General features: G+C 40.0%; 52 protein-coding genes and 1 riboswitch (1 of these 53 running past the window's edge). Of the genes, 34 read left to right on the top strand and 18 right to left on the bottom strand.

The window, feature by feature from the left end; genetic code table 11:
• The 13 genes from HDF25_RS22835 to rplT all read left to right on the top strand — a co-directional run.
• Positions 1-849 carry the end of a TonB-dependent receptor plug domain-containing protein gene (locus HDF25_RS22835; protein WP_184628719.1) on the top strand. 1248 nt of this gene lie to the left of the window's left edge, so 849 of the gene's 2097 nt are visible here — the last part of the coding sequence; its start codon lies beyond the left edge, outside the window; its stop codon occupies positions 847-849.
• A 19-nt stretch (positions 850-868) separates the two neighbouring features.
• Positions 869-1933, top strand: a complete 1065-nt coding sequence (locus tag HDF25_RS22830; protein ID WP_184628718.1) for an HmuY family protein — start codon at positions 869-871, stop codon at positions 1931-1933.
• 107 nt (positions 1934-2040) lie between these two features.
• Entirely contained in the window at positions 2041-2913 is an 873-nt protein-coding gene (locus tag HDF25_RS22825; protein ID WP_184628717.1) for a hemin ABC transporter substrate-binding protein, read from the top strand.
• Positions 2910-3956 carry a FecCD family ABC transporter permease gene (locus HDF25_RS22820; protein ID WP_260409446.1) on the top strand — a complete coding sequence of 349 codons (1047 nt, stop codon included), beginning with the start codon at positions 2910-2912 and terminating at the stop codon, positions 3954-3956. The genes HDF25_RS22825 and HDF25_RS22820 overlap by 4 nt, the downstream gene beginning before the upstream one ends.
• A gap of 1 nt (position 3957) precedes the next feature.
• Positions 3958-4740, top strand: coding sequence for a heme ABC transporter ATP-binding protein (locus HDF25_RS22815; protein ID WP_184628716.1), 783 nt, complete (start codon positions 3958-3960; stop codon positions 4738-4740).
• A gap of 66 nt (positions 4741-4806) precedes the next feature.
• Positions 4807-5838: a hemin-degrading factor gene (locus HDF25_RS22810; protein ID WP_184628715.1), complete on the top strand. Its 1032-nt coding sequence runs from the start codon at positions 4807-4809 to the stop codon at positions 5836-5838.
• Between the two features lie 136 nt (positions 5839-5974).
• Positions 5975-6670, top strand: coding sequence for a ribose-5-phosphate isomerase RpiA (rpiA, locus tag HDF25_RS22805; protein ID WP_221451007.1), 696 nt, complete (start codon positions 5975-5977; stop codon positions 6668-6670).
• Positions 6657-7208, top strand: a complete 552-nt coding sequence (locus tag HDF25_RS22800) for a GNAT family N-acetyltransferase (RefSeq protein WP_184628714.1) — start codon at positions 6657-6659, stop codon at positions 7206-7208. Before rpiA ends, HDF25_RS22800 begins: the two co-directional genes overlap by 14 nt.
• 89 nt (positions 7209-7297) lie before the next feature.
• Positions 7298-8227 carry a LysR family transcriptional regulator gene (locus tag HDF25_RS22795; protein WP_184628713.1) on the top strand — a complete coding sequence of 310 codons (930 nt, stop codon included), beginning with the start codon at positions 7298-7300 and terminating at the stop codon, positions 8225-8227.
• Between the two features lie 137 nt (positions 8228-8364).
• Entirely contained in the window at positions 8365-10290 is a 1926-nt protein-coding gene (gene thrS, locus HDF25_RS22790; RefSeq protein WP_184628712.1) for a threonine--tRNA ligase, read from the top strand.
• A gap of 13 nt (positions 10291-10303) precedes the next feature.
• The gene (gene infC / locus HDF25_RS22785; protein WP_051759761.1) at positions 10304-10873 is read left to right on the top strand and encodes a translation initiation factor IF-3; all 570 of its coding nucleotides are present in this window, start codon (positions 10304-10306) and stop codon (positions 10871-10873) included.
• A 26-nt stretch (positions 10874-10899) separates the two neighbouring features.
• Positions 10900-11100, top strand: coding sequence for a 50S ribosomal protein L35 (gene rpmI, locus HDF25_RS22780; RefSeq protein ID WP_037439533.1), 201 nt, complete (start codon positions 10900-10902; stop codon positions 11098-11100).
• A 77-nt stretch (positions 11101-11177) separates the two neighbouring features.
• Positions 11178-11522 (top strand): 50S ribosomal protein L20, encoded by a 345-nt coding sequence (gene rplT, locus HDF25_RS22775; RefSeq protein ID WP_068400926.1) that lies wholly within the window; start codon positions 11178-11180, stop codon positions 11520-11522.
• Between the two features lie 88 nt (positions 11523-11610).
• Here the strand turns inward: rplT and HDF25_RS22770 are convergent, their stop codons facing one another.
• Complete coding sequence (locus HDF25_RS22770) at positions 11611-12033, bottom strand: hypothetical protein (protein WP_184628711.1); 423 nt, start codon at positions 12031-12033, stop codon at positions 11611-11613.
• Positions 12034-12138: 105 nt separating this feature from the next.
• A complete protein-coding gene (locus tag HDF25_RS22765; protein ID WP_184628710.1) occupies positions 12139-12915 on the bottom strand; it encodes an XRE family transcriptional regulator in 777 nt (258 codons plus the stop codon).
• A 134-nt stretch (positions 12916-13049) separates the two neighbouring features.
• Between HDF25_RS22765 and HDF25_RS22760 the strand changes: the two genes are divergently transcribed.
• Positions 13050-13400, top strand: a complete 351-nt coding sequence (locus HDF25_RS22760; RefSeq protein ID WP_184628709.1) for a GIY-YIG nuclease family protein — start codon at positions 13050-13052, stop codon at positions 13398-13400.
• 34 nt (positions 13401-13434) lie between these two features.
• Here the strand turns inward: HDF25_RS22760 and HDF25_RS22755 are convergent, their stop codons facing one another.
• Positions 13435-13806 (bottom strand): VOC family protein, encoded by a 372-nt coding sequence (locus HDF25_RS22755; RefSeq protein WP_184628708.1) that lies wholly within the window; start codon positions 13804-13806, stop codon positions 13435-13437.
• 123 nt (positions 13807-13929) lie between these two features.
• Positions 13930-16401, bottom strand: a complete 2472-nt coding sequence (locus tag HDF25_RS22750) for a penicillin-binding protein 1A (RefSeq protein WP_184628707.1) — start codon at positions 16399-16401, stop codon at positions 13930-13932.
• Positions 16402-16604: 203 nt separating this feature from the next.
• On the opposite strand from HDF25_RS22750, the gene HDF25_RS22745 reads away from it, so the two are divergent.
• From HDF25_RS22745 to HDF25_RS22725, 5 genes are all read left to right on the top strand, one after another.
• Entirely contained in the window at positions 16605-17486 is an 882-nt protein-coding gene (locus HDF25_RS22745; protein ID WP_184628706.1) for a polyphosphate kinase 2 family protein, read from the top strand.
• A gap of 9 nt (positions 17487-17495) precedes the next feature.
• Positions 17496-17688, top strand: a riboswitch (cobalamin riboswitch).
• A gap of 90 nt (positions 17689-17778) precedes the next feature.
• Positions 17779-19815, top strand: coding sequence for a TonB-dependent receptor plug domain-containing protein (locus tag HDF25_RS22740; RefSeq protein WP_184628705.1), 2037 nt, complete (start codon positions 17779-17781; stop codon positions 19813-19815).
• Positions 19816-19922: 107 nt separating this feature from the next.
• Positions 19923-21056: a YncE family protein gene (locus tag HDF25_RS22735; protein WP_184628704.1), complete on the top strand. Its 1134-nt coding sequence runs from the start codon at positions 19923-19925 to the stop codon at positions 21054-21056.
• Positions 21057-21077: 21 nt separating this feature from the next.
• Positions 21078-21995: a PKD domain-containing protein gene (locus tag HDF25_RS22730; protein ID WP_184628703.1), complete on the top strand. Its 918-nt coding sequence runs from the start codon at positions 21078-21080 to the stop codon at positions 21993-21995.
• An 8-nt stretch (positions 21996-22003) separates the two neighbouring features.
• Entirely contained in the window at positions 22004-23338 is a 1335-nt protein-coding gene (locus HDF25_RS22725) for a DUF5074 domain-containing protein (RefSeq protein ID WP_184628702.1), read from the top strand.
• 57 nt (positions 23339-23395) lie between these two features.
• Here the strand turns inward: HDF25_RS22725 and HDF25_RS22720 are convergent, their stop codons facing one another.
• The 6 genes from HDF25_RS22720 to HDF25_RS22695 all read right to left on the bottom strand — a co-directional run bounded on the left by HDF25_RS22720 (position 23396) and on the right by HDF25_RS22695 (position 30112).
• Positions 23396-25144: a hypothetical protein gene (locus HDF25_RS22720; RefSeq protein WP_184628701.1), complete on the bottom strand. Its 1749-nt coding sequence runs from the start codon at positions 25142-25144 to the stop codon at positions 23396-23398.
• Entirely contained in the window at positions 25137-26117 is a 981-nt protein-coding gene (locus tag HDF25_RS22715) for a FecR domain-containing protein (RefSeq protein WP_184628700.1), read from the bottom strand. The genes HDF25_RS22720 and HDF25_RS22715 overlap by 8 nt, the downstream gene beginning before the upstream one ends.
• A gap of 1 nt (position 26118) precedes the next feature.
• Positions 26119-26685, bottom strand: coding sequence for an RNA polymerase sigma-70 factor (locus tag HDF25_RS22710; RefSeq protein ID WP_317618246.1), 567 nt, complete (start codon positions 26683-26685; stop codon positions 26119-26121).
• 76 nt (positions 26686-26761) lie between these two features.
• Positions 26762-27310 (bottom strand): DUF4833 domain-containing protein, encoded by a 549-nt coding sequence (locus tag HDF25_RS22705; RefSeq protein WP_184628699.1) that lies wholly within the window; start codon positions 27308-27310, stop codon positions 26762-26764.
• 41 nt (positions 27311-27351) lie between these two features.
• Complete coding sequence (locus HDF25_RS22700) at positions 27352-28437, bottom strand: hypothetical protein (protein ID WP_184628698.1); 1086 nt, start codon at positions 28435-28437, stop codon at positions 27352-27354.
• A gap of 355 nt (positions 28438-28792) precedes the next feature.
• A complete protein-coding gene (locus HDF25_RS22695) occupies positions 28793-30112 on the bottom strand; it encodes a serine hydrolase domain-containing protein (protein WP_184628697.1) in 1320 nt (439 codons plus the stop codon).
• Between the two features lie 197 nt (positions 30113-30309).
• Between HDF25_RS22695 and HDF25_RS22690 the strand changes: the two genes are divergently transcribed.
• Genes HDF25_RS22690 through HDF25_RS22680 form a run of 3 tightly spaced genes read left to right on the top strand, consistent with a single transcriptional unit; the run spans position 30310 to position 33342 of the window.
• Positions 30310-32544 carry a heavy metal translocating P-type ATPase gene (locus HDF25_RS22690; RefSeq protein WP_184628696.1) on the top strand — a complete coding sequence of 745 codons (2235 nt, stop codon included), beginning with the start codon at positions 30310-30312 and terminating at the stop codon, positions 32542-32544.
• Positions 32545-32561: 17 nt separating this feature from the next.
• Positions 32562-32774 (top strand): heavy-metal-associated domain-containing protein, encoded by a 213-nt coding sequence (locus HDF25_RS22685; RefSeq protein ID WP_184628695.1) that lies wholly within the window; start codon positions 32562-32564, stop codon positions 32772-32774.
• 1 nt (position 32775) lies between these two features.
• The gene (locus HDF25_RS22680) at positions 32776-33342 is read left to right on the top strand and encodes a helix-turn-helix domain-containing protein (RefSeq protein WP_184628694.1); all 567 of its coding nucleotides are present in this window, start codon (positions 32776-32778) and stop codon (positions 33340-33342) included.
• A 78-nt stretch (positions 33343-33420) separates the two neighbouring features.
• On the opposite strand, the gene HDF25_RS22675 is transcribed toward HDF25_RS22680, so the two are convergent.
• Positions 33421-34710, bottom strand: a complete 1290-nt coding sequence (locus HDF25_RS22675; protein WP_184628693.1) for an acetyl-CoA hydrolase/transferase family protein — start codon at positions 34708-34710, stop codon at positions 33421-33423.
• A 129-nt stretch (positions 34711-34839) separates the two neighbouring features.
• Here HDF25_RS22675 and HDF25_RS22670 point away from each other — a divergent pair, with 129 nt between their 5' ends.
• The 9 genes from HDF25_RS22670 (at position 34840) to HDF25_RS22630 (ending at position 43847) form a co-directional block, all read left to right on the top strand.
• Positions 34840-36009, top strand: a complete 1170-nt coding sequence (locus HDF25_RS22670) for an aminotransferase class V-fold PLP-dependent enzyme (RefSeq protein ID WP_184628692.1) — start codon at positions 34840-34842, stop codon at positions 36007-36009.
• Positions 36010-36063: 54 nt separating this feature from the next.
• Positions 36064-37443 carry a mercuric reductase gene (locus HDF25_RS22665; protein WP_184628691.1) on the top strand — a complete coding sequence of 460 codons (1380 nt, stop codon included), beginning with the start codon at positions 36064-36066 and terminating at the stop codon, positions 37441-37443.
• Complete coding sequence (locus HDF25_RS22660; RefSeq protein ID WP_184628690.1) at positions 37444-38340, top strand: ABC transporter ATP-binding protein; 897 nt, start codon at positions 37444-37446, stop codon at positions 38338-38340. It begins immediately after the preceding gene.
• Between the two features lies 1 nt (position 38341).
• On the top strand, positions 38342-39910 hold the full coding sequence (locus HDF25_RS22655; protein WP_184628689.1) for an ABC transporter permease/substrate-binding protein: 1569 nt from the start codon (positions 38342-38344) through the stop codon (positions 39908-39910).
• Between the two features lies 1 nt (position 39911).
• The gene (gene egtB, locus HDF25_RS22650; protein ID WP_184628688.1) at positions 39912-41060 is read left to right on the top strand and encodes an ergothioneine biosynthesis protein EgtB; all 1149 of its coding nucleotides are present in this window, start codon (positions 39912-39914) and stop codon (positions 41058-41060) included.
• Between the two features lie 4 nt (positions 41061-41064).
• A complete protein-coding gene (locus tag HDF25_RS22645; RefSeq protein ID WP_184628687.1) occupies positions 41065-42003 on the top strand; it encodes an L-histidine N(alpha)-methyltransferase in 939 nt (312 codons plus the stop codon).
• An 86-nt stretch (positions 42004-42089) separates the two neighbouring features.
• Positions 42090-42389, top strand: coding sequence for an ArsR/SmtB family transcription factor (locus tag HDF25_RS22640; protein WP_184628686.1), 300 nt, complete (start codon positions 42090-42092; stop codon positions 42387-42389).
• 11 nt (positions 42390-42400) lie between these two features.
• A complete protein-coding gene (locus HDF25_RS22635; protein ID WP_184628685.1) occupies positions 42401-43501 on the top strand; it encodes an NADH:flavin oxidoreductase in 1101 nt (366 codons plus the stop codon).
• A 4-nt stretch (positions 43502-43505) separates the two neighbouring features.
• Positions 43506-43847, top strand: coding sequence for a hypothetical protein (locus HDF25_RS22630; RefSeq protein ID WP_184628684.1), 342 nt, complete (start codon positions 43506-43508; stop codon positions 43845-43847).
• An 87-nt stretch (positions 43848-43934) separates the two neighbouring features.
• Here the strand turns inward: HDF25_RS22630 and HDF25_RS22625 are convergent, their stop codons facing one another.
• The 6 genes from HDF25_RS22625 to HDF25_RS22600 all read right to left on the bottom strand — a co-directional run bounded on the left by HDF25_RS22625 (position 43935) and on the right by HDF25_RS22600 (position 49554).
• Positions 43935-44369 carry a DUF6326 family protein gene (locus HDF25_RS22625; RefSeq protein WP_184628683.1) on the bottom strand — a complete coding sequence of 145 codons (435 nt, stop codon included), beginning with the start codon at positions 44367-44369 and terminating at the stop codon, positions 43935-43937.
• On the bottom strand, positions 44369-45088 hold the full coding sequence (locus HDF25_RS22620) for a DUF4386 domain-containing protein (RefSeq protein ID WP_184628682.1): 720 nt from the start codon (positions 45086-45088) through the stop codon (positions 44369-44371). Before HDF25_RS22620 ends, HDF25_RS22625 begins: the two co-directional genes overlap by 1 nt.
• Before the next feature lie 159 nt (positions 45089-45247).
• A complete protein-coding gene (locus tag HDF25_RS22615; RefSeq protein WP_184628681.1) occupies positions 45248-46582 on the bottom strand; it encodes an OmpA family protein in 1335 nt (444 codons plus the stop codon).
• Between the two features lie 257 nt (positions 46583-46839).
• A complete protein-coding gene (locus HDF25_RS22610; RefSeq protein WP_184628680.1) occupies positions 46840-48225 on the bottom strand; it encodes an MBL fold metallo-hydrolase in 1386 nt (461 codons plus the stop codon).
• Positions 48226-48440: 215 nt separating this feature from the next.
• Positions 48441-49256, bottom strand: a complete 816-nt coding sequence (locus tag HDF25_RS22605) for an SDR family oxidoreductase (RefSeq protein ID WP_184628679.1) — start codon at positions 49254-49256, stop codon at positions 48441-48443.
• Between the two features lie 91 nt (positions 49257-49347).
• Positions 49348-49554, bottom strand: coding sequence for a cold-shock protein (locus HDF25_RS22600; RefSeq protein WP_037438206.1), 207 nt, complete (start codon positions 49552-49554; stop codon positions 49348-49350).
• 154 nt (positions 49555-49708) lie between these two features.
• On the opposite strand from HDF25_RS22600, the gene HDF25_RS22595 reads away from it, so the two are divergent.
• Positions 49709-49933: a hypothetical protein gene (locus HDF25_RS22595; RefSeq protein WP_184628678.1), complete on the top strand. Its 225-nt coding sequence runs from the start codon at positions 49709-49711 to the stop codon at positions 49931-49933.
• A gap of 87 nt (positions 49934-50020) precedes the next feature.
• Positions 50021-50485, top strand: a complete 465-nt coding sequence (locus HDF25_RS22590; protein WP_184628677.1) for a YMGG-like glycine zipper-containing protein — start codon at positions 50021-50023, stop codon at positions 50483-50485.
• Positions 50486-50545: 60 nt separating this feature from the next.
• On the opposite strand, the gene HDF25_RS22585 is transcribed toward HDF25_RS22590, so the two are convergent.
• Complete coding sequence (locus HDF25_RS22585) at positions 50546-50731, bottom strand: hypothetical protein (RefSeq protein WP_183879113.1); 186 nt, start codon at positions 50729-50731, stop codon at positions 50546-50548.
• Between the two features lie 1010 nt (positions 50732-51741).
• Between HDF25_RS22585 and HDF25_RS22580 the strand changes: the two genes are divergently transcribed.
• Positions 51742-57671, top strand: a 5930-nt coding sequence (locus HDF25_RS22580) for a PKD-like domain-containing protein (RefSeq protein WP_221451006.1), incomplete at its 3' end; no start/stop codon positions are given.

The raw sequence follows: 57671 nt of genomic DNA, 5'->3' as shown, positions 1-57671 counted from the left end.
AAAAACTCGGTTTATGATGCCCCTCCGGTTATCCCATCACTGAATACCAAGATTAAGCTGACTGACAAACTTGATTTCCGTTTGGGTTATGCAAGTGGTTTCCGTGCACCGGCATTACGTGAACTCTACTATGATTTTGTTGATGCCAACCATACCATTCTTGGAAACGAAAATCTGAAAGCAGAACAATCCAATAGTTTCACAGCCTCTTTTTCGCTTGATGCAGTCCAGACAAAGGAGCTTACGGTCAGCTCTGTATTAGGAGGTTTCTATAACAATATTAAAAACCAGATCAATTTTGTGACTTCAGAAACTGATGGGGGAGTAACCACTTTGTATAATGTCGACAGATTCAGGACAGTTGGCGGTACATTAGACAATACACTGCTATGGAAAGATTTCCAGGCAACCCTCGGTTTTGCCATGATCGGTTCGTATAATAAATTTAGTGCAGTATCTACACTATATGGTGAATCTCCCGAATTTGTATGGTCACCGGAAATCAATACCAACCTGAGTTATAGTTTCCCAAGGCTCGGAGCGATTTTGAACTTATCGGCCAAATTTAATGGTACCACCCGAAGATATCAGGATTATACAGAGAATGGAGTACAAAAGATAAAATTGACAAAAGTTGCTTCATCAACTATTGCCGATCTGATGATAACCAAAAAACTTTTTAAAACACTCAACTTAAATGCAGGTGTAAATAACCTGTTTAATATTACTACACTGAATAGCACTGCTACAGCTACAGGTGGCGCACATAGTACCGGAGGAGGTTCTATACCATTAAGTTATGGCCGTTCCTATGTAGTGGGTTTAAGTTTTAACTGGGCAAAAGATTAAATCCTAATAAATACACAACATGAACAAATTTACTCAACTCATCACTTTATTATGTTTTGCAACGGCATTTACAGCCTGCAAAAAAGATAACAATCCAATTATTGAAGCCCCGGCTTCAGTAGGCAATAAGCTTACTTTAAATGGTCTTATTGGCACAGAAGCAGGTGCAAGTGCAGGAAACAGTGTTTTCGTGGATTTCAGTACTGATAAACAAACTTCGGTTGCCCGTACTTCATGGGATCTGGGCTTTTACGCGGGAAATGATTTCAAAGTAATATTAAATCATACTGTTGGAGCAACTGCCATTGCTTTAGCACAAACTGATTTAACCAAGGTGACTGCAACCGATACTATTACACTGGCGGCTTCGGGGGCTTTAAATCTTGGACAGGGTGAAGGTGGTTTTTCTACTATAGATCCTGTAGAAGGAACTGCAACGGCATATCTGGCAGGTACGGTGATTAAAACAATTTCGGCAACTGATGCGGACAATAAAGTCTATATCATTAACCGTGGTGGAAAGAGCGGATGGGAAAAAATCCGTGTCATCCGCGCCGGAGCAGGTTATACCTTGCAATATGCCAAAATCAATGAGACAACTTTTAAAAGTCTGACAGTTACAAAAGATGCCGCTTTTAATTTTAAATATGTATCCTTCGTAACTGGTGCAGTTGATGTTGAGCCTGTTAAAGCAGCCTGGGATATACAATGGACACTGTCTACCTATAAGGCCAATGCAACTATTCCTTATACTTTTTCGGATTTTGTACTGATTAATTTTGTAGGTGGGGTAACAGCTGCTGAAGTAATCTACACTGGTGCAGGGGCAAACAGTAATGTTGCTTTTGCTGACTTTACTGAAGCGAATTTATCAGGTATAACTTTCGTTGGCAACAGAGATGTGATTGCTGGAAACTGGAGAATTACGTCGGGTACACCAATAGGTGTGAAAACAGATCGTTTTTACCTGGTTAAAGACGGTGCTGGTAATATTTATAAATTGAAATTTGTGAGTTTCCATCCAAATGATGCTGGGGTACGCGGTAAACCAGTGATCGAATATAAATTGGTTAAAAAGGCATAGACTTGGTTAGTTTAGGTTGCGAAGGCTGGCTTTCATCCTGTATGAAAGCCGCCTTTATTCATTTTTTTTTCAACTGGCAGATTTTATCTTATTAAATAATTATAAATATGAATTTTCAATTCAATAAAAACAGAAAACTTAACCTCCTGGCTGCGACTTTGTTTGTGCTTAGCCTTGGTGCATGTAATACCGGTAGTCAGCCTAAAGCAGAAAGTCTTCCGGATAGTACTAAAATTGTGTCTCTGAATGGAGCAATCAGTGAAGTACTTGCGGGAATAGGTCTGGATAAAAATATAGTTGGGACAGATGTAACCAGTAATTATCCGGAGAACCTGAAGTCAAAACCAAAAGTAGGTCATAACAGGAATATAAATGCAGAAGGTATTCTGGCACTGCAGCCTAACCTGATTATCGCTGCTAAGAAAGATATTACGCCGGCAATTTCTGCTCAGTTTAAAGCAGCGGGCGTGAAACTTTTATTACTGGATCAGGAATTCTCTGCTGATGGTACAAAAAAGATAATCCATACCCTGGCTGACAGTCTTCATCTTCAGGCTAAAGGAGATTCACTGGCGAAAATTCTGGATACTGATCTGGCTGCGGTTAAACCTGTGACTAAAAAAACAAAGGTGCTGTTCATCTATGCACGTGGTGCAGGAACAATGATGGTTGGGGGTACAGGAACACAGGTAGAAACTGCAATTAAGCTGGCAGGGGGGCAGAATGCAGTTACTGAATTTGCAGATTACAAGCCATTAACTGCTGAGGCCCTGGTCAAAGCTAACCCTGATGTTATTCTGCTTTTCGATTCAGGTTTACAGAGTTTGGGTGGAATCCCTGGGGTAGTCAAGATTCAAGGAGTTAAAGAAACCAATGCAGGTAAAAACAAGAGGATTATAAGTATGGACGGGGAACTGCTTGGTAGTTTTGGTCCGCGTTTAGGTATTGCTATTCAGGAACTTGCAACTAAATTAAATTGAGTAAAAAAACAAAACTGATCCTGATATTACTTTCGCTCCTGCTGTTAGCCGTTGTGATTTTATCTTCCTGCCTGGGGGCGGTCAGAATAAGTATGGCCGAGCTTTTATCGATTATAGCTTATAAAACCGGACTTTCAGAAACTATAGGTTTTAAATCACAACAAGCAGCGGTACTGATGAATATCAGATTGCCCAGGGTGGTCTTAGGTGTATTGATTGGAGCTGGGCTGGGTGTTTCTGGTGCTGCTATTCAGGGCCTGTTCAGAAACCCTCTCGCAGAACCCGGGTTAATTGGGATATCTGCTGGCGGAACACTGTTCGCGGTATTGATGATTGTCATGGAATTTACCTTCTTTACAAAATTAAACGGAGTAATTGGTTTTTATGCAATTTCCATTTCCGCTTTTATCGGTGCTGCACTTGCTACCCTGATCGTTTACCGGATGTCTACCCGGAATGGTAAGACTGCAATTACCATGTTATTACTATCAGGTATTGCAATTACTGCGCTGGCAAGTGCATTCGTTGGTTTGTTAACCTATATGGCTACTAATGAACAACTCCCGGCAATTGCTTTCTGGAGTCTGGGAAGTCTGGGCGGTGCAAACTGGGAAACAGTGACTGGTGTCATGCCTTTTATTTTGATACCTGTAGCAATTCTTCCATTCCTGGCCAAATCTTTAAACGCATTGGCATTAGGGGAAGCCCAGGCACTTCACATGGGAATCAATGTAGTTACAATAAAAAGGATCATTATTGTACTGGCCACTATGGCAGTAGGTACTTCTGTAGCGGTATCCGGAATCATTGGTTTTATCGGATTGATCATTCCGCATATTCTAAGAATGACTTTTACGGCCGACAACCGTCTGGTCATTCCAGGTGCAGCAATTCTGGGGGCTGCATTGTTAACCATTGCCGATCTGATAGCCAGGACTATAGTAGCTCCCGGTGAGCTGCCTATTGGTATTCTGACAGCTTTAATTGGTACCCCTGTATTCATCTCTATCATTATTTCTGAGCGTAATAAAAATAAATTATAATATGATCCAGGTACAAAATATTACTTATCAGATCGGAAAAAAGATGTTGCTGCATGACTTAAGTTTTGAAGTGAAATCTGGCGAGTTGTTAGCTGTACTGGGCGCAAACGGAGCTGGTAAAAGCACGTTGATGAAGTTATTGTGCAGGGAAACTACACCTGCTTACGGTGATATTGTCTTCAGGGGACAAAACCTGAAGAAATATACCTTGCCAGAACTGGCAAGACAACGTGCAGTCCTTTCTCAGCATCATACAATTTCCATTTCTTTTATGGTGGATGAACTGGTCATGATGGGCAGGTATCCGCATTTTGAACAACAGCCCGGCCCGCATGATCAGGAAGTTGTTCAAAAGGTGATGGAAGAAACAGGTATTACCCACCTTTCGGGGAGAGATTATAATACCCTTTCGGGTGGGGAACAGCAGCGTGTACAACTATCAAGAGTACTGGCCCAGGTTTACGATTGTCCTGACGCCTGTTTGTTTTTGGATGAGCCAACCAATGGACTGGATCTGCTTTATCAGCAGCAGGTTATGGAACTTGCCCGCAGCCTTGCCAATCGTGGATATTGTGTCATTTGTATCCTTCATGATATCAATTTTGCTTCCCGGTTTGCAGATAAAATACTAATGCTCAAAAATGGACGGAAAGTGGCTCTGGGTACACCATTAGAAGTAATTAATTGTAAAAATATACATGAAACCTTTAATATTAACGTTAAGTTAATGGCATGTGAAGGATACACCTGCCCGCTGGTTATTCCGGCAACTATACAGACATGAAATTTATAACAAAGAACCAGCATGAGTTTATGCAGGCTTCATTATCAGTAAAAAAAATATAATCAAATGGAAAAAATAATGGGACTAAAAAGTCTTTGGGAGGCCTTCAGAGCAGAAAACCCTAAAGTAAGGATCAGAGATGCAGCAAAACAATTAGACACTACAGAAGCTGAATTACTGGCTACCTCAACCGGAGAAACAGTAACCCGTCTGACAAACGATTTTCAGGAGATCCTGAAGTCTGTTGAATCATTGGGCAAGGTAATGGCTTTGACCCGTAATGACTTTTGTGTACATGAACGTAAAGGTGTTTATAAAAATGTTACGTTTTCCGGTCCGATGGGACTTGCAGTAAACCCGGATATTGATTTGAGATTATTTATGATGCAATGGTCTTCTGCTTTTGCAGTTGATGAAAACGGCAGGAAAAGTCTGCAGTTTTTTGGTAAAGACGGAGAAGCAATTCATAAAATCTACCTGGTTGAAACCAGCGACGTACGGGCATATAATACTTTGGTGAAAGCCTTCACCGCAGCTGATCAGGAAGAACCTCTTTTGATCCAGAAAGATAAAAAGGTTGCAGAAGAAAAACCAGATCACGAAATTGATGTAGCTGCCTTTCAGGAAAAATGGCTGAACTTACAGGACACACATGAATTTCATGGTCTTTTAAGGAAATTCGGAGTGACCCGCACACAGGGATTGCGTTTGGCTCCTGAAGGTCATGCGGTTGCTATTACAAAAGAGTCTTTGAAAGCAGTTTTGCATAAAGCTTCAGAAACGGACCTTGAAATTATGGTGTTTACCGGAAGTGCTGGTTGTATACAGATTCATACCGGTCTGGTGAAGAATCTTTTGCAGACAGGTCCATGGTTTAATGTAATGGATCCTGATTTTAATATGCATTTGCGTGAAGATGCAATTGCATCTGTCTGGTTGGTTAAGAAACCTACAGCAGATGGTATTGTAACCAGCATTGAAGTGTTTGACCAGTCTGGTGAGATCATAGTTCAGTTTTTCGGCAAACGTAAACCAGGCATTCCTGAAAATGAACATTGGAGATTAATGGTAAATGAAATAGCTGTTATCTCCAGATAAATTACTAAATATTTGTTGCTGAATATTTCTATGCCCGAAGCCCGGTTGTTTATCACCGGGCTTTTCTTATTCCTATTATTTTGATTAATTTTATCAGGATGTAACGCTACTCGATTACATATTTAATCTTAGAACCTTGGATAAGCAATCAATTGATATTAAAGACCTTGAAAAACAGGTCGCAGCGAGAGAAGCTGTTAAATTAATTAAAAATAATGATGTCGTTGGATTAGGCACGGGGTCAACAGCCTTTTTTGCTATTCAGGAAATAGCTTTAATGGTGGAAAACGGTCTAAAGATCAAAGGTGTGCCAACCTCCGAGCATACCGCAGCACTGGCAACTTCTTTAGGTATTGAATTACTACCGATGAGTGAAGTGAATGTCATTGATATCACCATCGATGGAGCAGACGAATTTGATGCACATTTAAATCTGATTAAAGGAGGGGGAGGGGCATTATTCAGAGAGAAAATTGTAGCCTCACTGACTAAAAATGAAATCATCATTGCAGATTCCGGCAAATTTGTATCTCAATTAGGCAAATTCAAAGTTCCGGTAGAGGTGGTGCATCTGGCATTAAATTATGTACTGGGACAGTTGAGTAAATTAGGCGGCAAAGGAGAGGTACGGTTAAGAAACGATACGCCATTTATCACAGATAATGGGAATATCATTGTAGATACTGACTTTGGTCTGATCAGTGATCCTGCTGGTTTATCTGAAAAATTAAACCAGATTGAAGGAGTGCTGGCACATGGGTTATTTGTCAATCTGACCTCAAAAATCATTATGGGAAAAGGAACTGATACTATTATATATGATGGAAATTAATTTTGACCCTTTTCCGGTGCTGGAATCGGAGCGTTTACGTTTGAGGCGAATTACAGCTGCTGATGTAAATGAGGTATTTGCACTCAGATCCAGCCCTGATATTATGAAATATATCCCGCGTCCCCTGGCTAAAACCGAGGAGGACGCCTTGGATTATATCAAAACGATTGATAAGGGGACTGATGAGAATACACTGATTAACTGGGCGGTCACTTTTAAAGATGAGGATAAACTGATCGGAATGATTTGTCTGATCAGAATGCAGCCAGAGAACTTCAGATCGGAAACCGGTTATATCCTTCATCCCGATTATCAGGGTAAAGGAGTGATGAAAGAAGCTCTGGGCAGGGTCATTGATTATGCCTTTAAAGATTTGAAATTTCATTCCCTGGAAGCGGTTATCGATCCGGATAATCATGCTTCTGAGTATTTACTTCTCAAACATAACTTTATCAAAGAAGCGCATTTTAAAGAAAACTCCTATTTCGATGGTAAGTTCCTGGATGCAGTAATCTATTCATTGATTAATAAAGACTAACGGCCGGCCCTTGGTTTTTCCCATTAAAACAGTCATGTTTGTCTATAATAATGATACATATTGTATCTTTGTATTATAATCATGATATTATGGTAAATCTGGAATGGTACAGGACCTTCAGGGCTATTTATGAAACAGGCACACTTACCGGAGCCGCCGAAACTCTTTTTGTCTCTCAGCCTGGTGTAAGTTTACACCTGAGTTCTCTTGAGTCTTATGTAGGTTATAAGCTTTTTGACCGCACTTCCCGGAAAATGGTTCCGACAGAGCGTGGTAAGGTGATGTACAATTTTGTCTTAGAAGCATTAATCAAGCTGGAAGAAGCAGAAAAACACTTTCATAGGAGTACAGAAAAAGAGAAGCCAACGCTTAGCCTGGGAATGTGTTTTGAAACCTTTCAGCTGATGCTTGAGCCTTATTTATCTGGTTTATCATTTAATGTTATTGTGAAATTTGGTGATTATCCCCAGATGCTCAATGACCTGGATAACGGAATTTTGGATCTTGTGATTACCCCGCACATGGAAAATATGAAGAATATAGCTTATAAGGCTTTTTCGAAAGAGAAAATTGTGCTGGTGAGTGGTTCCGAAAATGATACGACAGATTTTGAGCTGATGAATAAGAATGGCAATCTGAAAGGAATGCAGGAGTGGCTTAAACATCAGATCTGGTATGGAACCTCCGGGGATATGGAACATCTGATGAGGTTCTGGCATAATAACTTTAACAAAAGGCTGGACTTTAAACCTAATTATATCGTTCCAAATATGAGCTCGATTGTCAGGTGTATTAAAGGAATGCGTGGTTTTGCCGTATTGCCAGATTTTTTATGCAAAAATGAGGTTCTGGACGGGAGTGTAAAAATAGTTTGGGAAGGAACTAAAACTATGGAAAATACGCTTCATTTCGCGATGCGGAAAAAGACAATTTATGCTGAAGAAATCAAAGTCATTCAGCAGATATTTGAAAAGGAAATGAGTCCGCTTGAAAATGCAGGTCATGAACTGATAGCCTGACCCAGGGGACATTTGCCTCATTTTTTAATTTCTTTCTTGATTATAGCATAAAAGCCTACCTTTGTAATTCCGAAAATCACTTTGTATTGATTGGGTACTATTAATTCATTAAATTCATATATAAATCATAGTTGTAGATGATTAACATTACACTCCCGGATGGCTCAGTACGTCCGTATGAAAAGGGAACAAGTGCACATGAAATTGCTTTGTCAATTTCTGAAGGCTTGGCCCGCAACGTTTTAGCTGCCGAAGTTAACGGCGAAGTCTGGGATTCTTCCAGACCTATTGAGAAAGATTCATCAGTTAAATTATTAACCTGGAATGATACCGCTGGTAAAGCTACATTCTGGCACTCTTCTGCCCATATCATGGCTGAAGCATTGGAAGCTTTATATCCGGGTACTAAATTCGGTATCGGTCCTGCTATTGAAACAGGTTTTTACTATGATGTTGATTTTGGTGACCAGGAGTTTTCTTCTGATCATTTTAAAGCTATCGAAGCAAAATTCATGGAGCTGGCCAAACAAAAAGAAGTTTTTGTACGGGAGAATGTTTCTAAAGCAGATGCAATAGCTTATTTCACTGAAAAAGGTGATGAATATAAGCTGGATCTGATAGATGGACTGGATGACGGTAAAATTACTTTTTACAAGCAGGGTGAGTTCACCGATTTATGCCGCGGACCACATATCCCGAATACTGGATTTGTAAAGGCTGTAAAATTAATGAACGTTGCCGGTGCATACTGGAGAGGTGATGAAACTAAAAAACAGTTAACCCGTATTTATGGGGTTACTTTTCCTAAAGCAAGTGAATTGACAGAATATCTGTTAATGATTGAGGAAGCTAAAAGACGCGACCACAGGAAGTTAGGGAAAGAACTTGAATTATTTGCTTTCTCTGAAAAAGTAGGGATGGGCTTGCCGTTATGGTTGCCTAAAGGAACTGCTTTGCGTGAGCGTTTAGTGAATTTTTTAACTAAAGCACAAGCAAAATCAGGATACGAACAAGTAATCACACCACATATTGGTCATAAAAATCTTTATGTGACTTCTGGTCACTGGGATAAATATGGTGCTGATTCTTTTCAGGGTATAAAAACACCTCAGGAAGGAGAGGAGTTCATGTTAAAACCAATGAACTGCCCGCATCACTGTGAAATATATAAAGTTAAACCACGGTCTTATAAAGACCTTCCACTGCGTTTAGCAGAATTCGGTACTGTTTACCGTTATGAGCAAAGTGGTGAGTTACACGGTTTAACCAGGGTTCGTGGTTTTACTCAGGATGATGCACATTTATTCTGTCGTCCGGATCAGGTGAAAGAAGAATTCATGAAAGTGATTGATCTGGTATTGTACGTATTTAAATCTTTAGGATTTGAAAGCTACACTGCCCAGATTTCATTAAGAGATCCGGAAAACAAATCGAAATATATCGGTACTGACGAGAACTGGAAACTGGCTGAAAATGCAATAATTGAAGCAGCGGCAGAGAAAGGTTTGAATACGGTAACTGAATTAGGTGAAGCAGCATTTTACGGACCGAAGCTTGACTTTATGGTGAAAGATGCACTGGGCAGAAAATGGCAGTTGGGAACAATCCAGGTAGATTATAATTTACCGGAAAGATTTGAACTTGAATATACTGGCAGTGACAATCTGAAACACAGACCTGTAATGATCCATCGTGCCCCATTTGGTTCTTTGGAGCGTTTTATCGCAGTTTTGATTGAACATTGTGCTGGAAATTTCCCATTATGGCTTTCTCCTGAGCAATTCATAATCCTTCCAATTTCAGAAAAGTATGAAGATTATGCTAAAAAAGTTTCAGATGAACTAAATAATTCCGATATTCGCGGTTTGATTGACTTTCGCGATGAGAAAATTGGAAGGAAAATCAGAGACGCTGAGGTTAAAAAGACTCCTTATATGCTGATAATCGGGGAAAAGGAAATGTTGGAAGGAAAGTTGTCAGTAAGGAAACACGGAGAAGGCGATTTAGGAGAAATGACTATCCAGGCGTTCAGTGAATTATTAATTAAAGAAATAACAGTTTAAATAGTATATAAATTTGGCATTAGGCAGACCAGGATTTAATAGGGGACCACGTCCTCCTTTTAAGAAAAAAGAAGCAGAACATAATATTAATCAGTTTATCAGAGCCCAGGAGGTTAGATTAGCTGGCGATAATGTTGAACCAGGGATTTATCCTTTGGCAAAAGCTTTAGCCCTTGCCGATGAACTGGAGTTGGACCTGGTAGAAATATCACCAAATGCAGTTCCACCGGTTTGTAGAATAATCGATTACAGCAAATTTGTTTACGAACAAAAGAAAAAGCAGAAAGAGATTAAGGCGAATGCTAAACAAACGATAATAAAGGAGATCCGTTTCGGACCGAATACCAACGATCATGATTTTCAGTTCAAACTGAAACATGCAGTTAGTTTTCTGGAGAACGGAGAGAAAGTTAGAGCATATGTACATTTCAAAGGTAGAGCGATTGTTTACAAAGAGCAGGGAGAGATCTTATTGCTTAAGTTCGCACAGGCTTTGGAAGATATAGGTAAGGTTGAACTTTTACCTAAATTAGAAGGTAAACGTATGTTTTTAACCCTTGCTCCAAAAGTTGCAAAAAAATAAATAAATTACATAAATAAGAACAGGTTATGCCAAAAATGAAAACCAATTCCAGTGCTAAAAAGCGTTTTTCGCTTACTGGAACCGGTAAAATCGCAAGAAAAAACGCATACAAAAGTCACATTTTAACAAAAATGTCTACTAAACGTAAGCGTAATTTGGGTCACACCTCAATGGTGTCAAGTGCTGATATGGGCAACGTTAAGCGTATGCTTGCTATCGGTAAATAATTAAATTTTTTTAACCAGGTACCCGGTAGTAAGTTTGCTGAAATACGCAACACCGTTTATCAAAAAACAACAACACTATGCCACGTTCGGTAAACGCAGTAGCTTCGAGAAGAAGACGGAAAAAAGTCCTTAATATGGCCAAAGGCTATTGGGGATCAAGAAGTAAAGTATTCACTGTAGCAAAAAATACGGTTGAGAAAGGTTTGCAGTATGCATACCGTGACCGTAAAGTTAAGAAAAGAGAATTCCGCGGTTTGTGGATTCAACGTATTAACGCTGGTGCGCGTCAATATGGTATTTCTTACTCTCAGTTCATTGGTAAATTAGCGGCTAAAAACATTGGTTTAAACCGTAAGGTTTTAGCTGACTTAGCTATGAATCATCCAGAAGCTTTCAAAGCAGTAATTGATACAGTTAAATAGAAATATATAACATCAAAAAAAAGGGAGCAATTTTGCTCCCTTTTTTTATGCTTGAAATTTGAGAGGGAAGTTTTACCCCCTATAATATTTATTGTGTTTTCTCAGGTGCTTTAGGCCCATTCTGGTTGTTCTTGCCAGCCTGTTTTGCAGCTTTCTTTGCCGCATGCATATCCTGTAGTTTTTTCTTTTGATCAGCAGTCAGTACCTCATTCAGTTTAGCATCTGTTTCTTTCTTTAAGGCAGTATGCTGATCTTTCTGCGCTTTTCGGTTTGCTTTACTCAGTTTATGCCAGTCTTCACTTTTTTTGTACTTATCCAGTTCTACAGCATAGATTTTCTGTTTTTGATCCGCAGATAAAGTCAATTCCTGCTCTAATTTGGCCGTGGCTTTCTGAGCCTTTTGCTCAGCAGTCATTTTTTGGCTGGCAGTACCTTGTTTAGTTGCTGTTTGTGCATAGCTGGCAGTTAATCCGATTACTGCTATGGCTAATGTTAAAAATACTCTTTTCATAAGTGTTTGTTTGTGTGTTATTTAATAATATAGAGTAAAAAGAGTGAAAAAGGTTTAAGAGCCTGCCGAAATTCGTCAGCTATTGCCGGCAGATGCTAAAAAAACTTAATTTTTATTCATTTGTGAGATTGACTTCTGCATTTGCGCCATCATATTTGTTAAGGTCTCCATGCTCGGCTCTGGTGTCGCATCAGGTAGCGTAGAGCTGATATAAGCCTTTGCTTTCCATATTTCCAGTATATCTTCAGCAGCAACCGTATAAGGGTCGTACAGCTTATTATCTGAGACTAATTTCAACTCTTTGTTTTCCTTAAAGCGGTTTCCGGCACGTTTATAAACGACACCTTCATTTTTGCTGATAATTACATAGGTTTCTCCGGTTTTAACATCATTCCAGTTATCCATATACTCACCGATAATAATACTTCCTGGCTGAATAGGCAACATGGAATCCCCTACAATTTCAAAAGCTCTGAAAGTACCCTGTTTTAAAGAGGGCAGGGGGAGTTGAAATTTAGGCAGATCTTTGATATACTCGGGGTCAGAGAACCCGTTCAGATAACCTGCACTTGCTTTTACAGGAACCATTTCAATATTTTCATTGTCATTATGATCAACCGATATACTTAATATCCGCAGATTGGAACCCTGACTCTTTAATTTAGGTTTCCAGTTGTCATTGATGATTTCGTTAATGAATTCATCCATGGTTAGTTCATAGTGTTCTGCTATTTTTTTTAGCAAATCATATTTAGGTTCCGCACGGTCTTCTTCGTAAGCACCAACCAGTGATCTTTTAATTCCCATTAAATCAGCGAATTGTTGCTGTGTGTGGCCTTTTTTCTTTCTTAAGTATTTGAGGTTTATGGAAATATTCGACATAAAATAAAAGATTAAAAATAATTTGTTTTTACTAAAATAGTTAGTATTATTGTACCAATAAAGTTAGTAATATTTATCTGTACTACAAATATATATACTAATTTAATTAGTGGTGATAATTAAAACTACAAGCAATGAGAAAATTTGTCTACATCGTGACCGATAGAAACCGTACCAGTTTACATGTTGGAATGAGCGCTGATTTAATTAAGACGCTTGATTTTTATAAGCAAATGCCAAGTCTGTTTTTTGACAGTGGACAGCAGCTTACCCGTTTGGTCTATTTTGAAGAGTTTAAGACGGAGCCACAGGCACTCAGCCGCTTTAAACTGATCAGCAGATTCACCAGAATGCAAAAAGAGCGTTTAGTCCGCTCTTGCAATCCGGATTGGATTGATCTGACTATCGGTCTTGACTTTGAGCATATCACGATGAGCAGACCATTGTCTACACAGGTTAAGATACCATTGACCATTATGTCATAGAAGAAGGGGAGGCAATGTAATTCAGGTCAGTAATTTATTCTTCCCACAATTCGATACTGTTACCTTCCGGGTCAAGGATATGGACGAACTTGCCATATTCATAAGTTTTGATCTCATCGATGATGGTTACACCGTCATTTTTTAATTGCTCAACCAATTCCTCTATATTTTCAACCCGGTAGTTGATCATGAAGTCTTTTTTGGAAGGTTCAAAGTATTTGGTGTCTTTGGCAAACGGGCTCCATACGGTACTGCCTTCTTTCTCCGGATCATCGGTAGTGCGCCAGGTGAACATAGTACCATATTCGGCAACGGGCAGGCCTAGGTTTTTGGCATACCATTCATTCATCTTTTTTGGATCATCGCACTTAAAAAAGATGCCGCCGATACCAGTTACTTTTTTCATATTGATCAATTTTATAAATAATATAATACCAATATACTAAAAAGGCCAGCACGTTTAAATTTCGGCTGGCCTTTTTTTTATTCTGTCTGATAACTATATCAGGAGATTGATGTGTTCATAGAACTAGTTGGTCTTGCTCTCGTTCTTTTTGTTTTCTTCTTCCTGTTTTTTCTTATCCTTCTCTTCCTGGCGTTTTTTTCTTTTCAGTTCGCGCTCCTCTTTTCTGGTTAATGGTACAACAGGTGCCAGTTGCTTCGGAGCAGGTTCAGGAGCTTTTTTCTCTTCTGGTTTTACCTCTTCCTGTTTTTCTGCGGGGGCGGCACCATCAACAACAGGGGCTACATTTAAGGAGTCTACAGCTACACTATCCTTTTTGGTTGTATCTGCCGTATAAACAGGAGTGGGACAGTTATAGTTTCTGGTGATAGGTACTGTCGCTTTCGGGAAAGGCCCGTAAGTATATCCGGTACTTTTATCGTGGTAAACCTTTTCCATAAACTTAGCGAAAATAGGAAGAGCAGTGTGTGAGCCTTCACCGGTTTCACCATTTTTAAAGTGTGCTGAACGTTCGTCACAACCTACCCATACGCCTGTAACCAGGTCTTTTGTAATCCCCATATACCAGGCATCCACATAGTCAGAAGATGTTCCTGTTTTACCACCAATCTGGTTATTGTTTTTCCAAAGATCCCATTCCCATAAAGCTCTTGAAGTTCCTCCCGGTTCTTCCATTCCACCTCTGAACATATAAAGCATTAACCATGCAATTTCCTCAGAAAGTACTTTTTTGGTTTTTGCGACGAAATCTTCAAGTACATTACCATCCTGATCTGTGATCCTTTCTACTAAAATAGGATCGGTCCTTACACCTTTGTTCAGGAATGTTCCGTATGCTCTTACCATTTCAAATACAGAGACATCGTTAGAGCCAAGACTTACAGAAGGTACAGACTCCAGATGACTATCGATACCACATTCATGTGCCCATTTTACAACATTCTCCCAGCCAACCTTTTCGGTCACCTGAGCAGTAATTGTATTGATAGAGCGTCCCATTGCCGCGCGAAGTGAAGTCTCGCGGTAAGTATTTTGCCAGTTTGCATTTTTTGGTTCCCAATACTCAGTTTTGCCTTTCTCATCGTATTTGATTTTAACAGGCTTATCGATAAAGGTATCACAAGGGCTCATGCCGCTTTCAAATGCAGTCAGGTAGGCGAAAGGTTTAAAAGTTGAACCTGCCTGGCGTTTAGACTGGTTAACATGGTCATATTTAAAGAATTTATGATCCAGACCACCAACCCATACCTTGATTTTACCATTAAAAGGGTCAAGGGTCATCATACCAGTGTTCATAATTTTACCGTAATAACGGATAGAATCCATGGTCGAGAACAAAGTATCCCTGTCACCTTTATAGGTGAAGATTTTCATTTTCTTCTTTTTATTAAAATAAGCGGTTACAGAATCAGGACTGTTTGCATATTTTTTCTCCAGTAAGGCATAGATCGGAAGATTACGCATCGCACGGTTAGGATAATCAACTTTATGTTTTTCAGAATCTTCCCATGGATCTTCGTTACCCCAGACACTATAAAATCTGCGCTGAATAATTTTCATTTGTTCAGCAACAGCCTCCTCAGCATATTTCTGAAGTTTAGAGTCAATAGTGGTGTAGATTTTTAATCCATCTTCATAAAGGTCATATCCGTTTTTATCACACCATTTTTCCAGATATTTGGCTACGGCCGCTCTCAGATAAGAATCACCGTCACTGCCTTCGTCTTCTCTTCCTTCTTTAAGTTTTACAGGTGTACTCTTATACTGGGCAAGCTCAGCTGCGCTGATATAGCCGTATTTGTTCATTTGCGAAAGAGATACGTTTCTTCTTTCCAGTGCTCTTTCCGGGTAACGTACAGGATTGTAAGTTGTGGTTCCTTTAAGCATACCTACCAGCATGGCTGATTCAGGAACAGTCAGTGAGTCTGTTTGTTTATCAAAGTATACCCTTGCTGCAGTTTTTATCCCATATGTGTTATTTCCAAAGGACACTGTATTCAGATACATTGTGATAATCTCATTCTTGGAATAGTTGGACTCTAGTTTTACCGCCGTCATCCATTCTTTCAGTTTAGAAACAATAGTCCTGATTACCGGGATATGTTTGATAAAACCCTGAGATTTATTATATCTGGTACGGTACATGTTTTTAGCCAGCTGCTGAGTGATTGTACTGGCACCTCTTTTATCACCAGTTGCTGTAGAGATTCCGCTTGATAACAAAGACCGGAAGTCTATTCCCATGTGTTTGTAAAAACGAACATCTTCTGTTGCAACCAGTGCATTGATCACGCTTGGTGAGATTTGTTTGAAAACAACCGGAGTACGGTTTTCTTTATAATATCTGCCTATCAGTTTTCCATCCGAAGTATACAGTTCCGAGCCTACACTTTGTGTGGGTAATTTGATATCCTTGTAAGAAGGAGAGTAGCCAAAAAGCCACAGGAAGTTCAGCTGAAGCGCGCAAAAGAAAATAATGATACAAAAAATAAACACTGAGAAATAACGCAGGTATTTATTGTGAATCTCTTTAAACATACAGTTTGGTCAAAAAATTAGTAAAACAGTTTAAGTTAAATCTTGTTAACAACATTATGTGCAAATTAACGTAAATAAATCACTAAAATTTTTACCATTATAAAATACGTTGGGCTTCCTATGCCATATATACTATATATGGACTGATTTTTAGTAAATTAGATAGTTCCGTTCTGTTTAGTAGTTTTCAAAATAACCTATACATGAGTAAAGAAATAAACCGCTTTTTAGCACCGTCAGGACAAAAGATAAAATTGAAGGAGTATAGTACCCACTACAATGGAGATTTGGGCAAAAAAGAAGGAAAGGCAATGCTCGGTGCTGTCAAGGAAAAATTAAGCATACACCAGAAGGTCCTGTACGCCGAAAATTCACATTCAGTGCTAATTATTTTTCAGGCTATGGATGCTGCGGGAAAGGATAGTGCGGTTGCCCATGTTATGTCTGGTCTGAATCCTCAGGGCTGTCAGGTTTATAGCTTTAAAACACCCAGTGCAAATGAATATGAACATGATTTCTTATGGAGACATAATCTGGCTCTGCCTCAGCGTGGGCGGATTGGTATTCACAACCGGTCACATTATGAAAACGTATTGGTTTGTAAAGTCCACCCCGAATATGTATTAAATGAAAGAATTCCGGGATATGACGACGTCAGGAAGATCGATAAGAATTTCTGGAAAGCGCGTTATGATAATATCCGGAATTTTGAAAAACAAATCACCGGGAACGGCACAGTAATTCTCAAATTCTTTTTATACGTTTCAAGAGATGAACAGAAGCTACGTTTCCTGGACCGGATTAATGACCCTTCAAAGAACTGGAAATTTTCAGAGTCTGATATTACTGAAAGAGCTTTATGGAAGGATTATATGGAAGCCTATGAAGAAGCAATTTCCGAGACATCCACTGACAATGCACCCTGGTATATTATTCCGGCCGATAAAAAGTGGTTTGCCCGTTTGACTATTAGCCAGATATTGGAAAGTACCTTTAAGAAAATGAATTTGAAGTTCCCTGTATTGGCCGATGAAGCGCTGGCTAAACTGGAAGGATATAAAGAAAAATTATTAACTGAAGTATAATTATTTTAGTACATTTGCGTCGCTTTTGGTTCCTGGTCACCTTGGTCAGGATTAAAAGGGAATATGGTGTAAATCCATAACTGTCCCGCAGCTGTAAGCTCTGTAACGGAATTCAAATCCAGCCACTTGTCTCTCAATGAGACTGGGAAGGCAGAATATCCGGGAGTAAGTCAGAAGACCTGCCTCTAGCCTTAATTTCATAGCTTTCGTGGATTGAAGCTAGGGGTGAGTGCCTTGATGACGTAATCATTTCCTTAATCTGCTGTTTGCTGTGGGTAACCCTCACAACAAAATGATCAAAAGAAAATTTGCCTTTGAAGGCATTTCTAATTCTTTTTATGCCTTTTCCATCGTCGTATGGATTGGGGTTTCTGTGCCTTGTTGCGTATCTGCACAAACAGATTCCGTAAAAAAAGCAAATGAACTGAAAGAAGTTTCTATCCGCGCAATTAAATTGGGTAAACGTCAGCTTTCCGCTTCTCCTTTACAAATTTTATCGGGCAAAGACCTCGAAAGAATCAATAGTTTATCTGTAGCAGATGCGATCCGTTTCTTTTCTGGTGTACAACTTAAAGATTACGGCGGGATAGGTGGATTGAAAACGATCAATGTCAGGAGCATGGGGACTAACCATACTGCTGTGTTTTATGATGGTGTACAATTAGGTAATGCACAGAATGGCCAGGTCGATCTGGGAAAGTTCTCTTTAGATAATATTGATGAAATAGAACTTTATAACGGACAGAAAAGTACCATATTTCAATCAGCCAGAGGTTTTGCTTCCGGGAGCTCACTGTATCTGAATGCTAAACAACCGCTGTTTGAAAACGGTCAGACCGACCATTTCAAGGCTGCATTCAAGACTGGCTCATTTGCGTTGATCAATCCTGCTCTGCTGTGGCAAAAGAAAATAAGTAATTCCGTTTCCGCATCTATCAATACAGAATATAAAAAATCTGATGGCAGATATAAATTCAGGTATACCGATGGGGTTTACGATACCACATTGGTTCGCAGGAATGCAGATATAGAAACGATGCGGGTAGAAGCCGGACTACAGGGTAAACTGGCAGACAGTAGTGTCTGGACTGCCAAAGCTTATTTCTATAAAGATAATCAGGGATTGCCGGGTGCTATCGTGAATAACAAATATGATTTCACACAGCGTTTGTGGAACAGGAACTTTTTCATTCAGTCTACCTATAAGAAGGAGGTGGGGAGGTATAATCTGATGGCCTCGGCAAAATACGCGAGTGATTACACCAGATTTCTGGACCCTGATTTTGTAACTGACGAGGGGTTATTGGATAACAGGTTTAAACAGCAGGAACTCTATTTGTCGATGACCAACCGGTATCATATCAATTCATTCTGGGATGTAGTCCTTTCCGGAGATTATCAGCGTAATACACTGGACGCAAATCTCTATCGTTTTCCATATCCCACAAGAAACACTTTTCTGACTGCTCTGGCAACACAGTTTCACTGGAAAAAGCTAGATATACAAGCCAACCTGTTAAGTACCTATGTCAATGACCAGGTCAGACAATATTATGCTGCCGGAAATAAAAATGAACTCACACCTACTATAATGGTGTCCTGGCAACCTTTTGATTTAAAAGAGTTCAGGCTGCGCAGTTTTTATAAAAACATTTTCAGGATGCCCACCTTTAACGATTTGTACTATACTGCTATCGGAAGTACATTTCTTAAACCTGAGTATACAAAACAGTATGATTTTGGGTTGACTTACATCAAAGCCTTTAAAGATAAGCTGCTCCGGCAGGTTTCCTTACAGACAGATGTCTACTATAACAAAGTTAAAGATAAGATCATTGCAGCTCCCGGAGCTAATCTGTTCCGCTGGAGCATGCAGAATATTGGATTGGTAGAAATTAAAGGACTGGATTTAAATGTCCAGACAGCCTGGGGAATTACAGAGGATCTGGAGCTGAATACTGGGCTGACCTATACTTATCAGCAGGCGCTGAATGTAACCAGTGTCAAATTGAACTACAGGAACCAGATTCCATACATTCCTGTGAACAGCGGTTCCTTCATTCTGGGTGCAGACTGGAAAAACTATGCGATGAATTATAGCTATATCTATACCGGACAGCGCTTTAATCAAAGTGCTAATAATGTATATAATTATGTTCCTGCCTGGTATACCCATGATATAGCCTTTCATTACAATTATTCAATCCATAAAGCGAATATCCGGCTTTCAGCAGAAGTTAATAACCTGTTGAACCAATATTATGATGTGATAGCCAATTTTCCTATGCCTGGCCGCTCTTACCGTTTCACACTAGCTTATACCTATTAAACCAAATCAATAAAGAAATGAAACCATCATGATTTTTCAAATCACACAAATAAATGAATATAAAATCATGATAGTTTAATCACCATTAAAAAACAATATATACTCTGATGAAAAAACAAATCACTTATCGTTTATCTCTGGCTGTTCTAGTATCAGTCTCTCTTTTTTCCTGCCGGAAAGACCCTCAGCCTGCCCCTGAGCAGACTGAAGTTGTACCACCGGCTGCCGGGCCTGCCAAGGGTTTTTACCTGGTCAATGAAGGTAATATGAATATGAATAAAGCCTCTCTTGATTATATGGATCTGACCACTGGATTATACCGTCGGAATATTTATGATGCCGCCAATCCAGGAATTGTTAAAGGATTGGGTGACGTCGGGAATGATATAGGAGTTTACGGCTCTAAATTATACGTAGTTGTGAATGTCTCGAACAAGGTAGAAGTTATGGATGTTAAAACAGGCAAACGTATCAAGCAGATTGATATCCTGAATTGCCGGTATATTACCTTTCACAAAGGTAAAGCCTATGTCAGTGCTTACCTGGGCTCGGTAGGTGACCCTAATGCTCCACAAGGTATCGTAGCTCAGATTGATACAACATCGCTGACTGAAGTGAGAAGAGTAGAGGTTGGCCGTCAGCCAGAAGAGCTGGCAGTTGTAGGAGAGAAACTATATGTGGCTAATTCTGGTGGATACAGCCCGAAAAACTATGAAAGGACTGTTGCAGTGGTAGACCTGAACACTTTTCAGGTAATCAAAAAAATCGATGTAGGAATTAACCTTCACCGCCTTAAAGCAGATAAATACGGCGATCTGTATGTGACTTCCAGAGGCGATTATTACGATGTCCCTTCCAAACTTTTTGTCATTGATACTAAAACCGAAAAAGTTAAGAAAACCTTTGATATAGGTGTGAGTAATCTGACCATTGATGATGATTATGCTTATTACTATAGCTCTGAATATAGTTATCTGACCGGAATGAACAGTATTTCCTACGGTATAATCAACGTGAAGGATGAAGTGCTTACAGATAAGAAATTTATTACTGACGGAACGGATAAAGAAATTCTGGTTCCCTATGGGATAGCAGTTAATCCTTATACCAAGGATGTTTACGTGACGGATGCCAAGGATTATGTTTCGCCTGGCACCTTATATATGTTTAATCCGGCAGGTACCAAAAAATATCAGGTCACCACAGGTGATATCCCGGCACATTTTGCCTTTGTCTATTAATCAACCTAAACCATAAATCTGATGAAACCTCTACAAACAAATTTAAAGCCCTTAATGATTGCACTAATGGGCATAATTACATTCACTGGATGTAAAAAAGATATTAATAATGAAGTTAAAACAGCTCCCGTAAGAGAGGTGACTGCGGCGAGCAGTAAATTTATTTCAAAGGTATTCGACTATTTACCTGCGCCAGGACAGTTTATCAATGAAAGTTTAGGAAGCCTGGCAGGAGCGCAACGTATTATAGGTGACGTTAACAATACAGGAATGGTTTCCTTAGGTGGATATGGTGGTTATATTGTTTTTGGATTTGATCACTCTGTGGTGAACAGACAAGGATATGATCTGGCTATTTACGGTAACCCTCTGGGGCCTGTACTCCAATGGTCAGAACCGGGAATTGTGATGGTCAGTCAGGATACTAACGGAAACGGTTTGCCAGATGATCAGTGGTATGAACTGGCAGGAAGTGAATATAATTCACCAGGTACCATTAAAAACTATCAGATTACCTATACTAATCCCAAAGCTACAGCTAATGTAAATTGGACAGATAATCAGGGGCATTCAGGACAGGTAGAACTCAACAGGTTTCATAATCATAATTATTACCCTTTGTTTGCGCCAAATCAGGAAAGTATTACGTTCACAGGAACTCTGTTGAAATCAACCTGGGGAATGTCAGGCGATATCTACATTAACAGTGCATTTGCCTGGGGATATTCAGACAGCTGGTCAACAGGTGATAACTATGGTACCAACATGTATAACTCATTTGATATTTCCTGGGCTGTAAACAGTAATGGTCAGCCTGTAAACCTTGCTACTATAGATTTTGTAAAAGTGTATACAGGTCAGAACGAAAAAGGTAATACTATGTTGGGTGAGATTTCAACAGAAGTCAGAGGTGCCGCAGATTTAAATATTAACAACTAAACAATACAATGAATTTTAAAAAATCAATGCCGCTTATTTTTGCCGGCTTATCTATTTTAGCACTTGCTTCCTGTAAAAAAGACAATCAGCCAGAACCCCTGCTTAAACCTGAGGTTTCAGGGGCCTCTGATTATAAAGCCAAAGATTCCGTTACCCTTAACAAGACGATATTCCTGCATCCAAAGATTAACAATGCTAAAAATGCAATTTATAGCTGGACAGTTAATGGCGCGCGTTTAGGCTCAGACTCAGTATTTACTTTCAAAGCCACAGATAAAGGAGATTATAAAATCAGTTTCAAAGCAGTAACCGGAGGTGGTGAAGTAGATCTTGATTATCAGATCCATGTATGGGATAAGTATGAAAACGGCTTCTATATCATTAACGAAGGATGGTTTGGCCATGGAACCGGAACTGTAAGTTTCTACCGTTATGATACGGGTGCTATGGAAGACAGCATCTTTGTTAAAGAAAATCCAATGAAAGATCTGGAACCTAAATCTTCCACATTAGAATCTGGTGTGGTTTTCAGGAACAAACTTTATCTGGTTTCAAAAGTGGGAGGCCCGATGGTCGTGACTGATGAATTTAATATGAAAGAACTGGCCCGTATTCCAAGTCAGGGAGGTAACGACTGGCGTTCTTTTGTAGGGATCGATGATAATAAGGGATTGATCAGTGCTAATGGGGGAGTGTTCCCATTGAATCTGAATACCCTCGCTATAGGCCAGAAAATTACCGGTATCAGCGGACAGGTTGGGGATATGATCAAAGAAGGTAACTATATTTTTGTGCTTTCACAGACTGATGGCGTAGTTATTCTGAATGCAGCAGATAATACAGTAGTTAAAAAGATAGCTGGTGCGACTATTGGATTCACACGTACCATTGATGGTAGTGTATGGGCAGCTGGCGGTACGAAATTGTTGAAAATCAATCCCTCATTGGATGTGGAAGCAATTACAGTTCCTTTTAACCTGTTTGGTTCGTGGGGAGCGTGGCATCCGGGTTCTATTACAGCTTCAACAAAGGAAAATGCGGTGTATTTTGCTAAAAATGGTTCTTTCAGCGGAGGAACTGACATTTATAAATACATTCCCGGAAATGACGCTTCACTACAGGCCCCATTTTTAAAACTTCCTGCAGGTAAAATTGTTTATGGTGCTGGTATCAGTTACAATGCGAAACTTGATCAGTTACTGGTAACTACTGTACAGTCAGGATTTGGAGAAAACTTTAAAGTGAACAACCTGTATTTTTATGATCCCGTAACTGCGGCGATTAAAAAGACAGTTACTTATGACGGTTATTATTTCCCTGCGGTTATTGTTAACCACAGATAATTAAAAGAATTTGCGGTGTGTTTGTGCCCCTTTTACCATTACGGTAAAAGGGGTTTTTTAAAACAGGGTAATTCCGGCATTCCAGCCAAGCCAACCCCTTGTAGTATCATTTATTTTGTGTGAATAGCTGGGGGCTACCTGTTGTTTATAACCTTTCACACCTGAACCGGCAAGCTGATCCGAGCTATATATAGAATAGGACGGGCCACCGAAAAGTGTCAGTCCCTTGAAAATCCTGATTTGCAGATTAGCCTGCAATTTATTCAGGCTCGGACTGTCTTTCGAATCACCCAGATATAAAAACTGAGATGACAATTCCGTTGCCAGGGATAAATTTTTACCTAACTGAAATTCATGTCCTAATCCCATTCCGCCAGACACTATTTTTTCTGTATTGGAAATATTCTGCCCGATCATTAAAATGGAGTATAGTTTTCTGGTACCGGTCTTCAGGCTCAGATTGGTATTCATCAATTCATTGGCCGAGACACTGACTTTGCAAATCCCATTTTTCTTAACCAGGTTAATCAGACCAAAACTGTAGCCCGAAGAACTATCCGCAAGGTTAACCAGGCCGAACTGTACACCTTTTAGTCTCTTTGCGTAATTAAACAGACCAGCGATCTGTACACCATCCACCTGGTCGTTGGTGATATTAGCTACTGCAGCTATTTGCAGGCCAGTGGCTTTCCCTCTGACATAATTATACAGACCAGCAGCCTGTACACCGCTTACATTCCCTTTAACCAGGTTAACGGCACCCCCCAGCTGTACTCCATAAGTATCACTACGGACGGAATTAACTAAACCTGCAGCCATGAATGCATTACTGTTACCAATCACGGAATTCATGGCTCCGGCTAATTGAACTCCTTCTACAGATCCGCCGACAATATTGAATAATCCGGCTGCCTGAAAATAACGGACATCTGTTTTCTCCATATTGAATACGACTCCAAATTCAATTCCATTCAGTCCCGCGGAATAACCACCCAGGATATTGAGAGAACCTTTATTGATGATCTGTGAACTCATCATTCCATGTGAACTCAATCCAGGCGTGAAAGAAGTCTGAATCGGACTGGTGGCCAGAAAATCTCCTATATTTAAACTTTGGATCCTTTGTTTTGAAGAGACAAAGAACTTGCCTATCCCAAGGCTTTCTACCATATTGCTCACTCTTGACTTTTTCGATGCGGAAGTGGTATCCTGATAACCTTCGGGTTTAATGGTGATGTTAGAAAGAAAGATTAATGTTGTATCCCGGTAAGACTCCTTACTTGCGGTCAGGATAACTTCATTGTAATCACCCCTGAAACGGAGTTTAAAATAGCCATCATTATTAGTCAATGTTGATTGTAGTAGTTTCTTCTCATAAACACTAGCCTGTTTAACCCTGGCGCCGGTTTTAGTATCTACTACATAACCGCTGATCAGATATAAATCCACAGCGGTTGTAATATTTTCGGGTTCTATAGTCAGATGGAGAGCCGCAGACCGGAGAATAATGTATTGCCCGTTTTCCTTATAATCTAATTTGCCTTTGAATAATCCGTCCAGAACAGATAATACTGTTGCATTTTGTACTGAAACATTGACCAGGCTGTCGGTATTAAAAAGATTTCCCTGATAGGAGAAGTAAAATTTTCCGGCTCTGCTGATCTGGTTTAACACCTCAGTGATTTTCTGGTTTTTTACCTGTATGGTGACTCTTCTCGATAAATTCCCGGCCAGAACGGGTTGTTGTCCATAAAGTTTACCGATCATCAGGAACAGGAAAAAGAGCAGGAGTAGTCTTTTAGTCATGCTGCACTTTTTTTGATAACAGAATTCCGTTCTGGCTGCGGACCTGCTGGATATCTAAAGTTGAACATACCACCTGCAAAATGGTTTCCAGTGATTCTTCTTTAAAAGTAGTGTTCAGTGTCATCTCTTTCACCTTTGGATCCTGGATTGCAATATTTGCATTATAAACTTCATTCAATGTCCCAACAAATTTCCAGAGCGGAGTATTATTCAGTATAAATAATTTGCTGCGGTAATGACTGTATAACTGATCACTATTGATTTCTTTTGTCAGGCTGGTTGCGCCATCTTTTACACTCACTTTTTCTCCTTTATGCAGTTCGATATACATATCTCCGATGCTCACCTTAACAATACCGGTTTCCACAATGACTTCGGTCTCACCTTTCAGATGTTTAACATTGAAAGAAGTACCAACCACACGAATGGATACCTTGTCAGCATCAATAATAAATGGTTTTTCTTTATTTGGTGTTACTTTAAAGAAGGCTTCGCCTTTTTGTAAATGAATTGACCGGTTATTGTTGAAGTCGCTGTTGTAGCTCATCATCGCATTCTTGTTCAGGGTAATTACAGATCCGTCTGGAAGAGTTTTGGTCACAATACTTGCACTCGCATCGATCATCGTATAGTTACCTGCTGTATACAACCTGTATGTACTCCACAGACCAACTGCAATTAAAAATACAGCGGCAATTTTGAGCCAGCTATAATTTTTCTTCCGGATTGGAAGAATAACTGTTTCCTGTTCGGCAGGAGCAGATACCTTTGATCTGAATTTTTTCCATGCCGCCTCTTCATCAATCTGGCTTACGCTTTCAAGGTTTTTACTGGTCTCCCAGATCTTTTTGAAATGAGCGTAGTAGGTCTCATTAGCCGGATCTTCTGTGATCCACTTTTGTACCTGAGTTTGCTCCTCTGTACTTGTTTCGTTTAATAAATACTTTATTAAAAGTTCATCTATATCACCCATCTTAATTCAAAAAATCCTTGTAAAACCATATGCCTAATAAAACGAGGACTAAAAAATCTACTAGTTTTAAACGCATTATTCTTAAAGCCTTTCCCATCTGGCCTTCTACAGTTTTGATCGAAATCCCGAGCTGGTCGGCAATTTCTCTGTATTTTAATTCTTCAAACCTGCTTAGGTGAAAAATGAGTCTGCATTGTTCGGGTAGATCCTCCATGGCCTCGTGTACCCGGGATTCGAGTTCGCTTAATTCTACCCGGTGTGCAGCCGATTCACTTTCCTGGCTGGTATGAATGGCAAAATTCTGATGACGTAACTTTACCTTTTCGTGTTTTATAAAATTGAGTGTATCATGATAGACACATTTATATAAAAAGGCTTTCACAGAAGTCTCGATATTCAGCATTTCGCGGTTTTCCCAGAATTTCATGAATCTGTTCTGCACGATTTCTTCGGCTGTTTCATCATCCCGGATCATGGTGTTCACATAGCTGTGTAAGGCTTTATAATGTGCTTTGAACAATTGTTCAAAGGCATTGTCGTCGTAATGTATAGTAGTAGTTTGTGTCACAGGTAAGGTTAATTCCAGTTGGAGTATGTCTTCGTCAAAGATATCAGAATTCTTTTTCTTGTAGCGGCCTGAAAGATTAAATATTAATTCTTCGTAAAATTTCTTTTCCGTTTATAGTGTCTACTGCAATCAGATCGATATACTGTAGCTTCGGAAACCGCAGCGATCCTCTGTTGATCATGATAAATATTCTTTTCAAAAGATAGGACATGCCTTCGTCTTTGATGTAGATTTTGTATTTGTTATCAATTTCCGAACGCTTGAGGTATAAGGATAATTTTTGATAAGCTGTAAAGTGAATTTCATATTCATCATTTCCGAGGTAATGGCTGTATACACCATATGCATATTTGTTTTCTATACTTTTTATTTCTTTGAACTCTCCCTGTGCTGTCTCTCTTATCCAGGAAGCCTTGACTGGTGCCTTGGTGCAAAGTGTGCCATCTTCATTCAGATTTAGCTCATAGATAACCATGTTGGCACCGGGAGTTCTTTGTAGAAAAAACAGAAGGTTTTCTATCCGGGGAGAAGGGAGGCCTTCCCCCCGGGAAGTCTGTACAGTAAATAACTGTACAAGCAAAAGAAGTATTGGTACTACTGTTTGTCTAATACTAAACAAGGTCATTAGCTGAGTTATTTTGTAGATAAACTAAAGAACTACTGTTTTTACAGGATGAATTGTATTCCTCCGGTACATCCGACTTTAAGTCCCTTGCTCATATTCTCTTCTTCTTTACTCCATTTCATGGTAGTGAATTTTAAGCTGGGTCCGCCAAAGACTTCGATGTGTTTACTGATTTTATAAGCGGGCAAGATCCTGAAAGAGGATTTTAAACTCCTGCCGATTTTGAAGCTCTCGAGTGATACTGCTGCAAGTTCAATGTTTACTCTGAAGGCGTTGTGTGTAAACAGGTGAGCTCCCAGACCTGCTTCCATAGCGTAGATTTCTTTGTCGTTCTTGAAATTATAACCAATTCCGATAATTCCGTAAAGGATTCTGCCACCTGATCTGAAGGATAAAAGGGTAGTGAGGTTTTCATCTACGGTTACTCCTATGCTTTTTTCTCCGTTTTTAACCAGGTTGATTAAGCCAATGGGATAATCGGAACTGTCAGCAATGTTCATAAAGGCAGCAATCTGGACACCTTTAACTTTTTTGGCGACGTTCATAAAACCGGCTACCTGGGTAGAAGCATCTTTGGAGGTGTTCAGGAAACCTGCGAGCTGGAAGTCTTTGGTGTTCTTAGCAAGGTTTGCAAAACCGGCAACCTGTGTAGAGGCGTCTTCGCTTTTGTTGAGAAAACCTGCAAGCTGAAATCCTTTGGTGTTTTTGGCGAGATTCATAAAGCCAGCAACCTGGGCGCCTTTCATTTGTTTTGATATATTGAGGAAGCCTGCGACAGAAGCTCCCTGGGTATCTTCGGAGTTGTTCATGAAACCGGCAACTCTTGTACCTTCTGCATTGCCTCCAATGTGGTTGGAAAATCCGGCGATCTGAACGCCTTTTGCACTGTGATGGATAATGTTGGTCAGGCCAGCGAGGGTAAAGCCGTCTTCGGCAGCAGAGACACCTGCAATGATGTTAAGGGAGAAGGTGTTGCTGTCTAAGGGGGCATGGCTCCCGTTACTGCTCAATGGATATACTAAACCGATATGAGTTCTGGATGGTTTTTGCTGGGCGTAAAGGGGCGATGTAGCGAAAAGTGTAAGGGCTACTGTTTTTAAGATTTGTTTGGTGTAAAGTGATTTCATTTTTATAAGCTATTTACTCAAAGGGACACCGTGCGTGAGGTTTACCCTTACGTGGGTTTGAAATATTTTTTGAGATCTTCTTTAGCCCGCTAAAACAGCTATGCCCTGATTCGGGCTGGCTTATCCCTTCTGCGAAGAAATAAAGGCCCTTAATCAGGACATGGCTGTTTTGGTCGGGTACAATGGTATATCTCTGCAAAAAAAATATTCTCAAAACAGTAAGGGGGTAACATCACTTTCTAAATCCAGGCAGGGTGCCTAAAAAAGCAGGTGCCAAATAAAACCAAATAAAAAAGCCTGTTTAAATGCATCGCATCTAGACAGGCTTGAAGTTAAAAAGGTACTAAAAGGACTTTTATTCTTTATTAAAGATAAACGTACCACCTCCTCGTTTGACAATAATTTGCTTCTTAGGAAGGTCGAAGTCTAAAATCGCACCTATTCGTTCAGCAGTAAATTTATCTTTTTGTTTAGCCTCCAACGGAAAAGCGGGCTGACTGTTCAGTTGTATCATCAATAATTTATCACTTTTGGTAATAGTGAGTTTTGCAGCTACTTCTTTATTGGTGTAAATACCGGGATACTGATTTAAATCCTGATCTGATACTTCAATCGTTGAGAAATCAGGGATGATGACTGGTTTGTTGTAAACGCTGTTTAACAAGGTGATCAGAATCCCGTTGTTGTCGTAATTTGAACCGTTTGAAGTTATAGCAACTGCGATCTTATCGGACGGGTAATAAGCATAGACTGAACTGAATCCATCAATACCACCTGTATGCCCAAAACCTGTTTTATCATTAAAAGGGAACTTGAACAGGCCCATCCCGAAATTATCTTTGATGGTTTCCATCTGTGCTAAACTTTTAGTGGAAATAAGACGGCCGCCAAATAAAGCTTCTGCAAATTTTGTTAAATCAGTCGGAGTTGAAACAATCGCACCAGCACCTAATGGAATAGACATATCTGTTTCAGCTTCTTTTTTCCAGGTGGTTGTAAAACGATATGAATTGGTCTCATTGTCCTTCAGGTTTATTTTACCACCAAAAAAAGTGTTTTTTAAGCCAATAGGATTGGTGATCTTCTCTTTTAAGATGTTAGCATATTCTTTTTTATAAATCTTCTGCAAGATGAATGATAAGAGCACAAAATTAGAATTACTATAGGAGGCCTTGCTATCTGGCTCAAAATCACTTCCTCCTTTGACAATGATATCTACTAATTCTTTTTCGGATTTTTTTGTCGTATTCCATTTCTCATAATCATCATTGCTGGTGAAATTATGAATTCCACTTCTATGACTCAAAAGCAGGGCAATGGTAATTTTATGGCTGTTCTTAATAGCGGGGAAGAATTCATAGAGGCTCTCCGCGAGACTCAGCTTCTTTTCTTCAATAGCCTTGAAAACTAAAACAGTTGTAAAAGTCTTTGAAATAGAACCAATCCTGTACTTTGTGTCTTTATTGGGCCTGGTATGGGTCTCCATATCAGCATAACCTATTGCCTTGGTATAAAGGAGCTCTCCATTCTGCGAAATTGCCGCACTCCCCATAAATTTATGACTGTCTTCAAGCGCCTTGAAGTAATCGTCTAATTTATGTTTGTCAATGTTTTGAGCGTAAGAAAATGATAGTGAAAATCCAATGATTATTGCGGCAATGAGTCTCTTGTACATAAATTTAATTTTTTATTAAATTAAGAAAAAAGATTTACCGAAAGGTGTTTTTGTAATAAATATCCACAGATTCTTATAATCAAAGGAAAGGGGAGGGGACGGATCCGGTAAGACATGCATTATTCTATAAAATTATAACAAAATGATGTAAGTGTTCGGAGCGGGTGGGGCGTATCTTTGTCTTATAATTAAATGAGATGTCAGATTCAGATAAACTTCAAACAATTTCTTTACCAGTACTAGGGATGACCTGCGCAAGTTGCGCTTCAAGTGTTCAATCTATGCTGGAAGCTCAGGATGGGGTTAAAAGTGCAGAAGTCAATTATGCGACGCAACAGGTGAAAGTTAGTTACAAACAGGGACGTACCGGACCGGAACAATTCCAGACTGCCTTACAGTCTGTAGGGTATGACCTGATCCTGGATACCTTAAATGGGAAAGAACAACAGGAAGAAGTACAGCATAAAAATTATAGTGCCTTAAAAACAAGGACAATTCTTGCAGGGATACTTACACTGCCAGTTGTTATCATCGGAATGTTTTTAATGGATATCCCTTATGCAAATTACTACATGCTTGTGCTGACTACGCCGGTGCTGTTTGTATTCGGGAAAAATTTCTTCATCAATGCCTTTAAACAGGCAAAACATGGAAAAGCAAATATGGATAGCCTGGTCGCCCTAAGTACGGGGATTTCTTATCTTTTTAGTGTTTTTAATACGTTTTTTTCAGAGTTCTGGCATAGTAAAGGTATTCATCCTCATGTGTATTATGAGGCAGCAGCTGTAGTAATTGTTTTTATCATGCTAGGAAAGCTGCTGGAAGAGAGTGCAAAGTCAAATACTTCTTCAGCAATCAAAAAACTGATTGGATTGCAGCCCAAAACAGTCATGCTGATTACTGCGGATGGAGAGGAAGAAATAGAAGTTGCTGCGGTTAAGGCCGGAGACAGGCTGCTGGTTAAACCAGGGGATAAGATTCCTGTGGATGGCAGGTTGTATGAAGGGAAATCGTATGTAGATGAAAGTATGATCAGTGGTGAACCGGTAGCTGTTTTGAAGGAAGCGGGTGATCAGGTTTTTGCAGGGACAATCAATCAGAAAGGGAGTTTCAAATTCCATGCGGAGAAGGTAGGTGCCGAAACACTACTGGCACAAATCATCAGACTGGTGCAGGATGCACAGGGCTCGAAAGCACCGGTACAGAAACTGGTGGACAAGATCGCGGGTATATTTGTGCCTATAGTTCTTTTTATTGCAGTCCTTACTTTGGGGATATGGCTCTTGTTTGGTGCTGAATATAAACTGAGCCAGGGACTGATGGCCATGGTGACTGTGCTGGTTATCGCCTGTCCCTGTGCGCTGGGGCTGGCTACACCGACAGCAATTATGGTTGGTATTGGTAAAGGTGCGGAGAACGGAATGCTGATTAAGGATGCGGAAGCACTGGAATCGGGTTATAAAGTGGATACTGTGGTGCTGGATAAAACAGGCACGATTACTGAAGGTAAACCTTTAGTTACAGGAGTGGAATGGACTGAGAATGAAAATGTAAATAGAGAAAAACTGCTGGGGGTTCTTCTGGCAATGGAACAACAGTCAGAACACCCGCTGGCCGAAGCGGTAGTAGCCTATGTCAAAGCTGCGAATGTTAAACCGGCCGGAATTAAAGAGTTTAAAAGTCTTACAGGAAAAGGTGTTGAAGCTGTTTTCGATGGAGAAAAGTATTATGCCGGAAGCCATAAAATCCTGAAAGGAGAGCAGGCTATACTTCCTGTAAAACTGCAGGAAGTGGTACACGGGTTTCAACAAGGGGCTAAAACAGTGATCTATTTTACAAACGCTGATCAGGTGCTTGCTGTCATTGCTATTGCTGATCAGATCAAGGCGGGCTCAAAAGAAGCCGTACAGGAGCTGCAAAAATCAGGAATGACAGTTTACATGCTGACAGGGGATAACGCCTTTACAGCTGCTGCTATTGCGGAACAGGTTGGAATTATAAACTATAAGGCAGACGTACTGCCATCAGAAAAGGCTGATTTTGTGAAAAGCCTGCAACAGGAAGGAAAAATTGTAGCGATGATAGGGGATGGAATTAACGACAGTCAGGCACTGGCCCAGGCAGATTTATCTATTGCAATGGGCAAAGGATCGGATATTGCGATTGATGTAGCCAAACTGACACTGATTTCCTCAGATCTCAGACAAGTCTCCAAAGCACTGAAGCTTTCGCAGGCTACGGTAAGAACAATCCGCCAGAATTTGTTCTGGGCGTTTATCTATAACCTGATTGGTATACCCCTGGCTGCAGGAATACTCTATCCGGTTAATGGCTTTCTGCTCAATCCAATGATTGCAGGAGCTGCAATGGCACTCAGTTCTGTCTCTGTAGTTGGGAACAGCCTGAGATTAAAACTTATCAAATTAAATTAATTTTATAAACACAAATTATGGAAACTTTAAAATTTAAAACGAATATCAAGTGTGGCGGATGTATCGCTACTGTAACCCCACATTTAAATGCGATGACAGATCTGGAAGAATGGAAAGTAGATACTGATGTTGCGGACAAAGTATTAACAGTGATTGGTAAAACCGGAAACCTGGGACAACAGATTATAGAAACCGTAAAAAAGGCAGGTTTTCAGGCCGAGTTAATTTGATATGCAACTGCACGTAAAAAATATGGTTTGTGACCGATGTATCCTGATCGTCCGGCAGCAGCTGGAAAATCTGGGGTTCTCTGTCGAAGAGATTTCATTAGGGAAGGTATCCGTTTCACCGGAACCTTCTCCTGAAAAATTACAGGACATTTCAGCAGCCTTTCAGGTACTGGGATTTGAACTGATTGATAAGGACAAGGACCAGTTGGTGGAGCAGGTAAAGACCCAGGTTATTGAGCTGGTTCATTACTCGAAATTATACGAATTGAGGCAAAGTCTGATGAGCCTGATTGCAGAGAAATTAAACAAGGAATATGTTTATCTCAGCCGGTTGTTTTCGGACGTGGAAGGGATCACTATTGAAAAATATATCATCCAGCAGAAAGTGATGAGAGTGAAAGAACTGCTCGAATATGGAGAGCTTAATCTGAATGAAATTGCCTACCAGATGGGCTATAGCAGCAGTGCTCATTTGTCTACACAATTCAAGACAGTGACTGGTGTAACGCCCAGTAAATACAAGGCGTCACCAGGCGGAGATAGAAAACCGTTAGATCAGGTTGGCTAAAATAATATATGATCTGTTTGTTTATATGATTTTTGTTTTTATTCTGATTAACAGTTTGTTTTAGTTTTTAACTGTGGTCTATTCGAAATTAGTTTCGAATCTTTTGAAGCAATTCCTTTCCAGATTTTCACGATGATCGGGGTGTGCGAGGTCAATTAATGCCTTCGCACGCTGCTTCAGACTTTTCCCGAAAAGGTTCACTTTTCCGTATTCAGTAACCACCCAATGTACATGTCCGCGGGTGGTTACTACGCCCGCTCCTTCTTTTAAAAATGGTACAATTCTGGAGATCCCTTTTGAGGTAATTGAAGGTAGGGCGATGATGGGTTTTCCTCCCGGAGACAGCGATGCACCATGGATGAAATCCATCTGTCCGCCTATGCCGGAATACTGAAAAGTTCCCATCGAATCGGCGCAGATCTGACCAGTCAGATCGAGCTCAATCGCAGAGTTTATTGCTGTGACTTTTGGGTTCTGACGGATCACACTTGTATCATTTGCATAAGAAATATCCATCACTCTGATGCTTGGATTGTCATTCACAAAATCATAAAGTTTAGTGGTTCCTATCATAAAAGAAGTGATGGATCTGCCAGGGTTTATCCTCTTCAGACTATTATTGATGACTCCGCTTTGAATCAAAGGAATCACCCCGTCCGACAGCATTTCGGTATGAAGCCCCAGGTTTTTATGGTTCCCCAGATTCTTCAATACCTGATCGGGAATACCTCCGATTCCCAGCTGTAAGGTAGCACCGTCTTCAACAAGCGAGGCGATATGCTGACCAATAGTAACCATGGCTTCGCTGACCCTGGCCGAATAATCTACTTCGGGTAAAGCCGATTCGTGCCAGACAAAGCTATTGATCTTACTGCTGTGAATATATCCGTCACCATGTGTGCGGGGCATCTTTGGATTAACCTGGGCAATCACATATTTTGCGGTATCTACTGCTGCCCTGGCAATATCTACAGATGTTCCTAAAGAACAATAACCATGTATATCAGGGGGTGAAACCTGTATAATGGCCACATCAAGAGGTAAAAATCCTTCCTTAAATAACTTAGGGATCTGACTTAGAAATACTGGTACATAATCTCCGTTGGCACTATTAACCACACCTCGGGTGTTGGCAGAAGTAAATAAGGAATTGAAAAAGAAGCTTTCCCGCCATTGGGGATTATTGAAATCTACATCTCCCAATGTGGAGATGCTGACTAACTCTACCTTTTTAAGTTCGGCATATCTTTGCTGAAGGGCTTTGATAAGTTGTACTGGGGTAGCTGCACTGCCATGAAGAAATACTCTCTGGCCGGACCGGATATGTTTTACGGCTTCTTCAGCGCTGATATAGGAAGGTTGACTCATATGATTTTTTTTGAACAATAACGTTTTTTCTAATGGGTTTGTGTGTGATAAGGGTCAGAATCTATAGTGATATAGATCAGATTTACAGGTTTTTCATTACCTTTTACCCATTATAAATTGCTAAAACAAATGGATATAAATACCATCAGAAAAGAGACAAGAGGTTGCAAAAACAAGATTTTCCTCAATAGTGCAGGTTCCTCTTTAGTTCCCGATCCAGTATTTGACCGCACAATCAGCTATCTAACTGAAGAAGCGAGGGTTGGCGGATATGCACTGGCTTATAGTAGTCTTGAAGAAACAGAAGAATTCTATACCGAGGCTGCCAGCTTACTTAACTGCAATCCCGAAAATATAGCTTATATGACCAGCGCAACTGATGCTTATGCAAAAGCTATTTCTTCCATAACATTTAAGGAAGGAGATATTATACTTACTACAGATGATGACTATGTTTCCAACCAGCTAACCTTTATTTCGCTGAAAAAACGGGTTGGTGTCAAAATTATCCGGGCAGTTAATCTACCAAACGGAGATCTTGATCTGGTGAACTTTGAACAGCTGGTTAAAGAATATCAGCCTAAATTAGTGGCTTTGACTCATATTCCAACAAGCTCTGGTTTAGTCCAGGACGCTGAAAAAGTAGGAGAGATTTGTCAGAAATATAAAATATGGTACTTACTGGATGCCTGTCAGTCCGTCGGACAGCTGGTTGTCGATGTGAAAAAGTTAAAATGTGATTTTCTGGCAGCAACTGGAAGAAAATTCCTTCGCGGGCCGCGGGGTACAGGCTTTTTATATGTATCAGACTCTGCCCTGCAGGCTGATCTGGCACCATTGTTTATTGATATGCTGGGTGCAAAATGGACGTCAGAAGAGGATTACGAGCTGGAACTGACAGCGAAAAGATTTGAATTCTGGGAATCTTCGATCGCAGGTAAATTAGGTCTTAAAGAAGCGCTAAAGTATGCTAACGCTATAGGAATGGCTAATATAGAAAGGTACAATGCCGGTCTGATGGCCGCATTCAGAGTAAAGCTGGCGGCAATAAAAGGACTTCAGCTGCAGGATTGGGGGACACAGGTAAGTAATATCCTCACTTTTACAATGGATCATCATACAACTGACGAAATATCAGAACACCTAAAGCAACATGGCGTTTACTTCTCTATCAGCTCTAAAAGCTCTGCACTAATAGATTTTACCAGGAAAAACATTGAGAGTGCTATACGATTGTCCCCGCATTATTTTAATACTCCCGAAGAATTAGAGAAAGTTGTCACCATTTTGAACTTTTAATTGTTGTTTCTGGTAGTGATTTTATTGTTGATTAAATCCCATAATTAGAATTTAATGAAAGAGTTTGATGCAATTGTAATCGGTGCGGGCCAGGCTGGTGTACCGCTGGCCAAGAAATTAGCGAATGCCGGATGGAAAACGGTATTGATAGAAAAAAGACTGGTTGGCGGAACCTGCATCAATGATGGCTGTACCCCAACCAAGGCTATGGTTGCTTCGGCCAGAATGGCCTATCTGGCAGGCAGGACTGACCTTGGGATAGAGGTGTCTTCTTTTAAAGTGAATTTCAAGGCTGTTATGGCCCGTAAATCGGCTATTGTAGCGCAATTTCGTAACGGTTCAATTAAGGGAATTGAAAATACAAAAAACCTGACGCTGATTTATGGTGAGGCTAAATTCCTGGATGATCATACTGTTTCAGTGAATGAGAGTGAGGGGGATCCGGTAAAATACAGTGCTAAACATATTTTTATCAATACAGGAGCCAGTCCGCGTATTCCTGAAATTGAGGGGATTAAAGAAATTAAATATCTCACTTCAACCTCTATACTTGAGCTTCAGGAGCTTCCTGAACATTTGCTAATTGTCGGAGGTGGTTATATCGGACTGGAATTCGGGCAATTATTTAAACGTTTGGGAGCTAAAGTCACTATTATGGAGCAGTCTTCGAGATTGATGCCTAAAGAAGATGATGATGTCTGTGAAGTTATGAGCGGAATCTTTAAAGAAGATGGTATTGAGGTTTTAACCGAATCCAAAGTCCTGAAATTTGAGACCCTGGCAAATGAAAAAATAAAGGTCACTGTAGACTCAAAAGGTGAAAAACATATCCATACCTGCAGCCACGTACTGATTGCTTCTGGAAGGGTTCCACAAACCGCTGCATTAGGGCTGGAAAATACAGCAGTTGAATGTGATGTCCGTGGCCATATAAAAGTAAATGAATACCTGGAAACCAAAGTTAAACATATCTATGCCCTTGGTGATGTAAAAGGAGGTCCGGCTTTTACACATATTTCATATAATGACTATATTGTGGTGACCAAAAATATCCTTGAGGGACTTAAGATGAGTACCAAAGATCGTATGATACCTTATTGTATGTTTACTGACCCGCAGCTGGGCAGAATAGGGATTACCGAAGTAGAGGCAAAAGAACTCGGACTCGATTATCTGGTCGCTAAGATTCCGATGAAAAACGTAGCCAGAGCAATCGAAACAGCGGAAACCAGGGGCTTTATGAAAGCTGTTGTAGATCCGAAAACCAAACAAATTCTGGGCGCAGCAATTATTGGAGAGCAGGGAGGCGAAATTATGTCTGTGCTGCAAATGGCGATGATGGGTAAAATCACTTATGAAGAGATCAGGTTTGCCATTTTTGCTCATCCCTTATATGCAGAATCACTCAATAACTTATTTATGTCCATCGTCTAAATGATAAAAGCAGAAAATCTGGTCAGGAAATTTGGTAGTCAGGTAGCCGTCAACGGGATCAGCTTTGAAGTAAAGGAGGGGGAAAACCTGATCTTACTGGGAACCAGTGGTTGCGGTAAAACAACAACATTGAGGATGATCAACAGACTCATAGAACCCGACTCCGGAACAGTTTTTATTGATGGTGTAGACATCAGAAGCCGTCAACCCGAAGAATTGAGAAGGGGAATAGGTTATGTTTTGCAAAACCACGGCCTTTTTCCACATTATACAGTAGCAGAGAATATAGCCATAGTACCCAGGTTGCTGCACTGGAAAAATACTGATATCCGGCAAAGAGCTGATGAGCTTTTTCATAAACTGAACCTGGATCCTTCAATTGCCGAAAAATACCCTACAGCTTTAAGTGGTGGACAGCAGCAGCGGGTTGGATTGGCCAGATCACTGATGGTGAACCCACCTGTTTTATTGATGGATGAGCCATTTGGTGCCCTGGATAATCTGACCAGGATTGCGATTCGTCATGAATTTAAGGCTCTGGATGAGCTGGTCAAAAAGACGCTGGTCATGGTGACTCACGATGTTCAGGAAGCCTTTGAAATGGGAGACAGGATCTGTTTGATGGATAAAGGTGAGATTAAACAGATAGGTACACCGGAGGAATTGCTTTTTAGTCCGTCCAATGAGTTTGTATCAGGTTTTTTCAGAGAACAGCGTTTACAGCTGGAGCTTAAATCAGTACTGGTTACTGAGATTCTGCCTGGGTATCCGGAAAAGGAAATTACCGTATGGGAGAAAATGGAGGCTTTACTTCATATCAGAAATGATGATTCATTAGAAGAACAGTTAAAAATAGAAGACCTCATGCGTGCATTTTTAGCTTATAAAAAGAAATAATATGGAGCAGGAACAAAGTTTCTGGCAATTCGTAGTTCAGCAATCCGATAAATTATGGAGTCAGACCTGGGCACATCTGGGGCTTACACTGATTTCGTTGATTATTGCTATTGTCATTGCCATTCCCTTAGGTATTCTGATTACGAGGAGACAAAAATTATCGGGATTTGTACTCGGATTTGCCGGCATATTACAAACTATTCCCAGCATCGCCCTGTTGGGCGTATTAATTCCATTTTTGGGTATTGGTCCCAAACCAGCTATTCTTGCGCTTTTCCTCTACGCCCTTTTACCAATTATAAGAAACACTTATACCGGTATTAAGGAGGTAAATCCTGCTGTTATTGAAGCTGCAAAAGGAATGGGAATGAGTAAATGGCAGGTGCTGATGAAAGTTGAATTACCCTTGGCTTTTCCTGTGCTGATGGCCGGAATCCGTACAGCTACAGTAATTAATGTCGGTGTGGCTACGCTAGCTGCGTATATTGCCGCCGGAGGACTGGGAGAGTTTATTTTTGGTGGAATTGCACTTAATAACTCCAATATGATACTCGCTGGTGCTATACCTGCTGCCCTGTTAGCAATTATACTGGATTTTCTATTGTCACTGGTCCAGAAAATCAATTTCAGAAGTATCAGAATAGCCTATCTGGTATTTCCGTTTGCATTAATTACCCTCAGTTCTTTTTATTTGCTGCCAACTCAGATCGGAGGCCGGATGCTGGGTGGGTTTACCCCCGAATTTATGGGTAGGGAAGATGGTTATCTCGGACTCAGGAAAATATATAAATTAGGTATTGAAACTGTAGTCATTAGTGATGCAGTCATGTATAAAGCTGCTTTTGAAAAGAAGCTGGATGTAATCAGTGGTTATAGTACTGACGGAAGACTTAAAGCTTATGACTTAATTACATTGAAGGATGATAAACATATCTTTCCACCTTATTACGCCGCACCTCTTGTCCGTCAGGAGGTGCTCGATCAGTATCCTGAACTGGAAGGGGTATTGAACCAGTTATCAGGTTACATCAATGATTCGACTATGACTGCGATGAACTATAAAGTGGACCAGCTCAAGGAAAGTCCTGAAAAAGTGGCTCTGGATTTTACAATGGCACATCATCTTTATAAGCCAGCCAGAGCTGCGGGGCATGGAACAATAAGGATAGGTTCTAAAATCTTTGGTGAGCAATATATCCTGGCGCAGATTTATAAAATACTGATCAGGGGTAATACCAATCTGAACGTTATTACTAAGTCTGGTCTGGGAGGAACGAAGATATGTTTTGATGCACTGACCAATAATCAGATAGATTTTTATCCGGAGTATACCGGCACAGGGTTTCTGGTCTTACTTAAACCGGACGAAAAAACACTAAAAGGCCTGGCGGGTGATATTGATGGGGTATACCATTATGTAAGCAGAGAATTTAAACATCAGTTTAATATCAAGTGGCTAAAGCCTATAGGCTTTAATAATGCTTATGCCTTGATGATGAGAAGAGAACAGGCACAAAGTTTGCAGATTAAAACCATAACAGACTTAACCAACCATCTAAATCAAAATTAATATGTCACTCTGGGAGCAATACTCCGCAGTAAGGTCACATAGCGTATCTATATGTGCTGAATTGCAAAAAGAAGACTACGTAGTACAGCCAGTTGTTGAGGTCAGTCCGCCAAAGTGGCATCTGGGTCATACCACCTGGTTTTTTGAGACATTTATTCTAATTCCTCATGCTGTAGCCTATCAACCTTTTAATGCTGATTATAATTATGTGTTCAATAGCTATTATGAGAATATTGGTGCAAGGGTAATCCGTACGGACAGGGGGAACCTGAGCAGGCCTACAGTAGATGATATTTTCCATTACCGTGCCTATGTAGATGAAGCCATGCAGAAATTCCTCCGCAGCGGTGTAAATGATGAAATAGAAGAACTGCTGATTCTAGGTTTAAACCATGAACAGCAGCATCAGGAGCTGTTATGGTATGATATTAAATACATCCTGGGGCACAACCCACTTTTCCCTTCTTATGCTTTGAAAAATATAGAACAACAGCTGGAGACAGGAGCCGATGGCTGGGTTGATTTCAGGGAAGGTGTATATGAGATAGGTTACCAGGGAGACCAGTTCCATTTCGATAATGAATTAGGCAGACATAAAGTATATATACAGAATTTCAGTATTGCTACCCGGCTGGTGAGTAATGCCGAATATCTTGAATTTATTGAAGCTGGTGGATATGAGGATTTTAACCTATGGCATGCAGAGGCCTGGGACTGGTTAAAGGAGACGGGTATTCAATCACCCCTTTACTGGTATGAAATAAATGGACAATGGCATCGCTATAGTTTATCGGGTTTGGAAGTCTTAAAGCTGGATTCTCCTGTTTCCCATATAAGTTATTATGAAGCATCGGCCTATGCCCAATGGAAAGGAATGCGTTTGCCGACGGAATTTGAATGGGAGGTCGCATCTGCACAATTTTCCTGGGGTAAACTTTGGGAATGGACAGAAAGTGCTTACCTTCCTTATCCTGGATTCTCTAAAGCTCCGGGAGCACTTGGAGAATATAATGGTAAATTTATGGTCAATCAGAAAGTACTGCGTGGTGCATCAGTTGCGACTCCCGCAAACCACAGCAGGAACACATACAGAAACTTTTTTCACCCAAATCTGCGCTGGATGTTCAGCGGTATAAGGCTCTCAAAATAACTATATGAATCAATTTCTAAAAGAGGTTTTACAGGATCTAAGTCAAACACAAAAGAGTTTAAATTCTAAGTATTTCTATGATGGGAAAGGGGATAAGCTGTTCCAGGAAATCATGGATTGCCCGGAATATTATCCCACTAATTGTGAGAAGGAGATTTTCAGGGACAGGACTACAGACCTGGCTATAGCTCTGAAAAATGGATTTAATACTTTTGACCTGATCGAGATGGGAGCCGGAGATGCTACTAAATCAAGCTATCTGCTAAAAGAACTAATAGATACAAAGGTTGATTTCACCTATATGCCTATAGATATTTCTTCTGCTATGATCGTGCATTTAGAGCAGTCATTGCCCGAGAAAATCGAGGGGCTTAAAGTGCATGGATTAAACGGTGAGTATTTTGAAATGCTGGAAAAGGCAAATCATATCTCCTTCAGGAAAAAAGTTGTTTTACTGCTGGGCGGGAATATTGGGAATGAAACACCGGAAAATGCAATTGAATTTTGCCGTAAAATACGTGCTTCTTTGCAGGAAGGGGATCTCGTGCTGGTAGGTTTTGATTTGAAAAAGAACCCGCGTACTATCCTTGCTGCCTATAATGATGCGGCAGGATTTACCAGGGACTTTAACCTGAACCTGCTCCACCGGATTAATAATGAGCTGGATGGTGATTTTGATACAGAGCAATTTGAACATTATCCAACCTATGACCCGGTAACCGGTGCCTGTAAAAGTTATCTCGTCAGCAGGATTGAACAAGAGGTCAGGATTTCTGGACAGTCTTTTCATTTTAAAGAGAATGAACCTATTTATATGGAGATTTCACAGAAATATAGTGTAGAGGAAACTGAAGAGATGGCAAAAATTGCCGGTTTTAAAAGTGTCGCACATTTCTTTGACCATAAAAAATGGTTTGTGGATACGGTCTGGCAGTGTATCTAAGCTCGTTTTCTGAACTGAACATCAGTATTTTGTCAAAAAGAATCATTTAATAGATATATCGGGAAAAGTCGATATATCTTTGTCTTATGGATCAGGTAGAAGTGTTTAAAGCACTGTCAAATAAGACAAGATTAATGATTTTGCAATGGCTCAAAGAGCCGGAACTGAATTTCCCTCCTCAAGAGGTAGACATGAAAGAGGTGGGCGTTTGTGTGGGTCAGATCCACCAAAAAGCTCAGCTTACACAGTCAACTATTTCAGAATATTTGTCGGTTCTTCAACGGACAGGTTTGATAGAATCCACCCGTATAGGGCAGTGGACCTATTACAAACGCAATGAAGAAGCCTGTCAGGAACTCAAACGACTTTTAGAAACTTCACTATAAATTTAATGGATATGAATACAGACAGTTTGTTTCAGCCCTTTAAGCTGAAAACTTTAACTATGAAAAACAGGCTGGTGATGGCCCCGATGACACGTGCATTCTCACCAGACGGAATTCCGACAGCCGATGTAGCTGAATATTATCGTAAAAGAGCAGCTGGTGACGTAGGATTGATTTTGTCAGAAGGTACAGTGATTGACCGTCCTTCTTCTTCATACGACCCAAAAATTCCACATTTCTACGGAGAAAAGGCATTGGCGGGATGGGATAAAGTCATTCAGGATGTACATGCCGCAGGAGGACAGATGGGGCCTCAGATCTGGCATATGGGCGTAATGGAAAACCATGCTTCTGGCTGGTTACCTTCATCTCCGTTTGAAGGTCCTTCAGGTTTTGTTAAACCGGGAGAACTGAATGGAAAAGCAATGACCGAAAGCGATATCGCTGATGCTATTTCGGCTTATGGAAGAGCTGCGGCTGATGCAAAAAGATTAGGATACGACACAGTAGAGATACATGGTGCTCATGGTTATCTGATTGACCAGTTTTTCTGGGATCAGCTGAATCATCGTACTGATAAATATGGTGGTAAAACACTGGCCGAAAGAAGTCGCTTTGCTGTAGAGGTAATTAAAGAGGTGCGCAGACAGGTGGGGGATGATTTTGCAGTTATTCTTCGTTTATCCCAGTGGAAACCGCTGGATTATAATTTTAAGCTTGCGGCTAATCCTGCTGAAATGGAAAAATGGTTAAACCCTATGGTTGAGGCAGGTGTAGACATCCTGCACTGTTCTCAACGCCGTTTCTGGGAACCTGAATTTGAAGGTTCAGAATTGAATTTTGCAGGATGGGCAAAGAAGATAACAGGTGCGGCAACGATTACTGTTGGATCGGTAGGATTAAGTGGAGACTTTATGGGTGCTTTCCGCGGAGAAGCTTCTCAACCTAGTTCTCTCGATGAATTAATCAGAAGAATGGATAGAGGAGACTTTGATCTGGTAGCGGTTGGCAGACCATTACTGGCAGATCCGGAGTGGGTTCAAAAGATCCGTGATCACCGTGTGGATGAACTTAAAGGCTTTACAAGTGATGCGCTTGCACAATTAGTTTAATTTTATGCAATCATCAGTTCAACTCAGGATTTCTTCAGAATTACCAATAACAACCAATCAGCTGATACAAACCATTGACCAGTATGCAGAGCAGGTTGCTTATATGCTGCAGGCCTATCATCCTCATGAAAAGGCGAGCGGGGTAGAAGTTATGCCGGAGAGTATGAGTCATACTCCGTTGGGGTTGATCACTTTAGAACTTAGTTATCAGTTGGAGCAATTTAATGTTTGCAGAGCAATTGATGCTGTAAGAAGAGAAAAGATGGTTGTGAGTGTCTTTGTTGATCAGCAGAGAGGAGAACTGGAGCTTAGAGGAGAATATTGGCCGGAGAGAGAAACTGATTAAGATCTCATTATAATAGTTTGAAAAAGAGTCTGATACCATAGATTTATGGGGCAGGCTCTTTTTATACCTTATATAGATGAAAAGAGTTTAAGACCGGGGCCATTTCCAGGCATGCCAGATGATAGTTAAAGTAATTATAATCTCTAAAACACCTAAAAATATATAAAAGATCCACCAGGGAGCAATGGAGGCAAGGACCGTCAATATCATAATGATAGTATAGACTAATCCCATGATTATATTTAACAGGCGGTTTATTTTTGGTTTGAGTGTTAAAGAAAGAAATACCATGAGGGCAGGAATAGCCAGTACTATAGAGAATACCAATAAATTTGATGGAGTAGTTGGTCCGATCCCCATTTGACCATGCATCAAGTCCTTTATCCGCCCAGGAACAAATAATGAAAAAATATCGCCATAAACGTAGCAAAACATTACTGTTGCCCATAGTGCAGATAATTTGATCTTTACATTTATCTTGAAATCCTCCAATATATGCGGGGTTGTTTGATTTGAATCCATTATATGCTGTTTAGATTGTTTTCTGTTGTATGTTTCTTTTCCTTAACCCCCATAATCAGGAGCCACAAGCAGGTGCCAACTTCACCAAGGCTGGCGGGTAAGGTAACATAGTCTGAGATAATTGTCTTGTTATAACTATCCTTAAAAAGAAATCCTCCAGTAAAGTTGATCAGGTATCCGAAGCACCCGATCATTAGCAGGATACCCAGGAATTTTGGCAGGAATCCGGACTTGCATACTAAGTAACCGAAAGGAAGGAGCCACAAACCCCAGAATATTGACGCAATTTGATTCCCATTTTCATAAGAATGAAGATAGAGCATCACCTGAGATTGCAGTTTTTCTATTTCAAATACTTTGAGATAATCAGATTTGCTTAACAGATTCAGAACTGCAAATTTGTTGAGTGTATTCACTAAAGAAATTGGGACACTTACAGCTGATAATATGACCATTAGTATTGCAGAGGTTTTGTTAACCTGTTTCAATAACTGGTATAAAACAAAGGGTAACAACAGGAAGGCGAGGTAACAGATTAAACCGCTCAGGATACCCAGACGGAATAGCATCTCTGAATCCGTAATATTTTTAAAAGTAGCTGCAGCATTCCCCCAGACAATGAGTTTATCGGGGACATATCCCAGGTTAAAGGTTCCGGTTAAAATGACGATGAGGTATAATAAGCCTGCTATTCTTGCTGTTTTTTTGTTTGAGCCCATATTTTTAAGATCTGTCCAAAGCAAGACGATAAAATTTCATTGGAGGTTGCATGAAGTTAAAAAAAGAAAAGCTATATGTAATAAAGATCATTTAAAATGATGCATAAAAAAAGAGGGTGCCTTTTGGACACCCTCTCTTATTCTTAAATGCAGTTCCGATTAAAATAAAGAGAATTCAACTCTTCTGTTTTTCTGACGGCCAGCTGCAGTTTTGTTAGATGCAATTGGTTGGTTTGGACCGTAACCAGTAGCTTCGATACGAGATGCATTAGCACCTTGTGAAACTAAATAAGTTTTGATCGCTTCTGCTCTGTCTTTCGATAAACGTAAGTTTAAAGCCATTGATCCAGTGTTATCTGTGTGACCAGCTAGTTTTAAGCTAAAGTTTTTCTCTACTAATAAAGCAGCAACTCTGTTTAATGTGTTGTAAGAAGTTGGACGTAATGTCGCTTTACCTAAATCAAACTCTAAGTTTCTGATGGCTTCATCAACAACTTTACGATCTTCAGCTGTAACGATTACTTTTTCTTTAATGATTTGTTTTGGAGTTTTTAACGGGCAACCAGCACCATCAACAACTGTATTTGGAGGTGTTCCAGGACATTTGTCAAATTTGTTAGCTACACCATCACCATCTTCATCACCCATGTCTTTTGCGTATTGCTCCTGATCTCTCAGTCTGTTTTGCTCAGAGGTAGATAATGCTCTTCTTAACTCAGCACTTTCGGCTGCACTTTCTTCACGAACGGCCGCAATAGGACTAAAGTTCTGTAGTTGAGAAGTTCCTCTTTTACCCAATGCAATCTCGACGCCTGCATGTGCATAAGTGAATTTGTCATTGGTAGCACTTCTTACACCATCAAAGTTATTGGTTTTCATGAAGTTAACTGTGTATCCTAAGTCAAGGTTAACACCTTTTGATAAACCGAATTTTAAGCCTGCGCCAACCGGAATGAACCAATGTTCTCCATAATTAGTACTTCCTGCATCTACGCCAGCTGTTGGCAATGCATTAGTTTTTGCACTTGAAGACATATAACCTGCACCAGCTGTCAAATAAGGTGAAATCACTGAACGTTTGTGATTTAAACTCATGTTTGCAATAGTAAAGTTACCACTAACTGCTGCTGACCAATCAATACGTGTTTCAAAACTAGTGTTTTGTTGTACACTACCATCAGCATTGTTAGCTCTTAATCCTTTCACCTTACCTGCGAGAAAGTCAGCCTGGATACCAAATGAAGGAAGGATTTGTTTCTTAATGTAACCTCCGTAACCCCAGCTTTCTTGTGGTGTGGCGAAATCCCCGTTAGCTCTGTTATTGAAAGGAGTGTAGTGAGTTAACATACCACCGTTTAAACCTATTGACCAGGTACGGAAATCTTTCTTCTCAAAACGCTTTGTTGTATCAGGATTCATGTCCTGAGCAAATAATGAGGTTGATAATCCTACTAAGGATAATATCAAAGCCGATTTTGTAATTCTTGAGTTCATCTCTATATTTCTAGTTAGATATTAAATGTTCAGTTTGTTGCTGAATGATAGTCAATACGTAATAACCCTGCCAAAAAAAGAGATGTGTTGTTTTTTTATGTATTAAATGTGTTGATAGTGAGTTACTTGTGTGTAAGTTTGGCGTTTTGTTCGAGATTGGCCTTTGCCAGATGGATTTTAATAAACTGTATAGTATTTGCTACAAAATAGCTCGTCTGACTTTATGTTATCTTATTTTTATTCTTGAAATTTAAGTGTTAAAGCTCAAATACTTCACCCTTTTCAGGAATAATTGCTATATACCCGGCTTCCGAAATTGCAGTTGCCAGACTTTCCAGACTTTTAGATTCTCCATGAACAAGAAATACTTTTTTTAATTTTTCGGGCCGTTGTTGCAAGACATTGTTCATCAGATCGTCATGATCACCATGTCCGCTGAGCAGATCTGTTTGTTTAATAGTTGCAAAAACCATAAGGTCACGATGACGTAAACGGACTATAGGGTCTCCTCTTAGCAGTCGGTTCCCTAAAGTACCCTTGGCGCAATAACCTATAAACAGGATTGTGCAATAGTAATTCTGGATATTATGATATAAGTGATCCTGTATACGACCGCCCTCCAGCATTCCTGCTGAAGAGATAATGATACAAGGCTCATGATAATTGGAAATCGAGAGGCTTTCTCGTTTGTCCTGGACATAAGAGAGTTCTTCAAATTCAAATTCGTCCCCTTTCCGATTATAAAAATCCTGTGATTCTTCATTCAGTAAATGATGATGTTTACGGTAAACATCAGTAGCAAAGCTGGCTAGTGGACTGTCGACAAATATTTTTACAGGTGGTAATAGTCCTTCGCTGAAGATCTTATTTAGCGAATAGACTAAAGCCTGAGTTCTTCCGATACTAAAGGCCGGAATGATCAGTCTCCCTGGAAATTTAACACAGGTTTCGTTAATTGTTTCTACGAGTTTCTGCTCAATTGTTGTGTCTTTACTATGGAGCCTTCCTCCGTATGTGGATTCAGAAACCAAATAGTCTACTTCAGGAATTGGCTGCGGGTCAACCAGTACGGGATAGTTTTTGCGGCCGATATCACCGGTGAAAGCAATCTTTTTCTCCTGGCCATTTTCCTGAATAGTTAATACCACAGCTGCTGCTCCTAATAAATGACCTACAGGAATAAAACGCAGGGCTATATCTTCAGTAATATTAAAATCCTTATCAAAGGATACGGTCACAAAACGGTCCATTACATCCATCACATGTTTATGAAGATATAATGGTTTTGGGCCTGATCCGGCTCTTTTTCCTCTTCCTCGTTTATTCTGTTTACTCAGAAATACATTGACCGAGTCCATCAGTAAGAGTTCCGTCAGGTCGGCAGTTGGTGGGGTACAAAGTATCTGGCCATTAAAGCCCATTCTTACCAGAGTAGGTAAATTTCCTGAATGGTCAATGTGTGCATGAGTTAAAATTACGACGTCTATTGACGAAGGGTCAAATGGAAAATACTGGTTCTCTTCCTGAAAAGTATCCTTTTCATAATCGAGTCCACAATCAATCAGTATGTTGTAATTTTGCGATTGAAGCAGGTGCATACTTCCTGTTACTTGTTTCGCTGCTCCCCAAATCGTTAATTTCATGTCTGTATCTGTTTTCCTGCAATCATAGAGTTTGTTTAAATTTATCAGATAACATTAAGCAAACTCTTACTCTTTCCTGCTTTGAATAAGTTTAAAAAGAATAAAAAGATTAGCAATATATCATTTTAAAAGCTAAGGATTATCAATATAGGGAAAATCATTTTCCTTTGTTTTGTATTTTATTGTAATACAAGATGATTAAAAAATAGTAAACTTTACAAGTTCAGCTCATCGAGCAGGGAGGTCTTAAAGTCATAGTTGACTTTCTGAGGTATATATATACTATGAACCAGTTTCCAGTTGAGCAACTCGTCGTTGAACTGAGGTAAATCAAGTTCTGATTTTAATGCAGCTGCAGTATAAAAAGCAGTACGTGAAGGATGATCCGGTGAACATGCATTACAAGTATAGCCAAAAGCCCGTTGTTCAATAATACTCAGCGTAAGTCCAATGCAATCTGACAGATGGATTAGATTTACAGGGGCATTTCCGTTGGATATAGCTATTTTTCCAGCAAAGAACCTTCCTGGGTCTCTTCCGGGACCGATTAATCCACCAAATCTAAGAATGGTGGTGCGGAAAGTAGTATTACTTTTTAGGAGTAATTCGGCAGCCAGCATTACTTTACCAGAGTCAGTTTCAGGAGTAGGGAGGGTTAGTTCGTTAACTTCTCCCTGGTGATCCGCGTAAACGGATGTCGAACTGATAAAAATGATGTCAGCTACTTTATTAAGTGTAGCTGCTGCTGAGATACGTGCTATTTTTGAAGAGAAAGTATGCTGTTCGGCTGTGTTTCTTTTTGGAGGAATACAGATTATTAAAACAGAACAATCGAAAAAAACGGGGTTGGGGTCATCTTCATCTTCGGTAAAGCTGATAAGATATGGGTTTATCCCTGATTGTTCTAAATCGGCTAATTTTTTAGGGGTAGTTGTAGATCCGTTGACCGTATAACCTTTTTTTACTAATTGCTTAGCCAGGGCAAAACCATACCATCCGCAACCAAGTATGCTGATTTTTTCGTTTAACATAGTGATTTAGCTTATCTCTTTTGAGCAGCAGTTTATAAAAAGAAAAGGGGTGATGCATTGCACCACCCCTTTTCTCAATTTAACGAATTTCTTAAAGAACAGTTACATTAGAAGCCTCAGGGCCTTTTTTACCGTCATTTAATTCGAATTCTACATTGTCACCTTCATTCAATTCTCTGAATGAATCTCCTGCAATTGCAGAAAAATGCACGAAAATATCTTTTCCTCCATCTTCTGGAGTTATAAAACCAAACCCTTTTGCAGAATTAAACCATTTAACTTTTCCTGTTGTACGCATATTAATATTATAAATTTCGCTGTGAAAATAATCAATTGAATACTAATATCCAAAATCTTAATTGCTTATTCTTTTAGTTTTACGGGAATTGAACAAACAGCAGCCGATGACTTTTGTTATTAATAAAGTATAAAAGATGAGTCTTTGATAAATTATGGAAAGAGAAAAGAACAGGATTAAAACGGGTAACAGTGAGCGGGACTCGGCTGATTATCCGGATGCTGATAATTTAGGACTAGATGCCGATTATTCTTCTGTGAACCCGGGAAGGGCGAATTACAACAATGATAATGATAGGATTTCTCATAATCCTGATGGTGAGGATGATAGTCATAATACAAAAGAATTACCGGGCCATTCTCCATTAATGGATAAATGATTTATGCTCTGTATAATGGGTGCTAAATTAATTGTGGCATCATTTTAGCATTTAATTAATATAGATTAATTATTTAACACACACATTATGAAAAGGATATTCGCCATACTCGCTATTGCTCTTGCATTTACAGCATGTACTAATGCTAAAAAGGAAGAAGCTATTAAGCTAGCGGCAATTAAAGCTGTAAAAGACAGTATACGTTTAGATAGTTTTAAAAAAGCTGACTTGGTTCAAAAACAACAGGCCGCTAAAATTCAGGATGAGAAAAGAGTTTTGATGTTGGCTTCTGCTAAAGCTGCTGAAAATGCTCCTGCTGCTACTATGGCATCAACCGATAATCATCAGGCTCCTGTTAAGGCAAAGAAAAAAGGATGGAGTAGTGCGGCCCTGGGAACTGTTATTGGTGCTGGTGCTGGTGGATTAGGTGGAGCACTTATTGATAAAAAGAAAGGTAGAGGTGCTATTATTGGTGGGGTAGCAGGTGCTGGTGCAGGATATCTGATCGGTCGTGGACAGGATAAGAGATCCGGTAGAGTTGCGTCGAATTAATTAGAAGCAAGAAAAGAAATAAATAAAAAAGCCTGATCTATTTAGATCAGGCTTTTTTATTTATTTCTTTTCTGGTGGTGTAGATACAATTTCACCAAATTCATTTACGTATGCCATCATACTTTCCAAATCACCACCTGTAGAATTTTGTTTGCGTTCTTCTTTGCGCTGTTCTTTATCCTCTTTCTTCTTCTGCCTGTTTTTTTCTAGTTGCTTCTTCATGAAGGTCGCCTGAGATTTAGCCATAAATTTCCCTGTTTAATTAAAAAATAACTCTTCTCTGCTGTTACTTGTTAAGGCGTTCCATAACCATTGGTGTGGATCGATCTAGCCCGAATATAACTTAAATTCCCGGGCAACAACGGTTGGGTAGCCAGGAGAAATTGAATCTAATCAAATGGATTGATTAGCAAGTAAGTATTAAGAGAGTCTGTGTTTATACTCCGTTCTCCGCAAATATACGAAAAAAAATTTATTTACGAAAGGGACCTGGCTGATCTGTCTTTGTTGCGATAGAATATGCCCTGTTTTGATCTGTTGATTGGTAGGTGTGAAGTGGGGAATCTGTATTGATAATGTATTAATTATTCTTTAAAGATAATTAATTGGGTTTATTTATTTGTTTAAAACATTTAAAATATCTTTTTAAGTTAAATTAGTTCTTTTTGTTTTAAAAATGTTCTTTTTGAGAGTGATTCAGTCTTTCTGATAATTGGTTTTTGTGTTTTGTTGATGTGTGTATTTAATTACCCGTTGTGGGGAATTAAATACACTTTTACTTTGATGTTAACAAATATTTAACTTCTTATGTTCTTGTTTTTTAAAATAGTTTTGTATCTAGGGATCTGGATTGAATAGCTATGTACTTGTGTTTAATACGATTTATATAAACAAGGATATGAGTGTACAACTTTTAGAAGTGTTTTTTATATTAAATATGGCTTGATAAATAATTTTTGGCACAAAAATTATTAAAAATGAATTTTGAGCGTTCAAAATTTGGAAAATACTATTAATTGTTCCTATTTTGTGGGGGTAAATTGTATTATTAACTAATGTGAAATATTGATTCGGAGATATTCGAGGTTTTTAACTCTCTGGTGTTATTTGATGGCTTTATAAATCCCGATTAGTTTTTGCATTAGTGATAAGCAGGATACGTTGATTAGTCTACGCTAACGCTTTCTATGAAAAAACCGCTCCGTTTTAAACTCTTAAAAAGGTTTACTTCGATGATATGCTCGTTCACAGAGCTTATGAATCGTAGGGGAGCGTATAACTGTACACTTCTACTGGTTTTTCTGTTACTTACACTAAATCCTTTTTTCTCGAAAGCTCAGTTTCCTTACAATGAAACCTTTAGGAATTCTACTACGAATAAGTCGGATGTGGTGTTTGGAGGGGCGAAGCCAGCTTTCCTAACAGCCACGTCTATTGATACTGAAGGAAACGGTTATCTGCGATTGACTGATAATACAGGAAATCAAAAAGCTTATGTTTATTCTAATAATGTTTTCCTGGGTACATATGGTTTAAATATTGAATTTGAATATTTTACGTATGGGGGGACTGGTGCTGATGGAATTTGTTTTTTTCTGTTTGATGCTGCGGTTAATTCCTCAAGTTTTAATATAGGAGGATTTGGAGGGTCTTTAGGATATGCACAGCTATATCAGAATAAGATTACTTATCCTGGTGTTAGTTCTGGTTACCTGGGGATTGGGTTAGACGAATTTGGGAATTATTCAAATAATAACGAGAACAGGCAGGGGGGGGATCCTGCGGGACAAGTCAGTGATAATATAACCTTGCGTGGTGCAGGAAATGGTTCGGCTGCTGTAAGTACAAATTATCCCTGGCTTAAAACGACTCAGACCTCAGCGCTTACCGGTGTAGATCAGTTTAGTATTGCCGGGAATCTGCGGGGAGCTGTTGACGGGGCACCTGAATATCGCAAGGTATTTATTAACCTGGTACCAAGACCGGGAGGTGGCCTGTTTATAAATGTGAGTGTCAAACATGGAAGTACGATTACTAAGGTCGTTACTAATTACCCTTATACCACACCTATTCCTGTGCAGGGATTGAAATATGGAATCTCATCTTCAACAGGCGGGAGTACTAACTTTCATGAAATAAGAGGACTGAGTTTAACTGTTGACCCTAAGTTTTTAGCAACACCAGTTGCGCCGAATCCTCAAACAAGTATATGCCAAGGTGTTACTGGCAGTTTAGATATCTTATCAGGAGCTACTACTCCGAATGCGGGCGGTGCTCCAAATCCATATAATGTAGACCTTGATCCGATCACTCCTGGTATTCAGCAGACTGTCACCACATCTGCTGGAATTTTTAGTTTTGATCCTGTTATTACTAAAATGCTGACTTTCAATCCTGCTGTAGGGTTTAGTGGTAGTTCTGCATCAATCAATTTTAATTTCATGGATATTTATGGTGCTTTATCTACTACGGGTACGGCTACTTTTAATATCTTCACTCCGATAATTACCACGCAGCCTGTAGGGACTACTGTTTGTAAAGGGTCGACATTCACCACTTCTGTAGTTGCTTCCGGAACTGGTATCCTTTATCAATGGCAATATCTGAATGCCATAGGGGTATGGACAAATCTTACTGATGGTGGTAGTATATCAGGATCGGCGACTAGTACGCTTTCTATCAGTAATATACAGCTTGCTGCAAATAACAATCAGTACAGGGTCGTAGTCAGTACCCTGGCGGGAACGTGTAGTGTGGCTTCGAACCCGGTAGTTTTAGCAGTTAATCCTACTATGACTGCAACGATTTCACCAATTACTCAATCTGTATGCCTGGGGAGTGCTGCTATCCCAATTACTTTTAAAGGCACAAATGGTACAAGCCCTTATACTTTTACTTATACTGTATCTGATGGAACAACTACTAGCCCTGTGCAAACTCAGACAACATCAGCCTCGAGCGATAATGTGACATTTAATCAGCCGACTAATGTGGCAGGTGTGTTTACTTATAATATGATCAGTGTTTCGAGCGCAACAGGTTGTACAGATAAATCGTTTGAAGTAAGCAAAATTACAGTTTTACCAAATGCTACAATAGGGGTTGCTACAGGATCAGGGCCGGCTACTCAGAATGTCTGTGCTGGTGCTGCGATACAGCCAATTGTTTTCCAGGCTAAGGATGCTGGAGGTATAGATGACGTTGTTTTTGATAAAGTGCTTCCGGGTGTTACAGGTGTATATGACGGGAGTACAAAGCAGATGACTATCAGTGGAACTCCGACTGCTTTGGCTTTGCCGGGGGATTACTCATACACAGTTACTACTGTAGGTGGATGTTCTTCAGCCACTAGTGTCGGTAAGATTACAGTATTACCAAATACAACTATAAGCCTGGCTTCTGCAGTAAAGACTGATCAGCAGGTAATTTGTCTGAATCAGCCAATAGTTAATATTGTTTATCAGGTGACTAATGGTTCTGGGGCTGTTGCGGCAGGGTTACCTGCGGAGTTAAGTCAATCTTATAATGCTGCAACAGGTTTATTTACTATCAGTGGAACACCAAAAACGGCAGGCTCATTAAGTTATCAGGTTACAGCAACCGGAGCATGCGTTTCTCCGACAGCTAATGGAACTATTACTATTAATCCTATTGCCAGTGTAAACCCGATTGCTGACATGGTTTATTGTAATAATGATGTATCTCCTGCATTAACTCCAGGAGGTCCGATTGCTACTGCAACTTATAGCTGGACTAATGACAATACGGCTATTGGCCTGGCCGCTTCGGGGAATGGAACTATACCGTTGTTTACTGCTGTAAATGCGGGTACTGCACCAGCCGTGGCCAATATTACGGTGACCCCGGCTTCTACCACAGGTTGTGCGGGTCTGCCATTGACTTTTAAGATTACGGTAAACCCGACCTCCAATGTAGCGGCCATCACAGATAAAGTTTACTGCAATACTGACCCAGTACCAGTTCTTACTTTAAGTGGTAATATCAGTGGAGATACTTATAAATGGAGCAATGACAATACTTCAATTGGTCTGGCTGCTTCGGGTGAAGGGACGCTTCCTGCATTTACGGCAACGAACTTAACCAATGCAGCAGTAGTTTCTAAGATTACTGTCACCCCAGTTTCAGCGGTAGGTTGTGCGGGTCTGCCATTGACTTTTAAGATTACAGTAAACCCGACTTCCAATGTAGCGGCTATCACGGATAAAGTTTACTGCAATACTGATCCAGTACCAGTTTTTACTTTAAGTGGTAATATCAGTGGAGATACTTATAAATGGAGCAATGACAATACTTCAATCGGACTAGCTGCTTCGGGTGAAGGGACACTTCCTGCATTTACGGCAACGAACTTAACCAATGCAGCAGTAGTTTCTAAGATTACTGTCACCCCAGTTTCAGCGGTAGGTTGCGCGGGTCTGCCATTGACTTTTAAGATTACAGTAAACCCGACTTCCAATGTAGCGGCTATCACGGATAAAGTTTACTGCAATACTGATCCAGTACCAGTTTTTACTTTAAGTGGTAATATCAGTGGAGATACTTATAAATGGAGCAATGACAATACTTCAATCGGACTAGCTGCTTCGGGTGAAGGGACACTTCCTGCATTTACGGCAACGAACTTAACCAATGCAGCAGTAGTTTCTAAGATTACTGTCACCCCAGTTTCAGCGGTAGGTTGTGCGGGTCTGCCATTGACTTTTAAGATTACAGTAAACCCAACTTCCAATGTAGCGGCTATCACGGATAAAGTTTACTGCAATACTGATCCAGTACCTGTTTTTACTTTAAGTGGTAATATCGGTGGAGATACTTATAAATGGAGCAATGACAATACTTCAATCGGACTAGCTGCTTCGGGTGAAGGGACACTTCCTGCATTTACGGCAACGAACTTAACCAATGCAGCAGTAGTTTCTAAGATTACTGTCACCCCAGTTTCAGCGGTAGGTTGCGCGGGTCTGCCATTGACTTTTAAGATTACAGTAAACCCGACTTCCAATGTAGCGGCCATTACAGATAAAGTTTATTGCAATACTGATCCAGTACCAGTTTTTACTTTAAGTGGTAATATCAGTGGAGATACTTATAAATGGAGCAATGACAATACTTCAATCGGACTAGCTGCTTCGGGTGAAGGGACACTTCCTGCATTTACGGCAACGAACTTAACCAATGCAGCAGTAGTTTCTAAGATTACTGTCACCCCAGTTTCAGCGGTAGGTTGTGCGGGTCTGCCATTGACTTTTAAGATTACAGTAAACCCAACTTCCAATGTAGCGGCTATCACGGATAAAGTTTACTGCAATACTGATCCAGTACCTGTTTTTATTTTAAGTGGTAATATCAGTGGAGATACTTATAAATGGAGCAATGACAATACTTCAATTGGACTAGCTGCTTCGGGTGAAGGGACACTTCCTGCATTTACGGCAACGAACTTAACCAATGCAGCAGTAGTTTCTAAGATTACTGTCACCCCAGTTTCAGCGGTAGGTTGCGCGGGTCTGCCATTGACTTTTAAGATTACAGTAAACCCAACTTCCAATGTAGCGGCTATCACAGATAAAGTTTACTGCAATACTGATCCAGTACCAGTTTTTACTTTAAGTGGTAATATCAGTGGAGATACTTATAGATGGAGCAATGACAATACGGCTATTGGTCTGGCTGCTTCGGGTGAAGGGACACTTCCTGCATTTACGGCAACGAACTTAACCAATGCAGCAGTAGTTTCTAAGATTACTGTCACCCCAGTTTCTGCGGTAGGTTGTGCGGGTCTGCCATTGACTTTTAAGATTACAGTAAACCCAACTTCCAATGTAGCGGCTATCACAGATAAAGTTTACTGCAATACTGATCCAGTACCAGTTTTTACTTTAAGTGGTAATATCAGTGGAGATACTTATAAATGGAGCAATGACAATACTTCAATTGGACTAGCTGCTTCGGGTGAAGGGACACTTCCTGCATTTACGGCAACTAACTTAACCAATGCAGCAGTAGTTTCTAAGATTACTGTCACCCCAGTTTCAGCGGTAGGTTGTGCGGGTCTGCCATTGACTTTTAAGATTACAGTAAACCCAACTTCCAATGTAGCGGCTATCACAGATAAAGTTTACTGCAATACTGATCCAGTACCAGTTTTTACTTTAAGTGGTAATATCAGTGGAGATACTTATAAATGGAGCAATGACAATACTTCAATCGGACTAGCTGCTTCGGGTGAAGGGACACTTCCTGCATTTACGGCAACGAACTTAACCAATGCAGCAGTAGTTTCTAAGATTACTGTCACCCCAGTTTCTGCGGTAGGTTGCGCGGGTCTGCCATTGACTTTTAAGATTACAGTAAACCCAACTTCTAATGTAGCGGCCATTACAGATAAAGTTTACTGCAATACTGATCCAGTACCAGTTTTTACTTTAAGTGGTAATATCGGTGGAGATACTTATAAATGGAGCAATGATAATACGGCTATTGGTCTGGCTGCTTCGGGTGAAGGGACACTTCCTGCATTTACGGCAACTAACTTAACCAATGCAGCAGTAGTTTCTAAGATTACTGTCACCCCAGTTTCTGCGGTAGGTTGCGCGGGTTTGCCATTGACTTTTAAGATTACAGTAAACCCGACTTCCAATGTAGCGGCTATCACGGATAAAGTTTACTGCAATACTGATCCAGTACCAGTTTTTACTTTAAGTGGTAATATCGGTGGAGATACTTATAAATGGAGCAATGATAATACGGCTATTGGTCTGGCTGCTTCGGGTGAAGGGACACTTCCTGCATTTACGGCAACGAACTTAACCAATGCAGCAGTAGTTTCTAAGATTACTGTCACCCCAGTTTCTGCGGTAGGTTGCGCGGGTTTGCCATTGACTTTTAAGATTACAGTAAACCCGACTTCCAATGTAGCGGCTATCACGGATAAAGTTTACTGCAATACTGATCCAGTACCAGTTTTTACTTTAAGTGGTAATATCAGTGGAGATACTTATAAATGGAGCAATGATAATACGGCTATTGGACTAGCTGCTTCGGGTGAAGGGACACTTCCTGCATTTACAGCAACGAACTTAACCAATGCAGCAGTAGTTTCTAAGATTACTGTCACCCCAGTTTCTGCGGTAGGTTGTGCGGGTCTGCCATTGACTTTTAAGAT

Source organism: Pedobacter cryoconitis (assembly GCF_014207135.1).
Taxonomy (GTDB): domain Bacteria; phylum Bacteroidota; class Bacteroidia; order Sphingobacteriales; family Sphingobacteriaceae; genus Pedobacter; species Pedobacter cryoconitis_D.
This window is presented reverse-complemented; position numbering and strand designations above follow the sequence as displayed.

What these genes read in the sequence shown, in the direction of transcription:
- HDF25_RS22830 (WP_184628718.1), top strand. Translation starts at nt 869, where the DNA reads ATGAACAAATTTACTCAACTCATCACTTTATTATGTTTTGCAACGGCA.
- HDF25_RS22825 (WP_184628717.1), top strand. Translation starts at nt 2,041, where the DNA reads ATGAATTTTCAATTCAATAAAAACAGAAAACTTAACCTCCTGGCTGCG.
- HDF25_RS22815 (WP_184628716.1), top strand. Translation starts at nt 3,958, where the DNA reads ATGATCCAGGTACAAAATATTACTTATCAGATCGGAAAAAAGATGTTG.
- HDF25_RS22810 (WP_184628715.1), top strand. Translation starts at nt 4,807, where the DNA reads ATGGAAAAAATAATGGGACTAAAAAGTCTTTGGGAGGCCTTCAGAGCA.
- HDF25_RS22800 (WP_184628714.1), top strand. Translation starts at nt 6,657, where the DNA reads ATGATGGAAATTAATTTTGACCCTTTTCCGGTGCTGGAATCGGAGCGT.
- HDF25_RS22795 (WP_184628713.1), top strand. Translation starts at nt 7,298, where the DNA reads ATGGTAAATCTGGAATGGTACAGGACCTTCAGGGCTATTTATGAAACA.
- thrS (WP_184628712.1), top strand. Translation starts at nt 8,365, where the DNA reads ATGATTAACATTACACTCCCGGATGGCTCAGTACGTCCGTATGAAAAG.
- rpmI (WP_037439533.1), top strand. Translation starts at nt 10,900, where the DNA reads ATGCCAAAAATGAAAACCAATTCCAGTGCTAAAAAGCGTTTTTCGCTT.
- rplT (WP_068400926.1), top strand. Translation starts at nt 11,178, where the DNA reads ATGCCACGTTCGGTAAACGCAGTAGCTTCGAGAAGAAGACGGAAAAAA.
- HDF25_RS22770 (WP_184628711.1), bottom strand. Translation starts at nt 12,033, where the DNA reads ATGAAAAGAGTATTTTTAACATTAGCCATAGCAGTAATCGGATTAACT.
- HDF25_RS22765 (WP_184628710.1), bottom strand. Translation starts at nt 12,915, where the DNA reads ATGTCGAATATTTCCATAAACCTCAAATACTTAAGAAAGAAAAAAGGC.
- HDF25_RS22760 (WP_184628709.1), top strand. Translation starts at nt 13,050, where the DNA reads ATGAGAAAATTTGTCTACATCGTGACCGATAGAAACCGTACCAGTTTA.
- HDF25_RS22755 (WP_184628708.1), bottom strand. Translation starts at nt 13,806, where the DNA reads ATGAAAAAAGTAACTGGTATCGGCGGCATCTTTTTTAAGTGCGATGAT.
- HDF25_RS22750 (WP_184628707.1), bottom strand. Translation starts at nt 16,401, where the DNA reads ATGTTTAAAGAGATTCACAATAAATACCTGCGTTATTTCTCAGTGTTT.
- HDF25_RS22745 (WP_184628706.1), top strand. Translation starts at nt 16,605, where the DNA reads ATGAGTAAAGAAATAAACCGCTTTTTAGCACCGTCAGGACAAAAGATA.
- HDF25_RS22740 (WP_184628705.1), top strand. Translation starts at nt 17,779, where the DNA reads ATGATCAAAAGAAAATTTGCCTTTGAAGGCATTTCTAATTCTTTTTAT.
- HDF25_RS22735 (WP_184628704.1), top strand. Translation starts at nt 19,923, where the DNA reads ATGAAAAAACAAATCACTTATCGTTTATCTCTGGCTGTTCTAGTATCA.
- HDF25_RS22730 (WP_184628703.1), top strand. Translation starts at nt 21,078, where the DNA reads ATGAAACCTCTACAAACAAATTTAAAGCCCTTAATGATTGCACTAATG.
- HDF25_RS22725 (WP_184628702.1), top strand. Translation starts at nt 22,004, where the DNA reads ATGAATTTTAAAAAATCAATGCCGCTTATTTTTGCCGGCTTATCTATT.
- HDF25_RS22720 (WP_184628701.1), bottom strand. Translation starts at nt 25,144, where the DNA reads ATGACTAAAAGACTACTCCTGCTCTTTTTCCTGTTCCTGATGATCGGT.
- HDF25_RS22715 (WP_184628700.1), bottom strand. Translation starts at nt 26,117, where the DNA reads ATGGGTGATATAGATGAACTTTTAATAAAGTATTTATTAAACGAAACA.
- HDF25_RS22705 (WP_184628699.1), bottom strand. Translation starts at nt 27,310, where the DNA reads ATGACCTTGTTTAGTATTAGACAAACAGTAGTACCAATACTTCTTTTG.
- HDF25_RS22700 (WP_184628698.1), bottom strand. Translation starts at nt 28,437, where the DNA reads ATGAAATCACTTTACACCAAACAAATCTTAAAAACAGTAGCCCTTACA.
- HDF25_RS22695 (WP_184628697.1), bottom strand. Translation starts at nt 30,112, where the DNA reads ATGTACAAGAGACTCATTGCCGCAATAATCATTGGATTTTCACTATCA.
- HDF25_RS22690 (WP_184628696.1), top strand. Translation starts at nt 30,310, where the DNA reads ATGTCAGATTCAGATAAACTTCAAACAATTTCTTTACCAGTACTAGGG.
- HDF25_RS22685 (WP_184628695.1), top strand. Translation starts at nt 32,562, where the DNA reads ATGGAAACTTTAAAATTTAAAACGAATATCAAGTGTGGCGGATGTATC.
- HDF25_RS22680 (WP_184628694.1), top strand. Translation starts at nt 32,776, where the DNA reads ATGCAACTGCACGTAAAAAATATGGTTTGTGACCGATGTATCCTGATC.
- HDF25_RS22675 (WP_184628693.1), bottom strand. Translation starts at nt 34,710, where the DNA reads ATGAGTCAACCTTCCTATATCAGCGCTGAAGAAGCCGTAAAACATATC.
- HDF25_RS22670 (WP_184628692.1), top strand. Translation starts at nt 34,840, where the DNA reads ATGGATATAAATACCATCAGAAAAGAGACAAGAGGTTGCAAAAACAAG.
- HDF25_RS22665 (WP_184628691.1), top strand. Translation starts at nt 36,064, where the DNA reads ATGAAAGAGTTTGATGCAATTGTAATCGGTGCGGGCCAGGCTGGTGTA.
- HDF25_RS22660 (WP_184628690.1), top strand. Translation starts at nt 37,444, where the DNA reads ATGATAAAAGCAGAAAATCTGGTCAGGAAATTTGGTAGTCAGGTAGCC.
- HDF25_RS22655 (WP_184628689.1), top strand. Translation starts at nt 38,342, where the DNA reads ATGGAGCAGGAACAAAGTTTCTGGCAATTCGTAGTTCAGCAATCCGAT.
- egtB (WP_184628688.1), top strand. Translation starts at nt 39,912, where the DNA reads ATGTCACTCTGGGAGCAATACTCCGCAGTAAGGTCACATAGCGTATCT.
- HDF25_RS22645 (WP_184628687.1), top strand. Translation starts at nt 41,065, where the DNA reads ATGAATCAATTTCTAAAAGAGGTTTTACAGGATCTAAGTCAAACACAA.
- HDF25_RS22640 (WP_184628686.1), top strand. Translation starts at nt 42,090, where the DNA reads ATGGATCAGGTAGAAGTGTTTAAAGCACTGTCAAATAAGACAAGATTA.
- HDF25_RS22635 (WP_184628685.1), top strand. Translation starts at nt 42,401, where the DNA reads ATGAATACAGACAGTTTGTTTCAGCCCTTTAAGCTGAAAACTTTAACT.
- HDF25_RS22630 (WP_184628684.1), top strand. Translation starts at nt 43,506, where the DNA reads ATGCAATCATCAGTTCAACTCAGGATTTCTTCAGAATTACCAATAACA.
- HDF25_RS22625 (WP_184628683.1), bottom strand. Translation starts at nt 44,369, where the DNA reads ATGGATTCAAATCAAACAACCCCGCATATATTGGAGGATTTCAAGATA.
- HDF25_RS22620 (WP_184628682.1), bottom strand. Translation starts at nt 45,088, where the DNA reads ATGGGCTCAAACAAAAAAACAGCAAGAATAGCAGGCTTATTATACCTC.
- HDF25_RS22615 (WP_184628681.1), bottom strand. Translation starts at nt 46,582, where the DNA reads ATGAACTCAAGAATTACAAAATCGGCTTTGATATTATCCTTAGTAGGA.
- HDF25_RS22610 (WP_184628680.1), bottom strand. Translation starts at nt 48,225, where the DNA reads ATGAAATTAACGATTTGGGGAGCAGCGAAACAAGTAACAGGAAGTATG.
- HDF25_RS22605 (WP_184628679.1), bottom strand. Translation starts at nt 49,256, where the DNA reads ATGTTAAACGAAAAAATCAGCATACTTGGTTGCGGATGGTATGGTTTT.
- HDF25_RS22600 (WP_037438206.1), bottom strand. Translation starts at nt 49,554, where the DNA reads ATGCGTACAACAGGAAAAGTTAAATGGTTTAATTCTGCAAAAGGGTTT.
- HDF25_RS22595 (WP_184628678.1), top strand. Translation starts at nt 49,709, where the DNA reads ATGGAAAGAGAAAAGAACAGGATTAAAACGGGTAACAGTGAGCGGGAC.
- HDF25_RS22590 (WP_184628677.1), top strand. Translation starts at nt 50,021, where the DNA reads ATGAAAAGGATATTCGCCATACTCGCTATTGCTCTTGCATTTACAGCA.
- HDF25_RS22585 (WP_183879113.1), bottom strand. Translation starts at nt 50,731, where the DNA reads ATGGCTAAATCTCAGGCGACCTTCATGAAGAAGCAACTAGAAAAAAAC.